The organism is Reyranella sp. (genome assembly GCF_017305915.1).
Classification (GTDB): Bacteria; Pseudomonadota; Alphaproteobacteria; order Reyranellales; family Reyranellaceae; genus Reyranella.
In genome coordinates, this window is record NZ_JAFKJN010000038.1 from 1 (window position 1) to 55,939 (window position 55,939).

General features: G+C 68.7%; 54 protein-coding genes and 2 riboswitches (1 of these 56 cut by a window edge). Of the genes, 22 read left to right on the forward strand and 32 right to left on the reverse strand.

Annotation, left to right across the window (positions count from 1 at the left end; all coding sequences use genetic code 11):
* Positions 1–170 precede the first annotated feature (170 nt).
* The 12 genes from J0J01_RS29465 to cbiE form a co-directional block, all read right to left on the reverse strand.
* The gene (locus J0J01_RS29465; RefSeq protein ID WP_296387199.1) at positions 171–893 is read right to left on the reverse strand and encodes a hypothetical protein; all 723 of its coding nucleotides are present in this window, start codon (positions 891–893) and stop codon (positions 171–173) included.
* Positions 894–950: 57 nt separating this feature from the next.
* On the reverse strand, positions 951–1,694 hold the full coding sequence (locus tag J0J01_RS29470) for an ABC transporter ATP-binding protein (protein ID WP_296387200.1): 744 nt from the start codon (positions 1,692–1,694) through the stop codon (positions 951–953).
* Positions 1,691–2,671: an iron ABC transporter permease gene (locus tag J0J01_RS29475; protein WP_296387201.1), complete on the reverse strand. Its 981-nt coding sequence runs from the start codon at positions 2,669–2,671 to the stop codon at positions 1,691–1,693. Before J0J01_RS29475 ends, J0J01_RS29470 begins: the two co-directional genes overlap by 4 nt.
* The gene (locus tag J0J01_RS29480; protein WP_296387202.1) at positions 2,668–3,531 is read right to left on the reverse strand and encodes an ABC transporter substrate-binding protein; all 864 of its coding nucleotides are present in this window, start codon (positions 3,529–3,531) and stop codon (positions 2,668–2,670) included. Before J0J01_RS29480 ends, J0J01_RS29475 begins: the two co-directional genes overlap by 4 nt.
* Before the next feature lie 17 nt (positions 3,532–3,548).
* Positions 3,549–5,678 (reverse strand): TonB-dependent receptor, encoded by a 2,130-nt coding sequence (locus tag J0J01_RS29485; RefSeq protein ID WP_296387203.1) that lies wholly within the window; start codon positions 5,676–5,678, stop codon positions 3,549–3,551.
* A gap of 65 nt (positions 5,679–5,743) precedes the next feature.
* Positions 5,744–6,493, reverse strand: a complete 750-nt coding sequence (locus J0J01_RS29490; protein WP_296387204.1) for a class I SAM-dependent methyltransferase — start codon at positions 6,491–6,493, stop codon at positions 5,744–5,746.
* A gap of 104 nt (positions 6,494–6,597) precedes the next feature.
* A riboswitch (cobalamin riboswitch) is annotated at positions 6,598–6,786 on the reverse strand.
* 18 nt (positions 6,787–6,804) lie between these two features.
* On the reverse strand, positions 6,805–7,446 hold the full coding sequence (gene bluB, locus J0J01_RS29495) for a 5,6-dimethylbenzimidazole synthase (RefSeq protein WP_296387205.1): 642 nt from the start codon (positions 7,444–7,446) through the stop codon (positions 6,805–6,807).
* Complete coding sequence (locus J0J01_RS29500; protein ID WP_296387206.1) at positions 7,443–8,738, reverse strand: cobyrinate a,c-diamide synthase; 1,296 nt, start codon at positions 8,736–8,738, stop codon at positions 7,443–7,445. Before J0J01_RS29500 ends, bluB begins: the two co-directional genes overlap by 4 nt.
* A complete protein-coding gene (gene cobA, locus J0J01_RS29505; protein ID WP_296387207.1) occupies positions 8,735–9,523 on the reverse strand; it encodes a uroporphyrinogen-III C-methyltransferase in 789 nt (262 codons plus the stop codon). Before cobA ends, J0J01_RS29500 begins: the two co-directional genes overlap by 4 nt.
* Positions 9,520–10,278 carry a precorrin-4 C(11)-methyltransferase gene (gene cobM / locus J0J01_RS29510; protein WP_296387208.1) on the reverse strand — a complete coding sequence of 253 codons (759 nt, stop codon included), beginning with the start codon at positions 10,276–10,278 and terminating at the stop codon, positions 9,520–9,522. Before cobM ends, cobA begins: the two co-directional genes overlap by 4 nt.
* Positions 10,275–10,676 (reverse strand): cobalamin biosynthesis protein, encoded by a 402-nt coding sequence (locus tag J0J01_RS29515; RefSeq protein ID WP_296387209.1) that lies wholly within the window; start codon positions 10,674–10,676, stop codon positions 10,275–10,277. Before J0J01_RS29515 ends, cobM begins: the two co-directional genes overlap by 4 nt.
* A complete protein-coding gene (cbiE, locus tag J0J01_RS29520) occupies positions 10,655–11,881 on the reverse strand; it encodes a precorrin-6y C5,15-methyltransferase (decarboxylating) subunit CbiE (RefSeq protein ID WP_296387210.1) in 1,227 nt (408 codons plus the stop codon). The genes J0J01_RS29515 and cbiE overlap by 22 nt, the downstream gene beginning before the upstream one ends.
* Positions 11,882–11,891: 10 nt before the next feature.
* Between cbiE and J0J01_RS29525 the strand changes: the two genes are divergently transcribed.
* On the forward strand, positions 11,892–12,641 hold the full coding sequence (locus tag J0J01_RS29525) for a cobalt-precorrin-6A reductase (protein WP_296387258.1): 750 nt from the start codon (positions 11,892–11,894) through the stop codon (positions 12,639–12,641).
* Here the strand turns inward: J0J01_RS29525 and cobJ are convergent.
* Genes cobJ through J0J01_RS29560 form a run of 7 tightly spaced genes read right to left on the reverse strand, consistent with a single transcriptional unit; the run spans position 12,614 to position 20,328 of the window.
* Complete coding sequence (gene cobJ / locus J0J01_RS29530; protein WP_296387211.1) at positions 12,614–13,369, reverse strand: precorrin-3B C(17)-methyltransferase; 756 nt, start codon at positions 13,367–13,369, stop codon at positions 12,614–12,616. The two genes, J0J01_RS29525 and cobJ, sit on opposite strands and share 28 nt — an antisense overlap.
* The gene (locus J0J01_RS29535) at positions 13,366–14,124 is read right to left on the reverse strand and encodes a precorrin-2 C(20)-methyltransferase (RefSeq protein WP_296387212.1); all 759 of its coding nucleotides are present in this window, start codon (positions 14,122–14,124) and stop codon (positions 13,366–13,368) included. Before J0J01_RS29535 ends, cobJ begins: the two co-directional genes overlap by 4 nt.
* Positions 14,121–14,744, reverse strand: a complete 624-nt coding sequence (locus J0J01_RS29540) for a precorrin-8X methylmutase (protein WP_296387213.1) — start codon at positions 14,742–14,744, stop codon at positions 14,121–14,123. The genes J0J01_RS29535 and J0J01_RS29540 overlap by 4 nt, the downstream gene beginning before the upstream one ends.
* A gap of 1 nt (position 14,745) precedes the next feature.
* Positions 14,746–15,783: a precorrin-3B synthase gene (locus tag J0J01_RS29545; protein ID WP_296387214.1), complete on the reverse strand. Its 1,038-nt coding sequence runs from the start codon at positions 15,781–15,783 to the stop codon at positions 14,746–14,748.
* Positions 15,780–18,905, reverse strand: a complete 3,126-nt coding sequence (locus J0J01_RS29550) for a cobaltochelatase subunit CobN (protein WP_296387215.1) — start codon at positions 18,903–18,905, stop codon at positions 15,780–15,782. The genes J0J01_RS29545 and J0J01_RS29550 overlap by 4 nt, the downstream gene beginning before the upstream one ends.
* Before the next feature lie 2 nt (positions 18,906–18,907).
* On the reverse strand, positions 18,908–19,969 hold the full coding sequence (gene cobW / locus J0J01_RS29555) for a cobalamin biosynthesis protein CobW (protein WP_296387216.1): 1,062 nt from the start codon (positions 19,967–19,969) through the stop codon (positions 18,908–18,910).
* Positions 19,966–20,328, reverse strand: coding sequence for a DUF1636 domain-containing protein (locus J0J01_RS29560; protein WP_296387217.1), 363 nt, complete (start codon positions 20,326–20,328; stop codon positions 19,966–19,968). The genes cobW and J0J01_RS29560 overlap by 4 nt, the downstream gene beginning before the upstream one ends.
* A 35-nt stretch (positions 20,329–20,363) precedes the next feature.
* Positions 20,364–20,561: riboswitch (cobalamin riboswitch) on the reverse strand.
* Here J0J01_RS29560 and cobO point away from each other — a divergent pair.
* Both cobO and J0J01_RS29570 read left to right on the forward strand, forming a co-directional pair.
* Positions 20,546–21,154 (forward strand): cob(I)yrinic acid a,c-diamide adenosyltransferase, encoded by a 609-nt coding sequence (gene cobO / locus J0J01_RS29565; RefSeq protein WP_296387218.1) that lies wholly within the window; start codon positions 20,546–20,548, stop codon positions 21,152–21,154. (Overlaps the previous riboswitch by 16 nt.)
* 29 nt (positions 21,155–21,183) lie before the next feature.
* The gene (locus J0J01_RS29570; protein ID WP_296387219.1) at positions 21,184–22,605 is read left to right on the forward strand and encodes a cobyric acid synthase; all 1,422 of its coding nucleotides are present in this window, start codon (positions 21,184–21,186) and stop codon (positions 22,603–22,605) included.
* On the opposite strand, the gene cbiB is transcribed toward J0J01_RS29570, so the two are convergent.
* Positions 22,592–23,560: an adenosylcobinamide-phosphate synthase CbiB gene (gene cbiB / locus J0J01_RS29575; RefSeq protein ID WP_296387220.1), complete on the reverse strand. Its 969-nt coding sequence runs from the start codon at positions 23,558–23,560 to the stop codon at positions 22,592–22,594. The two genes, J0J01_RS29570 and cbiB, sit on opposite strands and share 14 nt — an antisense overlap.
* 23 nt (positions 23,561–23,583) lie before the next feature.
* Here cbiB and cobD point away from each other — a divergent pair, with 23 nt between their 5' ends.
* Both cobD and J0J01_RS29585 read left to right on the forward strand, forming a co-directional pair.
* Positions 23,584–24,549 carry a threonine-phosphate decarboxylase CobD gene (gene cobD / locus J0J01_RS29580; RefSeq protein ID WP_296387221.1) on the forward strand — a complete coding sequence of 322 codons (966 nt, stop codon included), beginning with the start codon at positions 23,584–23,586 and terminating at the stop codon, positions 24,547–24,549.
* A gap of 12 nt (positions 24,550–24,561) precedes the next feature.
* Positions 24,562–25,392, forward strand: coding sequence for a TauD/TfdA family dioxygenase (locus J0J01_RS29585; RefSeq protein ID WP_296387222.1), 831 nt, complete (start codon positions 24,562–24,564; stop codon positions 25,390–25,392).
* Between the two features lie 130 nt (positions 25,393–25,522).
* On the opposite strand, the gene J0J01_RS29590 is transcribed toward J0J01_RS29585, so the two are convergent.
* The 3 genes from J0J01_RS29590 to J0J01_RS29600 form a co-directional block, all read right to left on the reverse strand.
* Positions 25,523–26,575, reverse strand: a complete 1,053-nt coding sequence (locus J0J01_RS29590) for an ABC transporter ATP-binding protein (protein WP_296387223.1) — start codon at positions 26,573–26,575, stop codon at positions 25,523–25,525.
* The gene (locus tag J0J01_RS29595; RefSeq protein WP_296387224.1) at positions 26,572–28,260 is read right to left on the reverse strand and encodes an iron ABC transporter permease; all 1,689 of its coding nucleotides are present in this window, start codon (positions 28,258–28,260) and stop codon (positions 26,572–26,574) included. The genes J0J01_RS29590 and J0J01_RS29595 overlap by 4 nt, the downstream gene beginning before the upstream one ends.
* A 123-nt stretch (positions 28,261–28,383) precedes the next feature.
* Positions 28,384–29,460: an extracellular solute-binding protein gene (locus tag J0J01_RS29600; RefSeq protein ID WP_296387225.1), complete on the reverse strand. Its 1,077-nt coding sequence runs from the start codon at positions 29,458–29,460 to the stop codon at positions 28,384–28,386.
* An 82-nt stretch (positions 29,461–29,542) separates the two neighbouring features.
* Between J0J01_RS29600 and cofD the strand changes: the two genes are divergently transcribed.
* Genes cofD through msrB form a run of 4 tightly spaced genes read left to right on the forward strand, consistent with a single transcriptional unit; the run spans position 29,543 to position 33,893 of the window.
* Positions 29,543–30,499 (forward strand): 2-phospho-L-lactate transferase, encoded by a 957-nt coding sequence (cofD, locus tag J0J01_RS29605; RefSeq protein ID WP_296387226.1) that lies wholly within the window; start codon positions 29,543–29,545, stop codon positions 30,497–30,499.
* 1 nt (position 30,500) lies between these two features.
* The gene (locus J0J01_RS29610) at positions 30,501–31,061 is read left to right on the forward strand and encodes a DUF2064 domain-containing protein (protein WP_296387227.1); all 561 of its coding nucleotides are present in this window, start codon (positions 30,501–30,503) and stop codon (positions 31,059–31,061) included.
* 40 nt (positions 31,062–31,101) lie between these two features.
* Positions 31,102–33,477 (forward strand): 5-amino-6-(D-ribitylamino)uracil--L-tyrosine 4-hydroxyphenyl transferase CofH, encoded by a 2,376-nt coding sequence (gene cofH, locus J0J01_RS29615; RefSeq protein WP_365738762.1) that lies wholly within the window; start codon positions 31,102–31,104, stop codon positions 33,475–33,477.
* Between the two features lie 8 nt (positions 33,478–33,485).
* Positions 33,486–33,893: a peptide-methionine (R)-S-oxide reductase MsrB gene (msrB, locus tag J0J01_RS29620; protein WP_296387228.1), complete on the forward strand. Its 408-nt coding sequence runs from the start codon at positions 33,486–33,488 to the stop codon at positions 33,891–33,893.
* A gap of 152 nt (positions 33,894–34,045) precedes the next feature.
* Here the strand turns inward: msrB and J0J01_RS29625 are convergent, their stop codons facing one another.
* A complete protein-coding gene (locus tag J0J01_RS29625) occupies positions 34,046–34,831 on the reverse strand; it encodes an IclR family transcriptional regulator (RefSeq protein WP_296387229.1) in 786 nt (261 codons plus the stop codon).
* A gap of 8 nt (positions 34,832–34,839) precedes the next feature.
* Positions 34,840–35,976, reverse strand: a complete 1,137-nt coding sequence (locus J0J01_RS29630) for an ABC transporter substrate-binding protein (RefSeq protein WP_296387230.1) — start codon at positions 35,974–35,976, stop codon at positions 34,840–34,842.
* A 149-nt stretch (positions 35,977–36,125) separates the two neighbouring features.
* Here J0J01_RS29630 and J0J01_RS29635 point away from each other — a divergent pair, with 149 nt between their 5' ends.
* The 7 genes from J0J01_RS29635 to J0J01_RS29665 all read left to right on the forward strand — a co-directional run bounded on the left by J0J01_RS29635 (position 36,126) and on the right by J0J01_RS29665 (position 44,428).
* Positions 36,126–37,013: a branched-chain amino acid ABC transporter permease gene (locus tag J0J01_RS29635; protein WP_296387231.1), complete on the forward strand. Its 888-nt coding sequence runs from the start codon at positions 36,126–36,128 to the stop codon at positions 37,011–37,013.
* A gap of 10 nt (positions 37,014–37,023) precedes the next feature.
* Entirely contained in the window at positions 37,024–37,965 is a 942-nt protein-coding gene (locus J0J01_RS29640; protein WP_296387232.1) for a branched-chain amino acid ABC transporter permease, read from the forward strand.
* A complete protein-coding gene (locus tag J0J01_RS29645; protein WP_296387233.1) occupies positions 37,962–38,759 on the forward strand; it encodes an ABC transporter ATP-binding protein in 798 nt (265 codons plus the stop codon). Before J0J01_RS29640 ends, J0J01_RS29645 begins: the two co-directional genes overlap by 4 nt.
* A complete protein-coding gene (locus J0J01_RS29650; protein ID WP_296387234.1) occupies positions 38,756–39,487 on the forward strand; it encodes an ABC transporter ATP-binding protein in 732 nt (243 codons plus the stop codon). The genes J0J01_RS29645 and J0J01_RS29650 overlap by 4 nt, the downstream gene beginning before the upstream one ends.
* Positions 39,488–39,496: 9 nt before the next feature.
* Positions 39,497–41,578: a hydantoinase/oxoprolinase family protein gene (locus J0J01_RS29655; protein WP_296387235.1), complete on the forward strand. Its 2,082-nt coding sequence runs from the start codon at positions 39,497–39,499 to the stop codon at positions 41,576–41,578.
* Entirely contained in the window at positions 41,575–43,311 is a 1,737-nt protein-coding gene (locus J0J01_RS29660; protein WP_296387236.1) for a hydantoinase B/oxoprolinase family protein, read from the forward strand. The genes J0J01_RS29655 and J0J01_RS29660 overlap by 4 nt, the downstream gene beginning before the upstream one ends.
* A 109-nt stretch (positions 43,312–43,420) precedes the next feature.
* Positions 43,421–44,428: a TIGR03619 family F420-dependent LLM class oxidoreductase gene (locus tag J0J01_RS29665; protein ID WP_296387237.1), complete on the forward strand. Its 1,008-nt coding sequence runs from the start codon at positions 43,421–43,423 to the stop codon at positions 44,426–44,428.
* Here J0J01_RS29665 and J0J01_RS29670 read toward each other — a convergent pair.
* From J0J01_RS29670 to J0J01_RS29680, 3 genes are all read right to left on the reverse strand, one after another.
* A complete protein-coding gene (locus J0J01_RS29670) occupies positions 44,409–45,452 on the reverse strand; it encodes an LLM class flavin-dependent oxidoreductase (protein WP_296387238.1) in 1,044 nt (347 codons plus the stop codon). The two genes, J0J01_RS29665 and J0J01_RS29670, sit on opposite strands and share 20 nt — an antisense overlap.
* Positions 45,453–45,543: 91 nt before the next feature.
* Positions 45,544–46,608 (reverse strand): LLM class flavin-dependent oxidoreductase, encoded by a 1,065-nt coding sequence (locus J0J01_RS29675; protein WP_296387239.1) that lies wholly within the window; start codon positions 46,606–46,608, stop codon positions 45,544–45,546.
* A gap of 98 nt (positions 46,609–46,706) precedes the next feature.
* Positions 46,707–47,579 (reverse strand): TIGR03620 family F420-dependent LLM class oxidoreductase, encoded by an 873-nt coding sequence (locus tag J0J01_RS29680; RefSeq protein WP_296387240.1) that lies wholly within the window; start codon positions 47,577–47,579, stop codon positions 46,707–46,709.
* Positions 47,580–47,618: 39 nt separating this feature from the next.
* Between J0J01_RS29680 and gnd the strand changes: the two genes are divergently transcribed.
* From gnd to J0J01_RS29700, 4 genes are read left to right on the forward strand one after another with little or no spacing between them, the layout of a single operon-like run.
* A complete protein-coding gene (gnd, locus tag J0J01_RS29685; RefSeq protein ID WP_296387241.1) occupies positions 47,619–48,617 on the forward strand; it encodes a phosphogluconate dehydrogenase (NAD(+)-dependent, decarboxylating) in 999 nt (332 codons plus the stop codon).
* A gap of 11 nt (positions 48,618–48,628) precedes the next feature.
* A complete protein-coding gene (locus tag J0J01_RS29690) occupies positions 48,629–49,474 on the forward strand; it encodes an LLM class F420-dependent oxidoreductase (RefSeq protein ID WP_296387242.1) in 846 nt (281 codons plus the stop codon).
* On the forward strand, positions 49,471–50,412 hold the full coding sequence (locus J0J01_RS29695) for an LLM class flavin-dependent oxidoreductase (protein WP_296387243.1): 942 nt from the start codon (positions 49,471–49,473) through the stop codon (positions 50,410–50,412). Before J0J01_RS29690 ends, J0J01_RS29695 begins: the two co-directional genes overlap by 4 nt.
* 10 nt (positions 50,413–50,422) lie before the next feature.
* Positions 50,423–51,265 carry an LLM class F420-dependent oxidoreductase gene (locus J0J01_RS29700; protein WP_296387244.1) on the forward strand — a complete coding sequence of 281 codons (843 nt, stop codon included), beginning with the start codon at positions 50,423–50,425 and terminating at the stop codon, positions 51,263–51,265.
* A 20-nt stretch (positions 51,266–51,285) separates the two neighbouring features.
* On the opposite strand, the gene cofE is transcribed toward J0J01_RS29700, so the two are convergent.
* From cofE to J0J01_RS29720, 4 genes are read right to left on the reverse strand one after another with little or no spacing between them, the layout of a single operon-like run.
* The gene (gene cofE, locus J0J01_RS29705) at positions 51,286–52,032 is read right to left on the reverse strand and encodes a coenzyme F420-0:L-glutamate ligase (RefSeq protein ID WP_296387245.1); all 747 of its coding nucleotides are present in this window, start codon (positions 52,030–52,032) and stop codon (positions 51,286–51,288) included.
* Positions 52,032–53,039 carry a glucose-6-phosphate dehydrogenase (coenzyme-F420) gene (gene fgd, locus J0J01_RS29710; protein WP_296387246.1) on the reverse strand — a complete coding sequence of 336 codons (1,008 nt, stop codon included), beginning with the start codon at positions 53,037–53,039 and terminating at the stop codon, positions 52,032–52,034. The genes cofE and fgd overlap by 1 nt, the downstream gene beginning before the upstream one ends.
* A 48-nt stretch (positions 53,040–53,087) precedes the next feature.
* The gene (locus tag J0J01_RS29715; protein ID WP_296387247.1) at positions 53,088–53,402 is read right to left on the reverse strand and encodes a YbbC/YhhH family protein; all 315 of its coding nucleotides are present in this window, start codon (positions 53,400–53,402) and stop codon (positions 53,088–53,090) included.
* A gap of 45 nt (positions 53,403–53,447) precedes the next feature.
* Positions 53,448–54,290, reverse strand: coding sequence for a lytic transglycosylase domain-containing protein (locus tag J0J01_RS29720; protein WP_296387248.1), 843 nt, complete (start codon positions 54,288–54,290; stop codon positions 53,448–53,450).
* A gap of 106 nt (positions 54,291–54,396) precedes the next feature.
* Between J0J01_RS29720 and J0J01_RS29725 the strand changes: the two genes are divergently transcribed.
* Together J0J01_RS29725 and J0J01_RS29730 are read left to right on the forward strand one after the other, a co-directional pair.
* Positions 54,397–55,182 carry an alpha/beta hydrolase gene (locus tag J0J01_RS29725; protein ID WP_296387249.1) on the forward strand — a complete coding sequence of 262 codons (786 nt, stop codon included), beginning with the start codon at positions 54,397–54,399 and terminating at the stop codon, positions 55,180–55,182.
* A 19-nt stretch (positions 55,183–55,201) separates the two neighbouring features.
* Positions 55,202–55,939, forward strand: the 5' portion of a protein-coding gene (locus tag J0J01_RS29730; RefSeq protein ID WP_296387250.1) for an LLM class flavin-dependent oxidoreductase. Its footprint extends 507 nt past the window's final position; the window shows 738 of its 1,245 coding nt (coding positions 1–738); it begins with the start codon at positions 55,202–55,204; its stop codon lies beyond the right edge, outside the window.

Genomic DNA, 55,939 nt, shown 5'->3' on the forward strand with positions numbered 1-55,939 from the left:
CGCTGCCTGGGTGATCGCCCGCCTCGGCGGATGGACCGGCTACTATGGCAAACCAGGACCAAAGGTCATGCGCATCGGCCTCGCCGACTTCCGCGCCATCAGATACGGCCATTCCCTCCCACACAACGATGTGTGAATCCGAGAGCCATTGAATGGGGAGGGAGTCCGGCTCAGCGCTGACGCGTCGCCATCGGCGTGCGGTAGTCGGTCGCCTGCGCCATCGGCAGCGGTGGCCGGCCCTGCTGGGCCGGGCCTTCGCACCAGTTGAGGGAGTTCATCGGCAGGCGCTGCGCGCGCGCCACCAGCGCCACCGCGTCCTGGTCGATGCAGCGGCCCATCGCGGCGTTGTAGACCGGCGCCATCAGGCCGTAGCCGTCGTGGCCGGCGCCGAGCACGTGGCCGAACTCGTGCATGATCACGCCGGTAAGGTCGCGATTGCCGATGCGGTCGCTGATCACATAGACGAAGCCGCCGCGGTTGCCGGTCGTGACGGCGAGCGCGTGCGCACCCTCGCCCTGCTGCGCCACCGAATGGCGGCTGTCGACCCGCGCGATCACCCAGCCGCCCGAGCGGCGGATCTGCGCCAGCATCGTCGGCTGCGGATCGCCCGGCAGCAGGCGGGCGCGGAACTGCACGAAGCCGTTCAGCACGTAGTTCCACTGGCGCATCGCCGAGAGCATGCGCTCGCGCTCGTAGTCGCTGAAATCGCGGTCGACATAGAGCTCGACGACGCGGCCGGTCGAGGCCGGCGAGGGATGGCTGGTGTAGCGCCAGCCGTCCATGCTGCGTTCGGTGGCGTGGGCCGGAATGGCGGAGAGGAGGATCGCGGCGACCAGGAGAGTAACACCAGTCGCCAGAAGCATCGCGATCAGGCGCGGAAGCGGAAGACGCAAAGACCTTCTCCTCATGCGCGTCTTACGCAGGGACTGGCCCACCCATCCCTTGCAGGATCAGCGGCACGCTCTCAGGTGCCACTCCTCCCCGGCCCGCAGACGCTCGAACCGCACGCCAAATGCATCGTCCAGCCGCGGATCGGAGACCAGCTCGGCGGCCGGCCCGTCAGCGATCAGCTCGCCGCGCGCCAGCACCACCACCCGGTCGAAGAAGCTGAAGGCAAGGTCGAGATCGTGCACGACCACCACCGACAGCCTGTCCTCCCCGCGCTCCGCCAAAGCCTTCAGAAGATCCAGGCGATGACGGATATCGAGACTCGCCGCAGGTTCGTCGGCCAGCAGCACCGGCGGATCGACCACCAGCACCATGGCCAGCAGAACCCTCGCACGCTCGCCGCCTGACAGGGTCGACCAGCGCCGTCGTTCGAGGCCGCCCAACTCGAAGGCAGCCACCGTGTTTTCCAGAGCGTCCACCGGCAGGCTTCGCGCGCGGCCAGCGCCGATCTCCAGAAGCTCAACCACACTCAAGTCCCAGTGCGGCTCGAAATGCTGTGGCAGGAAACCGATCTCCTGCGCCCGCTCCGCCGCCGGAAGTTCGGCCAAGTTGCGCCTGCCCAGTCGCACTTGACCATCCGTCGGCGCCTCCGTGCCTGCGAGCGCCTTCAGTAGGGTCGACTTACCGGCGCCATTGGGCCCAATTATGGCAACCGATTCGGTTGCATGGAATGTGAGTGACACATCGCGCAACAGCGTCGACTTGCCGCGGGCGACGCGCAGATTCTCGGCGGTCAGTACGGTCATGACCGAAGCCGCCGCGCCAGCAGGAGAATGAAGAAGGGCCCGCCCGCGACCGCGGTCACCAGCCCGAGCGGGATTTCCGCCGGCGGCAGCGCCGAGCGGGCGATCGCGTCGGCGAGCACGACGACGATCGCACCGACCAGCGCCGAGGCCGGCAGCAACGGCCGATGCAACGGTCCGACCAGCCAGCGCGCGACATGCGGCGAGGCGAGGCCGACGAACGCGACCAGCCCGCCATAGGCGACCGCCGCCGCCACGATCACCGAACCGGCGAGCACGGCCAGCATCACGAAGCGGCGCACCTCGAGGCCGAAGGCGTGCGCCATGGCCTCGCCGAGGCCCAGCAGGTCGAGGCGGCGCGCCAGCGTCTGCGCCAAGCCGACGCACGCCGCGACGATCAGCACCAGCCAGCCGATGCCGGACCAGGTCGGCGTCTGCACGCCGCCCAGCACCCAGCTCAACACGACCTGCAGGCTCACCGTCTCGTCCGACAGCGCCAGCATCATGAATGAGCGCAACGCGCCCAGGATCGCCGCGACCGCGACGCCGGCCAGCAGCAGGCCCGCCGCATCGACGGCGCCGGCGACGCGGCTGATGCCGATCACCAGCAGCGTCGCCCCCCAGGCGCCGGCGAAGGCGAGCAGCGGCAAGAGCCAGCTCTGCGGCAGGGCAAGCGGCACCAGCAGCGCGACGGTCGCGCCCAGCGCTGCGCCGCCGGCCGAGCCCAGCAGATATGGCTCGGCCAAGGGATTGCGGAACACGCCCTGATAGATCGTGCCGCCCAGCCCCAGCAGCGCGCCGACGAACGCCGCCGCGATCACGCGCGGCAGGCGCCATTCGAACAGCAGGCGGCTGCGCAAGGCTTCGTCGCCGGCAATCGCGCGCCACAGATCGACGGGCGAAGCCCACGCGTGACCGGCGCAGGCCGCCACGACGAGACTGAGCAGCAGCAGTCCGGCGAGGCCGATCCAGACCTTCATGGCTTCATCGCTTCCGGATGGAAGATCGCGGCGAGATGCTCGATGCCGTCCACGGTGCGCGGACCGGGGATCAGCAGCTCGGCCCGGTCCACCGCGCGGGCGCGGCCGGTCTTCACCGCGCGCATCTCCGCCCAGCCCGGCCGCGCGATCAGCTCCTCGAGGTCGCGCTCGCTGCCCGCCCATAGCAGCACGTCGGGATCGGCATTGAGGATCGCCTCGGGCGAGACCTGGGCGAGCGTCTGCGTGTCGGGCAAGGCGAAGCGCGCGCCGGCCAGCACCATGGCGTCGCCGGTATAGCTGCCCTCGCGTGCCACCAGCATCAGGCCGTTGCCCAACCGGCCGGTGATCATGATGGCGCCGGGCGGCTGGCGATCCGCGACCTTGCGCTTCACCGCGTCGAGCCGCGCCTGGAAGCGCGCGGCCACCGCGACGCCGCGCTCGGGCACGCCGGCGACCCGGCCCATCAGGCGGATGTTGTCCAGGATCTCGGGCACGCTTCGCTGCAGCAGGACGATGATCGGCACGCCGATCCGCTCCATCGGATCGATCAGCTGGTTGGCGGCCTGGCGTGATGGCGTGACGACGACGAGGTCGGGCTTGAGCGCGACCACGGCATCGACCGAGAAGCCGAGCCGCCCGCCGACCAAAGGCCGGTCGAGCACCGCGCGCGGGTAGCGGGTATAGGCCTCGATGCCGACGATGCGGTCGGCCAATCCCAGCGAGGCCACGATCTCCACGTTGGACGCGAAGATCGGGATGATGCGCTGCGGCGGTGCCGTCAGAGTGAGGACGCGACCGAAGGAGTCATGCACGGTGATGGGCTCGGCCGCCTGCACCGGGGCAGCAAGCCCCAGCGCCATGGCAACGAGCCAATCTCTCAAAACCTCACCTGCGCACCGACGACCACCTCGCGGCCCGGGATCGAGTTGCCGCAAGCCCCGTTCTGAAGGGAGTAATTGTTGCCGCACGGCGAGGAATCGAGGCCGATGAAGATCGGATGGGCGTTGACGTCGAAGACGTTGTTCATCGCGGCGAACAGCTTGAAGCCCTTCTTGACCTCGATCTCGCCGCGCATGTTCCAGACCCAGAACGGCTCCTTGCGATACACCGTCGAGGAGCGGATCTGGCCCGGATAGAGCAACGGGTTCAGCGCCTCCTCGGTGTTGTACCACATCGGTCCGCGCAGGATGCCGAGCACCTGGAAGCTCCACGGCATCTCGACGCCGACCTGGCCGAAGCGGGTGCCGATCGCGGCCTCGTACTGGTTGATGCGGGTGGCAGTGTCGGTACCGAAGGCGGCCGGCGCGCCGTAGTCGATCATCTTGAAATTGTAGTAGCCGTTGCCGAACACGTTCCAGTTCCAGGTCTCCGGCACCTTCAGCCCGAGCGTGCGGATGACGCTGGTGTCGGTCTGGAACTCGAGTCCCTGCACGACGATGTCGCCGGGATTGTTCTGCTGCTGCGCAATGATCGTCGTGCCGGTCTGCGAGATCGTCACCGGCGTGATGCGGTTGGTGATGATGTTCTGGAAGATGGCCATGTCGAAGCGGCCGCCGTCCCAGTTCGCCGTCGCGCCGGCCTCCAGTTGGTTCGCCGTCTCGGGCTTCAGGTTGGGGTTGCCGAAGGTCGTGGTGGTGCCGATCGGCGCCACCGTGAAGCTGGCGCCGAGCTCCGTCCCGGTCGGCGCGCGGAAGCCGCTCGAGGCGCCGACGCGGAGGTTGAGCCAGTCGGCGGCATGCAGCGTCGCGCCCACCGAATAGGTGGTCGCCTGGTAGTTGTTGCTGCTCGACAGCAGGGTCGGCGCGTTCGGCGTCGAGTCGATCGCCGTGTTGCCGTAGGTCTGTCGCACGCCGCCGCGCACCGTGATCCGGTCGTCCCAGAAGTGCTGCGCATCCTCGACGTAGAACGCGAAGACGTTTTCGGTCTGGTTGTTGTCGGCCGGCGACAGCTGGTTGGCCGGCAGATTGGTCAGGCGGTAGCGATCGGACCGCACCCAGCTACGCTCCCAGTCGATGCCCAGCAGCAGCTCGTTGGTCGCCCAGGGCTTGTAGCCCGGTTGGAAGCGCGTGCCGACGATGTCGAGCTGGCGCCGGTTGCGATCGACGTAGGAGCGCGCGCCGAAGGCATTGGCGGCGCTGAGCGGGACCTGCTGGTTGAGGTCGTCGACGTCCTTCACATAGTAGGCCTGGAAGAACAGGCTGCCGCGCCCATTGGGCGTCTTGCCCGTGTAGCTGAGATCGACCGACTGGTTGTAGCGGTTGTCGAAGTCGAAGACGTTCGACGCCGAGCCGCGGAAGCCCGCGTCGTAGACGCCGTCGCTGCGCACCGTGAGATCGAGCCGCTGGTCGTCGTCGATCTGCATGCCGAAGGCGCCGGTGCCGCCGTAGCGGGTCCAGTGGGTGTTCTGCTCGGTGACGTTGCCGCTGCGATTGTAATCGCCGCGCGAGCCCGCCTCGACGCCGACGTACCAGTCGAACTTGCCGCTGGTGCCGCCGCTCTGGGCCTTGCCCTGGAACAGCGACCACGAGCCCGCGCTCGCCTCGAGCAGCGTACCCGGCGCGGTGCGGCCGGTCTTGAGGATGATGTTGATCACACCGCCCATGTTCTGGCTGCCGTAGACCACCGACGAGGGGCCGCGCACGATCTCGATGCGCTCGACGTCGGCGGGCGATAGCTTGGAGACGTTGGCGGTGCCGGCGCGATGGCCGTTGATCAGCACCAGCACCTGGCTCCTGAAGTCGCGGCCCTGGCCGTCGGAGGAGGCGCCGCGGATGTTGATCGAGGTCTGGCCGGCGGTCCATTCGCTCATGAAGCCGACGGCGTTCTCGGCCAAGAGGTCGGTGACCGACTTGGCCGCCGAGCGCGCGATGCGCTCGTGCGGGATGACCTGGATGGTGCCGGCGATCTTGGCGACTTCCTCGGGACGGCCGGTCGCGGTCACCACCGTCGTCGGCATCTCGTAGGCCGGCGGCGGCGTGGTTTGCGCAGCCGCGGAGCCCGTGAGCAACAGGACGAGCAGAAGCCCTCCTCCCCGTTCATATGGGGAGGTGACGCGGGAGGAAAGCTCCCGGCTCATGCGACCCTCCAGACCAGCACGGCTGATTTGCGCGGGATGTCGAGCCGCAGGCCGGCCGCATCGGGCTTGCCCTGCGCTTGGAGATGCGCGCGCAATCGCGGTCGTCGTCCGTCGTTCGATGGCCAGCCGAGGCGATCGGCCAGATAAAAGGCAAGCCGCGGCAGGTTCCGGACCACGCCGGAGAAGGTCCAGTCGGCGAAGGCGATCTCGTGCGGCCGCGAGACACCGAGGCTCTCCAGCACCAGGTCGATGCCGGGCGTCTCGTCCTCGCGATGCCAGTCGCTCGGCAGGCAGCCGGCGAAGACGAGGCCGCGCGGGCCGGCCTGCGCCGGCACCACCCACACCACCGTGCGCCGCGCCCAATCGCGGCAGCGCGTCAGGAAGGCCTCGGTATGGTCGAAGAAGGCCGGCATGGTCGCGGCCAGCACGGTGTCGTGCGACTGGCGGGCGATCCACGCCTCCTCCCAGCCGCCGACCACGAGGTGCGGCGGCGCATGCAGGCGCTGCAGCCGCGCGCGCATGGTCGGCGACGGCTCGATCGCGGTCCATGGGAAGGTGCGATCCTGCAGCGACGCGCCGAACTGGCCGCCGCCCGCGCCGACATCGAGCAGCTTGCCGATGTCGGGCACCAGGCGGCGGACCTGCGGCGCCACGCGGGCTACGTAGTCGGAGGTATCGATCGCTGCGGCATAGAGCTCAAGCGGATCGATGTCGGGTTCTGGAACCGGAAAGGCAGAGAGGGACACAGGCGGACTCGCGGCACGTCATCCGTCACCGCAAACCTGGCCGTCCGCCTCCTCGCGAAGGCGAAAGCGACCATCCCACCAGGACACCCCGCCCGATGCGTTCGCGTGTGACCGCGGTTAGTGGCAGGTCTCCTGGCTCGCGGGTCCTTGCCTTCGACCACCTTCCCAGAAGGCCGGAGCCTTCCAGTGGTGCAACGGTCGAAGCACTCGCCGCTTACAGTTGCGGGGGCAGCCGCGGCTTGCACCGCGTTCCCTTTTGATCCCTTGCGGGAACCACTGAGGAGAATTAGTGGCAGCGGCTTCGGAGAGCGTCAACGGGTAAAGACGAGATCGCCGGTGTAGTGGCGCTGCTCCCAGTGATGGCGCTCGAGCTCGGGGTCGAGATGCTCCTCGGCCGGCCAGCCGAGATCGAGATAGGCGACCAGCCGCCAGCCCTCCGGTACGTCCAGCACCCGCGTCACTTCCGAGGGGTCGAGGATCGAGACCCAGCCCATGCCGAGCCCCTCGGCGCGCGCCGCGAGCCACAGGGTTTGCACCGCCGCCACCACCGAGTAGCGCAGGGTCTCGGGCATGGTCTGGCGGCCGAGCCCTCTGCCGGTCGCCGTCGATTCGTCGGAGAAGACGGCGAGATGGACCGGCGCCTCCTTCAGCCCGGCGAGCTTCAGCGTCGTGTAGTTGGCCTTCTGCTCGCCCTCGTATCCGCCAAGCGCGCGCTCGTTGGCCTTGGCGAAGCTCTCCCACACCGCACGCCGGCGCTCGGGCGACTGCACCTTCACGAAGCGCCAGGGCTGGCTGAGGCCGACCGACGGCGCGTGGGTGGCGAGCTCGATCAGGTCGTCGAGCAGCGTCTCCGGCACCGGATCGGTGCGGAAGCGGCGCACGTCGCGCCGCCACAGCACGAGATCGCGGAAGGTCCGGCGGAAGGTGGCATCGAAGGGCAGATGGTTCGTCATGCCTGCCTCAGGCTGATGGCGTGGAAGAACGTGCCGCTCACTGATCTGTGGCGCGCGCCCGCCTCGGGCACGACCGCGCCCGTGACGTCCCGGCAATCGACCAGCGGCTCGTCGCCGATCGACAGCGTGCGGGCATAATGAAACTCGTGACCCATGATCTCGGTTCCGGCCGGGCCCAGAACGCACTCTCCGCGCAGGCGCGCGCGGCGGTAGCCGATGTGCAGCCGGCGCCGTGCGTACGAGGTCTCCAGCGTCAGCAGCCCCGCCATGGCATGGCGACGGCCGTCGGCATCCTCCAGCCCCTGCCCAAGCACCATGTAGCCGCCGCACTCGCCGTGGATCGCAACGCCGCGTGCCGCCGCCTGCCGCAAGCCGTCGAGGAAGCGCGACGCCGCGGCCAGCGTGCCGGCATGCAGCTCGGGATAGCCGCCGGGCAGCCAGACCGCATCGGCGCGCGCGCCGGGCGCCTCGTCGGCCAGCGGCGAGAACGGCAGGATCTCGGCGCCGTCGCGGCGCCAGCGATCGAGCAGATGCGGGTAGAAGAACGAAAACGCCCGATCGCGCGCCACCGCGATGCGCTGGCCCGGCGGCCGCAAGCCATCCGTCGTGGGCTCGGCAAGTTTCGCCGGCCGCGCCACATGGCGAATGGCGTCGAGATCGACGGACTCCTGCAGCGCATCGGCCACGGCGTCCAATCGCGTTTCGAGATCGGCCGTCTCGATCGCCTGCACCAGCCCGAGATGCCGCTCGGGCAGAGCGAAGCGCGGGTCGTTCGCCAGCCCCCCGAACAGTTTTATGCCGACCCTGTCGAACGCGGACCGGATCATCCCGAGGTGCCGCGCGCTGGCGACGCGATTGAGGATCACGCCGGCCACCCCGACATCGTCGCGAAAGTTGGCGCAGCCCGACGCGACGGCTGCCGCCGTCTCGATCTGGCCCTTCACGTCGAGCACCAGCACCACCGGCCAGCCGAGCGATGCGGCGATGTCGGACGTCGCTCCGCGCCCGCCCGCGCCGTCGAACAGGCCCATCACGCCTTCGGTGACGATCAGGTCCGCCGGATGACGCGCCACCAGATCGGCCAGCAGGCCCGGCGCCATCGCCCAGCTGTCGAGGTTGTAGCTCGGCCGCCCGGTCGCCGCGGCGTGGAAGGCCGGATCGATGTAATCGGGCCCGCATTTGTAGGGCTGCACGCTGAGGCCGCGCCGCGCGAAGGCGCGCATCAGGCCGAGCGCGACCGTGGTCTTGCCCGCGCCCGAGCGCACCGCCCCGACGATCAGGCCGCGCGTCATCGCCAGCCGACCAGGCCCGCTAGCATCTTCTGCCGCAAGCCCGCCGTCGCGCCGATCACCGCGATCGCCGGCGAGCCCATGCCGTGCGCGCGCCCGTCCTCGACCAGCCGGCCGAGCGTGCTCTCGATACAGCGCTCGTCCTCGGTAGTCGCCGATTGCAGCAGCGCCGCCGGCGTGCTCGCCGCCATACCGCCCTTCATCAGCGCGGCGGTGATGCCGGCCAGCTGCGTCATCGGCATGTAGAGGATGATCGGCTGGCCGAGCCGCGCCAGCGCCTCCCAGTCGGCGCTGGACCGGTCGTCGTCGGCGCGATGGCCGGCGGCCAGCACGACGGCATGGTTGGTCTCGCGCGTCGTGGCGGGAATGCCGGCCAGCGCCGTCGCCGCGAGGCCCGACGTCACGCCGGGAATGATGCGATAGCGGATGCCCGCTTCGGCCAACGCCATCACCTCGTCCCAGCCGCGGCCGAACACGAACGGGTCGCCGCCCTTCAGCCGCAGCACGCGGCGCCCCATCCGCGCGCGCTCGACCAGCCGCTGGTTGATCTCCTGCTGATGGGCCGACGGCCGGCCGCCGCGCTTGCCGGCGGAGATCAGCTCGGCGTCGGCGCGCTTCAGCGCCAGGACGCGCGGATCGACCAGCGCATCGTGCACGATGTCGTCGGCTTGCCGCACCGCATGAAGCGCGAGCAAAGTGAGCAGCCGCGGATCGCCGGGACCGGCGCCGGCCAGCCACACCTCTCCTGCAGGGAAGTCGGGCATCGGCGGGAAATGGTCGAAACTCAAGGGCGGCCCCGGAATCGGCGTTGATAGCCCGCGTCATAGAGCGCGGAGTTGCGGAAGTCGCGCGCCGACAGGACCTTGCCGACCAGGATCAGCGCCGTGCGCTCGATCGGCTGCCGGGCGACCTCGGCCGCGATGGTGCCGAGCGTGCCGCGGATGATCCGCTCGTCCGGCCAGCTCGCGCGATAGACGATCGCGACCGGGCACTGCGTGCCATAGAACGGCGTGAGCTCGGCCACGACCTTGTCCAGCACATGGATCGACAGATGGATGGCAAGCGTGGCGCCGGTCGCCGCATAGGCTTCCAGTTTCTCCCCGGACGGCATCGACGAGGCCCGCCCCGAGGTACGCGTCAGCACCACCGTCTGCGCCACTTCCGGCAAGGTCAGCTCCTGGCCGAGCGCGGCCGCCGCCGCGGCGAACGACGGCACGCCCGGCGTCACGGTGCAGGCGATGCCTTCAGCCTCGAGCCGGCGAAGCTGCTCGCCCATCGCGCTCCACACCGAAAGGTCGCCGGAATGCAGCCGCGCCACATCGTGGCCGGCCTCGGTCGCCTGGACGCACTCGGCCACGATCTCGTCGAGCGACAGCGGTGCGGTGTCGACGATGCGCGCACCTGGTGGGCAATGCTCGAGCAAGGCCTTGGGTATCAGCGAACCGGCATAGAGGCAGACCGGGCAGCGCGCGATCAGGTCGCGGCCGCGCACGGTGATCAGGTCGGGCGCGCCGGGCCCAGCGCCGATGAAATGCACCGTCATCGCCCGTCTCCGATGGCGACGGCGCAGGTCGCGAGAGCCGTCGCGACCCGCGTGCCGAGCAGCCGCGCATTGCGGCCAGCGACGACCAGCGCCGAAGCCTCGGCGATCGACGGCACGCCCTTGCTTTCGAGCACCAGCTTGGACAGCGTCAGCACCTGGCCGGCGACCCGGTCGAGATCCTCGACGGTGCAGGCCGTCATCTTCGCCGACAAACGGTGCGCGGCTTCGGCGAAGGCCGGTTCGGCCGCCTTCTCCGACTCGGTCGCCAGCACCTCCAGCCGCTCGGCCGGCAGCTCGAAGACGCCGAGCGCCAGGCGCACGACCTTCTCGATCTCATCGGCGGAAGCGCCGCGCCTAAAACCCACGCCGGCGACGATCATGGCTTGGTCACCCGCCATTGGATGATCGGCGCCGCCGGCCGCCATACGAACACCTTGCCGCTGCGGCCCGCGGCTCCCGACTTGGCGATCTCGATCCGCGTCAGCTCGCCGCCATGCTGCTGGAACAGCGCGATCAGCTTCGCCTCCGAGCCCAGCGAGACGGCATTGGCGACCAGCCGGCCACCCGGCTTCAGCGCCGACCACACCGCCTCGAACACGCCGTCATCGGCCAGACCACCGCCGATGAACGCGGCGTCGGGCGCCGGCCAGCCGGCCAGCGCTTGCGGCGCACGGCCCTGCACGATCTTCAGGTCGGGCGTGCCGAGGGAAGCAGCATTGCGTGTCGCCCGCTCCGCGCGCCCGGCACTCTCCTCGATGCCGATCGCCCTGAGCGACGGATGACGCAGCAGCCATTCGATGGCGATCGACCCCGCACCCAGACCGACATCCCACAGCAGCTCGCCCTGCCGCGGCGCCAGCGCCGACACGGTGATGGCGCGCACGTCGCGCTTGGTGAGCTGGCCATCATGCTCGAACAGCGAGTCGTCGAGGCCCGGCGCCAGGCTGAGCGCCGCGGCCGAAGAGCCCGAGACCTCGAGCGCGATGGTGTTCAGCGGCTCGACCTTGCCGAGATCGAAGCCTTCCGCCGTCGTCTTGCGGATGCGGGCACCCGGACCGCCCATGCGTTCCAGCACCGTGATCGTGGACTCGCCGAAGCCGCGCTCGCGCAGCAGCGCCGCGAGCCTGGCCGGCGTCTCGCCGTCCCACGACAGGGCGAGGATACGCGCGCCGGGCTGCAGGTGCCGCACGATGCCTTCGAGCGCGCGGCCATGCAGGCTGACCGGCGTCACGTCCTGCTGCGACCAGCCGAGCTGCGCGGCCGCCAGGCTGAAGGCCGAGGGCTGCGGCAGGCAAAGCACCTCGTCGGCCGTGAAGGCGCGCATCAGCAGGTCGCCGACGCCGTAATGGAAGGGATCGCCGCTGGCCAGCACGGCGACCGGCCGGCCGCGACGCTTCTCGACCTCCGGCAAGGCGTTGCCGATCGGGCTCGGCCAGTGGAGCCGCTGACCCTTGATCAGCGGGTCGGCCAGCGCGAGATGCCGCCTGCCGCCGACGACCAGCTCGGCCGCGGACACCAGGCGGCGGGCGACCGGCGACAGGCCCTCGATGCCGTCCTCGCCGAGACCGATGATGGACAGCCAGCGCTGCGGACGGCTACTCACGACCATGCCCCTGCGAGTCCTGATCCTTGGCGGTACGACGGAAGCCTCGGCGCTGGCGCGACAGATCGCGGGCGATGCACGGCTCGCGCCGGTGCTGTCGCTGGCCGGTCGCACGACCAATCCGCAGCCCCAGCCGATCCCGACTCGCACCGGCGGCTTCGGCGGCATCGAGGGTCTCGTGCGCTTCCTGGGCGACGACAAAGTAGACGCCGTCGTCGATGCCACGCATCCCTATGCCGACCAGATGTCGGCCCATGCGGTCGCGGCCTGCCGCGAGACCGGCGTGCCGCTCGCGTCGCTGGTGCGCCCCGAATGGCAACGTCACGCCGACGATCGCTGGCACGTCGTCGCCGACGCCGAAGCCGCCGCGAGGGCGCTCGGCGCCGAGCCGCGGCGCGTGTTCCTCAGCCTCGGCCGTCAGGAGGTGCACGTCTTCGCGAGCGCGCCGCAGCACCACTATCTCGCGCGACTGATCGAGCGGCCCGAACAGACAAAGCTGCCGCCCGATCTCCGCCTCTTGCAGGCGCGCGGGCCGTTCGACCGCGCCGACGAAGAGCGCCTGTTGCGCGCGGAGCGCATCGACGTCGTGGTCTCCAAGAATGCCGGCGGCACGGCGACCTACGCCAAGATCGAGGCGGCGCGCGCGCTTGGCCTGCCGGTCGTGATGATCGCGCGGCCGCACAAGCCGGCCGGCGTCGCGATGGCCGATGTCGATGCCTGCGTAGCCTGGCTTCACGGCCTGGCTCCGCGCGGCGTGTAGATCCAGCGGCCGACCTGGCGAGTCGTGCTGGCGCCGACGATGACGAGCGTGCGCATGTCGGCGTGGGTGCCATTGGCCTCCGACAATGTCGTGGCAATCACCTTCGCCTCGCCGCTGCCGGCGGCGCGGACGAACAGAACCGGGGTTTCGCCGGTCTTGACGCCGCGCAGCAGCGTGAACGCTTCGCCGAGCTGGTGCGGTCGTGCCTTCGAGGCCGGATTGTAGAGCGCGATCACGAAATCGGCTTCGGCCGCGGCCTTCAGGCGCCGCTCGATGGTCGCCCAGCTCTTGAGATTGTCCGACAGCGAGATCGCGCAGAAGTCGCCGCCCAACGGCGCGCCGACTTCGGCCGCGGCGGCGAGCATCGCGGTCACGCCGGGCTCGACCCGGATGTCGAGCGCCCGCCACGCCGGATCGCCGCTCTCGACGGCTTCGAACACCGCCGCCGCCATGGCGAACACGCCAGGGTCGCCGCCCGACACGACCGCAACCTTGCGGCCCGATGCGGCGAGCGCCAGCGCATGGCGCGCGCGGTCGATCTCGACGCGATTGTCCGAGGCATGGCGGCATTGGCCTTTCGTTGCCGGCACGCGATCGAGATACGGCCCGTAGCCCACGAGGTCGGTCGCCTCGGCGAGCGCGGCTTGCGTCGCGGGCGTCATCAGCTCGGGCTTGCCCGGGCCGGTGCCGACGATGACGAGTGAGCCGTTGAGGGGCGAGCCGGTCACAGCCGGCGCCCTTCGCCCGGAATCAGCACCATCGCGAAGTAGGCGCCCCGCGCCTCGCCGCACTCGGCGAGCGGCCGGATGCGCTCCTCCTGCATGGTGCCGCGCTCGACATAGATGGCGCGCGACAGCAGGCCCGCGCCTTCGACGGCGCGGCGCACCTTCGCGAGGTTCTTGCCGACCTTCATGATCACGGCGGCATCGGTGTGCCTCAGCCGCTCGACCAGGCGTTCCTCGGCGAGCGTGCCCGGCAGCACGGCGAGCGTGTCGTCGCCCCAGGTCATCGGCAGCTTGGCGCGCGTCCAGCAGCCCGACATGCCGGTCACGCCCGGCACGACCTCGACCGGAAAATCCGCCGCGAGACGGCGCCACATATGCATGAAGGAGCCATAGAAGAACGGATCGCCCTCGGCCAGCAGCCCGACCGATTTGCCGGACCGCAGCAGCGCCGCGAGGCGCGCGGCGGACTCTCGATAGAAAGCCGTCATCTGCTGCTGGTAGTCGGGGTGCTCGGCAGGAATCTCCTCCGTCACCGGATATTCCAGCCGCGCCTCCTCCTGCCCCGCCCTGACCAGCGGCCCGACGATGCGTCGCGCATTGCCCGGCGCGCCGCGCTTGGCAAAGAAGGCGACGACATCGACCGCGCGCACCAGGCCCGCCGCGCGCAGAGTGAGATAGCGCACGTCGCCCGGCCCCACGCCAACGCCGTAGAGCGTGCCGCCACGCGCGGTGCCCGCGAGCTCGTCGAGGCTGGTCATTCGGCCTCGCTCGCCAGCGCATTGACCGCCGCCGCCGCCATGGCGCTGCCGCCCTTGCGGCCCTTCACGATCAGGAAGGGCACGCGGCCGTCGGCGGCCAGCGCGTCCTTCGATTCCTTTGCGCCGACGAAGCCGACCGGCAGCCCGATCACCGCAGCCGGCGGCTTGGCGCCCGCGTCGAGCAATTCGAGCAAGCGGAACAGCGAGGTCGGCGCATTGCCGATCGCGACAAGCGCGCCGGCCATGCGATCGCCCCACAGCTCCATCGCCGCGGCGCTGCGGGTGTTGCCGAGCTTGCGCGCCAGCTCGGGCACCTTCGGATCGTCGAGGGTGCAGACGACCTCGTTGGCCGCCGGCAGACGCGCGCGGGTGATGCCGTTGGCGACCATCTTGGAATCGCACAGGATCGGCGCACCGGCGACCAGCGCCCAGCGCGCGTTGTCGGCGAAACCCGGCGCCATCACGATGTCGCGCGCGATCTCGGTCATGCCGCAGGCATGGATGATGCGCACCGCCACCCGCTCCTCGGCCGGCGAGAAGCGCGCGAGATCGGACTCGGCGCGGATGATGGCGAACGAACGGCGATAGATCTCCGCGCCGTCGCGGATGTAGTCCTGCATGTCAGCCGTCCAGAAGGTGCTCGAGAGCGTTCGGCTCCACCATACGCGTCGCCCGATCGCGCGCGGTGCCGTTGCGCACCACGCCATAGCGGCCCTCCAGCCCGACCAGGGTGAGGTTGGCCGCCGTCGACCGCGCGCAGCCCTTGGCGCAGCCCGAGACATGAATCGTGCCAGCAAGGTGCATGGCCGCCAGCCGCCGCGCATCGGTGCGCGTGTCGACGGACGCCGAGGTGCAGGCCGGTGAACCCGGGCAGGCCTCGATGCGCAACAAGGGATCGTCGTCATCGACGATGAAGCCCGACGCCTCGACCGCCGCGTCGACGTACAGCGCCCGCCACGGCGAAAGCCGGATTTCCGACGCTCCGGCCTTTACGCATGAAGCGACGAGGTCGTGCAATTGCTGCGCGTCGAGGCGTCCGAACGGCACGGCGAGCCCGGTGAAGCCGCCGAGGCGACCCAATTGGCGATGGCCGGGTGTCGGCATGACGGTCATCTTCGCTAACGACCTCTGCCGTCCAAAGGCAGCGTCCACGGCGTGCTCGGCGTCCGTGACGCCGAGCCACTCGCCCTCGACACGCACGGCGACGCCGTCGCGGGTGACGGCCAATGCGACGTCGGCACGTTCGCCGATGATCGAGAGCGGCCCGCCGTCATCGACCAGGCAGCCGAACTTGGGCGGCGCATCCGCAGGCATGGCACGGCCGAGCGCCACAGCCAGGGCGCGCGCCGCGGGACCGGCCAGCGGCGCGACCATGACGTTGCGCGCCGCCTCGTCCTCGAGCAGGCCGAGCCGATCGAGCGCCTCGTGCAGCGCCGGCAGGCGCGCCTCGCGCAAGCCCCTGATCTGCAGATTGGCGCGCCGCGTGAGATCAATATGGCCGTTGCCCAACGTCGCGGCGATCTCCGCGAGGCCCCTGGCCTGATCGAGGGTGAAGGCGCCATACCACGGCCGCACGCGCACCAGCAGGCCATCGCCGCTCGGCATCGGCCGCACGCCGCCGGGGCACCAGCCTTTGATGTCGAAGGCCGCGAGGCTCATGGGCGCGCCCTCGTCATGGCGCGGTCCAGCTCGAGCGTCACCGAATTGCGCCGCGTCACCCACAGGCCGCGATCGAGCGCGTCGCGCAGCCGCGCCGAGATCGCCGCCGTCGCCTCGCGGTTCTTCTCCAGCATTGCGGCCAGCACCGCCTCGTCGGCGATCAGCGCCACGTGCGTGGCATCGAACAGAGGGCCGGGCACCGCATCGGCGGTGGCGGCGAACGCATACAGCGCATCGACGCCCTGCGCGATCTCGGCGACGCCGCGATGATCGTGCGCCAGCATGCCGGCGATCCAGCGCGGATTGGCGAGACGGCCGCGCACGACGCGGGCGATCTCCTCGGCGACCCGGCGCGCCTTGGGCGTCTCGGGCTGGCTGGTGTCGAGATGATAGAGCTCGGGCGTGTTGCCCAGCATCGCGGCGGCGGCGGCAAAACCGCCGGCGAAGTCGGCGACGCCGTCGCCATCGAGCAGGTCGCGCTCGCGGTCGTCCTGAGGATGCACCAGCACGTCGGCATTGGAGACGCTGGCGCGAAAGCCGTCGCCGGCCGGGCGCTGGACCTCGCTGCCGCCATAGGCGTGCGTCACGGCCGACAGGTAGGCCTTGCCGAGGTCCTCTCGGGACTGCCACTGGCCGTCGAGCGCCACGTCGGCGGCCTGCGCGCCGTAGCTGCCGGGTGCACCGCCGAACACGCGCGAGAGGTCGTCGCCGCGCCGGCGCGCGTAAGCCAGCGGATTGTCGGCATCGTCCTCGTCGAGCTCGGCGACCCGGCGCACGGCGAGATCGAACAGCGCGATCTGGCTCTCGAAGATGTCGCGGAACAGGCCGGAGATGCGCAGCGTCACGTCGATGCGCGGCCGGTCGAGCGCGGCGAGCGGCATCACCTCGATGCCGGTGACGCGGTTCGACTTGTCGTCCCAGACCGGGCGCACGCCGAGATAGGCAAAGGCCTGCGCAAGGTCGTCGCCGCCGGTGCGCAGCGAGGCCGACGCCCAGAGATCGATCACCAGCGCGCGCGGATGATCGCCATGATCCTGCAGGTAGCGGCGCACGACCTCGTCGGCGGCGCGCCCGCCGATCGCCTGCGCGGTGCGGGTCGGGATGGCGCGCGGATCGATCGAGGTGAGGTTGCGCCCGGTCGGCAGGACATCGGGCCGGCCGCGCGACGGTGCCCCGGCGGGGCCTGGCGCCACGCGGCGGCCATCGAGCGCGGCCAGCAGGCCGGCGCGCTCGCCCGCGGCGCAAGCCTCGTCCGGCCCGCAACCGAAGACGTGCAGCGTGTCGCGCACGGCGAGGTCCTTGATGTCGCAAAGCTGGGCGTCGAGCTTGGCGATCGCCGCCTGCGTGGCCTCGCCACGCACCAGGCCGCAGTCGCTGGCCAGCCCATTGCTCCAGGCGCGCTCGACGATCTCGTCGCCGAGGTGGCGCAGGCGGCGCGCATCGAGGCCATCGGCAGCCGCATACTCATCGATCAGGCCTTCGAGGTCCGCGAGCGGCCCGTTGAGGCCGGCAGCGCTGAGCGGCGGCGTGAGATGGCCGATCGTCACCGCCGCCAGCCGGCGCTTGGCCTGCACCGCCTCGCCGGGATTGTTGACGATGAACGGGTAGATCACCGGAATGGGCCCCAGCACCGTCTCGGGCCGGCATTCGGCCGACAACGCCAGCGCCTTGCCCGGCAGCCATTCCAGCGTGCCGTGCGTGCCGAGATGAATGAGGGCGTCGATCTTCTCTTCGTCGCGCAGGCAGGCATATACAGCGACATACTCGGCGCGCGGCTCGGCCGAGGTGTCGTGATAGGCCGCGCCACGGTCGGGCTGGAGCAGCACGATGACGTTGCCGCAGCGCAGACGCGGTGCGGTGCGGTCGAGCAGTGGCGCGATGTCGGCCGCCTGCCAATCTGCGGCCCCGGTGTCGTAGCCTTCGGCGCGCAGCAGCCGCAGGATCTCGAGCGCGCTCTCGGTGGTGTCGAGGCCGACGGCGTAGCCCGCTCGGCCGCCGCGCGCGGGATAGTCCGACAGCACCAGCGCGAGCTTGCGCTCGCCGCTCGGCTTGCGGCCGAGCCGCGCCCACGCCGCTGCGAGCCGCGCGACGTAGTCGACGCGATCGGGCTCCGAGCGATGGCGGACGCTGGCGAATTCGAGGCGCGGATCGACCGGCGTCTCGGCCTTGAACGAGACCGCGCGCGTCAGCAAGCGGCCGTCGAGCTCGGGCAGGACGACGTTCATGGCGAGATCGGCCGGCGACAGGCCGCGGCCCGACTCGGCCCAGGCCTCGCGCGTGCTGCCGGACAGCACGACCTGCAGCACCGGCGCATCGGCGGCATCGAGCACCGTCGTGTCGTCCTCGCGCATCGCCGAGAAGGCCGTGGTGTTTAGGATCACCGCCGGGCGATGCGTCGCGATCAGGCGAGCGAGCTCGGGCTCGATCGCCTTGTCCTTGAGGCTGCTCACGGCCATCGCGATAGGCGACAGTCCCTCGCGGTCGAGCGCGGACATGAGCGCCATCACCGGCTCATGGTCTGCGGCCATCAGATTGGCGCGGTAGAACACGACCAGCGCGACCGGCCGCGCGTCGCGGACCTCGCCCAGGACCGTGATCGGCCCGATCGGGACCGGCGGCTGCCAGGTCTGCTCGCGGCCGAGCAGCGTGCCGGCATAGCGCAGCGCATTCGTGAGATTATCCGGTCCGCCTTCGCGGAAGAAGCGGTCGAGCAGGTCGAGCGCCCTGGCCGGCACCGTCGACATGGCGGCGAGCCGCGCATCCGGACGGTCATCGCCGGGCAGCGCCGCGAACAGCACGCCGCGGTCGCGCGCGGCGTCGGCGATGTGCTCCAGCCCGTAGCGCCAGTAGTCGAGGCCGCCCAGGCAGCGCACGATTACCAGCTTGGCGCGCGCCACGACGCTCTCGACATAGAGGTCGACCGACATCGGGTGGCGCAGGCGCTTGAGGCTGGCGAGCCGGAGCGTCGGGAGGCTGTCGGCCTCGCGCTGCCAGGCGACGGCCAGCGCCGACAGGTCGCTGTCGGAGAAGGACAGCACGACGATTTCGGCCGGCGACTGGCCGAGATCGACGGCGACGTCGGCCTCTTCGAGCGTCGCCAGCTGGGTCGCCAGGACATGCATTTTCAGCCCAGAATCAGCGCTTCGATGGCCGCCTTGTCGAGGCCCTTCTCGCCGATCACCACCAGTCGGCCCCGGCGCGGCGCGGCGGCGGCCCAACGGCGGTCGTACTGGTGCTGGAAGCGGCTGCCGACGCCCTGCACCAGCAGCCGCATCGGTTTGCCGGCGATGTCGATGAAGCCCTTCATGCGCAGAATGTCGTGGGTGGCGGCCGCCTTGGTCAGGCGGTCGACCACGGCCTGCGGCGAGTCGAAGGCGGGCAGGTCGACAATGAAGGTGTCGAAGTCGTCGTGGTCGTGCTCGCCCTCGAGCTCGTGATGCGACGGCCGGCTCTCCAGATCGGCCTCGGCCTTGGCGCCGAGGCCAAGCAGCACGGCGATCGGCACCTGGCCGTTCTGCGCCTCGATCACCTTCACGACGCGCGGCAGGGTCTTGCCGATCTCCGCCGTGACCTCCTGCCGTTGCGCGCCGGTCATGAGATCGGCCTTGTTCAGGATCACCAGGTCGGCGCAGAGCAGTTGGTCCTCGAACACCTCCTCCAGCGGATTGTCGTGATCGAGCGATCGGTCGCTAGCGCGCTCGCGCGCTAGCGACTTGTCATTGGCGCGCTGCTGCGCGATCGCCTCGGGATCGTCGGCAAAGCGGCCGGCGGCGACGGCGGCCCCGTCGACAACGGTGACCACGCCATCGACCGTGACGCGCGAAGCGATCTCCGGCCAGTTGAAGGCCTTGACCAGCGGCTTGGGCAGCGCCAGGCCGGACGTCTCGATCACGATGTGCTCGGGCGGGTTCGGCCGGTCGAGCAGGCCCTTCAGCGCCGGCACGAAATCGTCGGCGACGGTGCAGCAGATGCAGCCGTTGGCCAGCTCGACGATCGCGTCCTCGGGGCAGCTCTCGACGCCGCAGCTCTTCAGGATCTCGCCGTCGATGCCGACATCGCCGAACTCGTTGACGATCACCGCGAGGCGGCGGTCGGCGTTCTCCAGCACGTGGCGGACCAGCGTGGTCTTCCCGGCGCCCAGGAAGCCGGTGACGATGGTGCAGGGCACCTTGGCGAGAGTACTCATGAAGGCTCCTTCACGATGGGCATCGGCGGGACGCGCGCGATGGTGTTCTTGCGGACGTGAACCGGCCGGTCGCGCCAGGCTGTGAGACCGTCGGCGCTGGCCTGGTGGAGACGCGCGAAATGCACCATGTCGGGGACGTTCCGATCGGGATCGAGATGGCCGACGACGTAGGTCCACTTGCCCGGCGCCGCGACCGCCGCGGTGCAGGACCGCGTGCAGTTGGACAGGCACTCGACGGGTTGCACGTCGATGTCCCCGGCCTCGGCCTTCAGGGCCGCATAGAGGCGCGCACCCGGCCGGATATCGGCCGGCGGGTCACCCTCGCGGCGACACGTGATGCAGACGAAAAGAGTCGACACTCGATCCTGCTTCCCTTTGGCGGTTCCCCGCGCCAGTGAATTCGCTCTCCGACGGCAGGTTTCCTGGCTCTCGGGTCGCCGCCGCGGACCACCTTCCCGGTTACCCTTGAGGGACGACCAGTGGTGTCTTGGCCCGAAGCTCGCCGATCACAGTTGCGGGGGCAGCCGCGGCGTGCACCGCGTTCCCTTTCCGTCGGGCGCTTGATAGCGTGGCCGCATGACCGAGGCAATCGACCAAGCCCGCCACAAGGCAAAAATGGCCAATCGCAAGGCCGCGCAGGATGCCGAGGTGGCGGCCAAGACCGTCGAAAAGGGCCTGCTGATCGTCCATACCGGCAAGGGCAAGGGCAAATCGACCGCCGCCTTCGGCCTGCTACTGCGGGCGCTGGGCCGCGGCTTCCGCTGCGGCGTGGTGCAGTTCGGCAAGGGCGCCTGGCAGTCGGGGGAACGCACGGCGATCGAGCGATTCGGCGACCAGGTCGAATGGCACACGCTGGGTGAAGGCTTCACCTGGGAGACGCAGGACCGCGCCCGCGATGTCGCCGCCGCCGAGCGCGCCTGGGCTGCGGCGCAGAAGATGATGGCCGATCCGGCGATCCGGATGATCGTGCTCGACGAGCTCAACATCTCGCTGCGCTACGAGCATCTCGACATCGCGGCGGTGGTCGCCGCCCTGCAGGCGCGGCGGCGCGACCTGCACATCGTCGTCACCGGCCGCAATGCCAAGCCGGAGCTGATCGAGGCCGCCGACCTCGTCACCGAGATGACTCCGGTGAAGCATCACTTCGCTGCCGGTGTGAAGGCACAGGAAGGCATCGAATTCTGATGGCCGCCCCAGCTCGTCCGAGAGCTCTGATGATCCAGGGCACGGGCTCGGACGTCGGCAAGTCGCTGGTCGTCGCGGGACTGGCACGCGCCTTCACGCGACGCGGCCTCGAGGTGCGGCCGTTCAAGCCGCAGAACATGTCGAACAACGCGGCGGTCACCGCTGACGGCGGCGAGATCGGCCGGGCGCAGGCGCTGCAGGCGCGCGCCGCACGCGTGCCGCCCAGCGTGCACATGAACCCGGTGCTGCTGAAGCCCCAGAGCGAGATCGGCTCGCAGGTCGTGGTGCAGGGCAAGGTCGTCGGCACCGCCAAGGCGCGCGAATACCAGGCGATGAAGCCCAAGCTGCTCGGCGCGGTGCTGGAGAGCTTCGGCAGGCTGTGCGCCGAAGCCGATCTCGTGCTGGTCGAGGGCGCGGGCTCGGCCTCCGAGGTCAACCTGCGCGCCGCCGACATCGCCAACATGGGTTTTTCCCGCGCGGCGAACGTGCCCGTGGTGCTGCTGGGCGACATCGACCGTGGCGGCGTGATCGCCAGCCTCGTCGGCACTCAAGCGGTCATCGATCCGGCCGATGCGGCGATGATCGTGGGCTTCATCGTCAACCGCTTCCGCGGCGATCCTTCGCTGTTCGCCGACGGCATGAAGGACATCGAACGCCGCACCGGCTGGCCGGCGCTCGGGCTGCTGCCGTTCTTCGAGCAGGCCCATCGTCTGCCGGCCGAGGATGCGCTCGGGCTGCCGACCACGAACCGGGGCGCGGGCGTGAAGATCGTGGTGCTGGCCTATCCGCGCATCGCCAACTTCGACGACTTCGATCCGCTGCGTCTGGAGCCCGGCGTCGATCTCGTGTTCGTGCGGCCGGGCGAGGCGATTCCCGGCGACGCGGCGCTCGTCATCCTGCCGGGCTCGAAGGCGACCATCGCCGATCTCGCCGCCTTGCGTGACGCCGGCTGGGACATCGACCTCAAGGCGCACGTGCGGCGCGGCGGCCGCGTGTTGGGCATCTGCGGCGGCTATCAGATGCTCGGCCGCAGCGTTGCCGATCCGCAGGGCATCGAGGGGCCGCCGTCAACGGTCGAAGGGCTCGACCTGCTGCCGGTCGAGACCACGCTGACCGGCGACAAGGTGCTGGTCGAGGTCGCGGGCCAGGCCGAGGGCGTGCCGTTCAAGGGCTACGAGATGCATGTCGGCCGCACGACTGGCGCGACAACGCCGATGTTTGCGCTCGACGGGCACGACCAGGGCGCGGTGAGCGGGCGCATCGCCGGCTGCTACATCCACGGCCTGCTGACCGACGATCGCCAGCGGCGGCATTGGCTGGCGAAGCTGGGCTCGCAAACCTCGGGCTTCGACTACGAGGCCGATGTCGACGCGACGCTCGATCTCCTCGCCGACCACATCGAGACATACGTCGCGTGCGACCGGCTGCTGGCGCTGGCTAGAGAAAGGTGAGGCCGAACAGCACCGCGAGCACGCCGAGCTGCACGCCGCAGGCGGCGCGATAGAGCTTGAGCGCGGCGCGAATGTCGGCGGCCTTGAGCGCGAAGCGGCCGTCGCCCATCCAGCCCTTCTGCACCATCTCGCCGTCGTAGGTGCGCGGGCCCATCAGGCGCAGACCGAGTGCGCCGGCCATCGCCGCCTCCGGCCAGCCGGCATTGGGCGAATCGTGCTTGCCCGCGTCGCGCCAGGCAACGGTGAGCGCCTTCGACGGCGAGGCGCCCGGCACGAAGAATGCGCCCGCCGCCAGCCACACCGCCGCCAATCGCGCCGCCGGCCAATTCGCGACATCGTCGATGCGCGCCGCTGCCCAGCCGAAGTCGATGTAACGGTCGGTCTTGTGGCCGATCATGCTGTCGGCGGTGTTGATCGCCTTGTAGGCGATGCCGCCTGGCAGACCCCCAACTGCGATCCAGAACATCGGCGCGGCGATGCCGTCGCAGAAGCTCTCGGCCAGGCTCTCGATCGCGGCGCGGCAGACCCCGGCTTCGTCGAGGCTCGTGGTGTCGCGGCCGACGATCATCGCCACCGCCTCGCGGCCCTGCTCGAGCCCCTTGCCCAGCGCATCGGCGACCGCCTCGACATGCTCGTGCAGGCTGCGCTGCGCCAGCAGGCTGCCGGTCAGGATCGCGAGCGGGATCAGCGCCAGCCACGGCCCGAGCACGGCGAAACAAACGCGCGTGATCACCAGGCCGATCAGCAGGCCGCCGGTCACCAGAGCCAGCATCAGCATGACGCCGAGCAGCTTCTGCGGCGGCCCGCTCTCGCCTTCCGAATTCCACCGCTCGTCGACCCATGCTATGAGCCGCCCGATCCAGGTAACCGGGTGCCCGATCGCGCGATAGAGGGCGTCCGGATAACCGACACAGGCTTCGACGGCGCCGGCAATCAGGGCGAGACCGAGGGACATGCACTTTGCCTAGCACGGCGACCATGGCGCCGAAACCGACCGTCCATGGCGGCGACCTCGGCGAGGCCGCGCGGCGCTTTCCCGACGCCCCGCGGCCCTGGATCGACCTGTCGACCGGCATCAATCCGGTGCCCTACCCGGTGCCGGCCGTGCCCGAGACGGCCTGGACGCGCCTGCCCGGCCGTGCCGCCGAGGAGGCGCTGCTCGATGCCGCCGCGGCGCGCTACGGCGTCGCCTCCAAAACGATGATCGTCGCCGCCCCGGGCACGCAGGCGCTGATCCAGCTCCTGCCGCGGCTTGTCCCGCGCAGCCGGATTGCGATCGTCGGCCCGACCTACGAGGAGCACCAGGTCTGCTGGCGCCGCGCCGGGCACGAGGTGCGGATCGTGCCGACGCTCGAGGACGCCGACGTGGTCGTGGTGGTCAATCCGAACAACCCGACTGGCCGGCTGGTCTCGCCGGCCGAGCTGGCGAAGGTCAAAGGCCTGCTGGTGGTCGACGAGGCCTTCATCGACTTCCTGCCGCGCGAGATGAGTCTCGCCGGCGACCTGCCCGAACGCGCGGTCGTGCTGCGCTCGTTCGGCAAGACCTATGGCCTGGCAGGCGTGCGGCTGGGCTTCGCCATCGCCCACCGCGACATGGCTCAGCGCCTGCGCGAGGAGCTCGGGCCGTGGTCGGTACCGGGACCGGCGCTCGAGATCGGCCGCCAGGCGCTGAACGACGGCGCCTGGCTCAGCGCCGCCCGCGAGCGGCTGGTGGCCGACAGCGCGCGGCTCGACGGCCTGCTGCGCGGCGCGGGCTTCGAGATCGCCGGCGGCACCCTGCTGTTCCGTCTGGCGCGCCATCCGTCGGCGGCGGTTTTCGTGCAGCGGCTGGGCCAGCGGGGCATCCATGTCCGTGCCTTCGCCGATGCGGCGGATCTGTTGCGTTTCGGTTTGCCTGGCAACGACGAGGCTTTCGGCCGGCTGGCCGCCGCCCTCGCCGTTTGATAACCCTTGGGCATGCAGCAGCAGAAGCTCGGCCCCCACATGGCCGTCGCGGTCGAGGGCATCGACCTCGCCACGGCGACGGCCGACACGCAGGCGGCGCTGGTCGATGCGCTGCATGACAATCTCGTGCTGTGCGTGCGCGGCCAGAAGCTCCCACCGGTCGCCTTCCGCGATGCCATGGCGCGCTTCGGCGTACCGGTGAAGCGCCTGCAGCTCGCATCGACGCCGGAGTGCGACGAGGTCAACATCATCTCGAGCGAGGACCGCGACGAGCTGGGCGACGGCAAGAAGCTGGTCAACGGCGCCTCGTGGCACACCGACGACAGCTTCATGCGCGAGCCCTGCTCGCTCACCATGCTCTACGGCGTGATGGTGCCGAGCCGCGGTGGCGACACGCAGTTCACCAACATGTACGCCGCCTACGAGGCGCTCGCGCCCGAGATGAAGGCGCGGATCGACGGCCTGCAGGTGGTCCACAAGTACCAGTCGAGCCGCCAGACCAACCGGGTGTCGCGCCGCCCCGAATCGGAGATGAAGGCGATGCCCGAGGCGACCCATCCGCTGGTGCGCACGCATCCGGAGACCGGCCGCAAGGCGCTCTACCTCAACGCCAACCGCATGGAGCAGATCGTCGGCATGGAGCGCGCCGAGAGCGACGCCCTGCTCGACCAATTGATCGCGCATGCGATCGAGCCGCGCTTCCAGTATCGCCATGTCTGGCGCCAGGGCGATGTGGTGATCTGGGACAACCGCTGCACCATGCACAAGGCCAACGCCGACTATCCCGAGGGCGAGCGGCGGCTGATGCATCGCGTCGTGGTTGCCGGGACCGCGCCCGTTTAAGCCGTTTCAGCCGTTTTTGGCCGACCTCACCGTTTTCCGACAATCCTCTCCATTCAGGTGGGCGGGGATTCGCGTCAAAAACCATAGCCATAAATGCCGTAAATCAATTTCGGCATTTCTGGCTATTGGTTCAGCCCTGCAACAGCACCGTATGCTCGGGCGAGAAGCTCAGCGTCACCGGTGCGCCTTCGTCGAGCAGGTTGACCGGCGGGCGGCGCACGATCACCCGGCCGCAGGCGCATTCGACGATGTACTGCACGAAATCGCCGTGGAACATGCGCTGGCGCACCGTGCCGGGGAGCTGGTTGTCGCCGGGCTGCGGGACGAGGTCGATGTAGGCGGTGCGCACCGCCACCTCGTTGCCTGACGTGCCGCCGACGGTCTTCAGGATCGTGCCGCCTTCGGCCTCGAAGGTGCCGGGGCTGGTGACCTTGCCCTTGATCAGGTTGGCCGAGCCCACGAAGTCGGCGACGAAGCGGCTGCTCGGCCTGTTGTAGATCTCTTGCGGCGCGCCGATCTGCTCGATCACGCCGACATTCATCACGATCACCCGGTCGGAGATGGCGAGCGCCTCCTCCTGGTCGTGCGTGACATAGACCGAGGTGATGTCGAGCCGCCGCTGCAGCTCGCGCAATTCCACCCGCATCTCGGCGCGCAGCTTGGCGTCGAGATTGGAGAGCGGCTCGTCGAACAGCACGACGGTCGGCGAGAAGGCGATCGCGCGCGCCAGCGCCACGCGCTGTTGCTGGCCGCCCGACAGCTTCGACGCCCCGCGGTCGGCGAGATGGCGCATCTGCACCAGATCGAGCGCGCGTTCGACGGCAGCCTTGATGTCGGCGGCGCTCTTCTTGCGAACGCGCAGGCCGTAGGCGACGTTGTCGAACACCGTCATGTGAGGCCACACGGCGTAGGACTGGAAGACCATCGACACGCCGCGCTGCTCCGCCGTCACATTGCGGCGCGCCGCGGCGTCGTACATCGCCTGGCCTTCGATGTAGATGCTGCCAGCCGACGGCTGCTCCAGCCCGGCGATGGCGCGCAAGGTCGTGGTCTTGCCGCAGCCCGACGGTCCGAGCAGCGTCAGATGCTCGCCGCTGCCGACGGTGAAGCTGACGCCGTTCACGGCCACGGCGTCGCCGTAGCGCACGACCAGGTCTTTCACTTCGATACGCGTCGTGCTCACGACATCTCCTTGGTCACGCCGCGCGTCAGCCGGAACAGGATCACCAATGCGACCACCACCGTGGCGGTCTGGATCAGCGCCATCGCCGCGGTCAGCTCGGTGCCGCTCGAGGCAAAGGCCGACACGATCGACGGCGCGATCACGCGGGCATCCGGGCCCATCAGGAAGACCGACGTGCCCAGCTCGCGCACGCAGGCCATGAAGATCAGCAGCCAGGCCGCCAGGATGCCCGGCCGCAGCAGCGGCAGGGTCACCGTACGCATCTGGTACGCCCAGCCGGCACCGCAGACGCGGGCGCATTCCTCGAGGCTCTTGTCGATCTGCAGCACCACGCCGGCCAGTGTACGCACGCCGAGCGGCAGCATCACGGTGAGATAGGCGAGCGCCAGCAGCCACAGGGTGCCGTAGATCGGGATCGGGATGTTGAGCCACGCCCACAGGAGCGCGAGGCCGAACACCAGGCGCGGCACGGCCTGCGGGAACATCACCAGGTATTCGATGGCGCCGCTGCCCCTGATGCGCGAGCGGTAGATGATCCAGACCAGCAGAGCCATCAGGATCACGCCGACGGAGGCGACGCCGAAGCCGAGCATCAGGCTGTTGCCGAGCGCGCCGCGGATGGGTCCCAGCGACAGCGCCGTCTGGTAGTTGGCGAGCGTCCATTCGGCCTGGCTCAGGATCACCGTCGCGAAGCGCTGCAGCGAGGTCATGATCAGGGCCGCCAGCGGCAGCACCACGGCCAGCACGACGTAGAGCAGGCAGACGCCGAGCAGCAGCCAGGCGAGCTTGCCCATGTCCATCGGCCGCGGCCGGAACGCCTTGCCGGTGATGGTGGCGTAGCTGCCCTTGTTGATGCGCCAGCGATAGAAGGTGAGCATGGCGAACATCACCACGAACAGCGACAGGCCCATCGCCGAGGCGCGGCCGTAGTCCGGCGGATAGCTGAGCGTCGAATCCCAGATCGCGGTGGTGATGACGTAGATGCGCGCCGGGATGCCGATCACCAGCGCGGCGGCGAACGAGCCCAGCATCTCGGCGAACACGAACAGCGTGGCGCCCAGCACGCCCGGCATCACCAGCGGCAGGGTCACCGTCAGCATGGTGCGAAGCTTGGAGGCGCCCATCACCCGCGCCGATTCCTCGAGCGCGGGGTCCATCGACTTCATCGACGCCGAGATCATGACGAAGGCGACCGTGCCCTCGAACAGCGCCATGATCCAGGCGATGCCGAAATAGCCGTAGACATTGACGATGTCGCCGCTGCCGCCCCACGCCTTCCAGATCTGGTTGACGAAGCCGCTCTTGGGGCCGGCGATCACGCTCCAGGCGAGCGCGCCGACCAGCGGCGTCATGTAATAGGGCAGCTCCATCAGCCGCTCGAGCAGCTCGCGGCCCGGCACGTTGGTGCGGGTCAGGATCCAGGCCAGCGTGAAGCCGATCAGGATCGCCATGATCGTCGCCACCACGGCGATGATCACCGTGTTGAAGAGGACGTTGATGTCCTCGTCGAACATCGCGATGTAGTTCCTGAAACCGTATTCCTGCGGCGGGAAGGCCATCGGATCGCCGACGTTCAGCGACTCCTCGACCAGGAAGACCAGCGGCAGCAGGACGAGGAAGGCGACCACGACGATGACGGCAGCCGACACGACCGGCTGCCAGTTGAAGCGCGGCTTCATGTTCATGTCCCTCTCCCCCGATAGGGGGAGAGGTTAGGAGAGGGGGTTACAGACATCACCTGATGCCCCCTCTCCCCACCTCTCCGCCTAGCGGGGGAGAGGAGTTCGAAGGAGACAGCGACCGTCAAGCTAGCGCCGCCGGGCGCCGACGATGCGGTCCCATTCCTTGGCGAAGCTCGGGCGGTCCTTCTCGAAGGCGTCCCAGTCGGCCGGGATGAGCAGCTTCATCTTGGTGAGCGGTATCGCGCCCGGAGGCGGCGGCACGTCCTCGCGCGGCGAATGCAGCGCCAGCGCCTCGGCCAGCGCCTTCTGGCCGACCGGCGAGAGGAACCAGTCCATGAACAGCTTGGCGGCGTTGGGATGCGGGCCTTCGGCGACGATGCCGTAGGTCTCCGACACCGCCGGCAGGCCCTTCTCCGGGAAGACGAAGCCGATCGGCGCGCCCTTGGCGGTGAACTCGACGGCACCGGAATACTGCGCACCCATGATCACCTTGTCCTGCCCGTCGACCAGGCGGCCGTACTGCTGGACGTAGGAGTCGAAGGCGCGCGGCTTCTGGGCCTCGAACTTCTTGAAGTAGTCGTCGCCCAGGATCGGCTTCAGCATGTACCAGATTCCGTGCTGCAGGCCGGAGTTCGAGACCTTGACGTTGATCGCGTCGTTCCACTTGGGATCGAGCAGGTCTTCCCAGGTCTTCGGCGCCTCGGCCTCCGGCGTGTTCTTGGCGTTGTAGGCGATGCCGCCCATGATCACCGAACCCCAGGTCCAGTAGCCCTCGGGCTTGCTCTTGTACTCCGGCTTGAAGGCGGCCATCTCCGGCGAGATGTACTGCACGAAGCCGTTCTTGCGCTGGAAGTCCAGGATCATGCCCATGTCGGAGATCTGGATGACGTCCACCAGGTACGACTTGGCCTGGCGCTCCGACAGGATCTTGGCGTAGAGCGCGCCCGCCTGCAGGCGGAAGAACTTGGCCTGGATCTTGGGGAAGGTCTTCATGAAGGCGGCGACCAGCTTGGCCTGACCGGCTTCCGGATCGGTCGAGTAGAGCACGATGGCACCCTCGGCCTCGGCCTTCTCGACGTCGGCGCAGGTCTTGAAGCCTTCCATCTGGCGCGGCTTGTCGCACAGCTTGGCGTCCTGGGCCTCGGCCAACCCGGACCATCCCAATGCGCACAGCGCAACACTCGCGACGGCCAGCAGCTTCATTACGCCCTCCCTGTTTTTGATCGCGCGGAGCCTAGATCGATTTGCAGACCTAGCGCAATGTTTCGTGCGATAGGGTCCCCGCATGACGAGACAAATCCTAGCCCTCGCCGGGGGCGTTGGTGGAGCCAAGCTTGCGTTGGGACTCGCAGGCACATTGCCGCACGATGCGCTCACGGTCGCGGTCAACACGGCCGACGACTTCGAGCATCTCGGGCTCAGCATCTGCCCCGATCTCGACACGGTGATGTACACCCTGGCGGGCGTCGCCAATCCCGAGACCGGCTGGGGCCGCCGCGACGAGACCTGGACGGTGATGGAGGCGCTCGGCCAGATCGGCGGCGAGACGTGGTTTCGCCTCGGCGACAAGGACCTCGCCACGCATATCGAGCGCACGCGCCGTCTGCGCGGCGGCGAGAGCCTCTCTTCGGTGATGCGCGACCTGGCCGCGCGCCTCGGCGTGAAGTCCGCGATGGTGCCGATGTCCGACGATCGGGTACGCACAATGGTCACGACCGACCAAGGCGAGCTCGCCTTCCAGGACTGGTTCGTTCGGCTGCGCTGCGAACCGGTCGTGAAGTCGGTGCGTTTCGCCGGCGCGGACAAAGCGAAGGCGCATCCTACTTTGCTCGACACCGCAGACCTCGGCGGCATCGTGGTCTGTCCATCCAATCCCTTCGTCAGTGTCGCGCCGATCCTCGCGGTGCCGGGCGTGCAGGCCGCGCTCGCGAAAACAAGGGCCCCGAAGATCGCCGTCACGCCGATCGTCGGTGGCCAGGCGATCAAAGGGCCTGCCGCGAAGATGCTGGCCGAGCTCGGCCACGACGTCTCCGCGCTCGGCGTCGCGCGCTACTATAAAGAATGGGTCGACGGCTTCATGCTCGATGCTCAGGACGCATCCCTGGCGCGCGACATCGAGGCGCTGGGGCTGAAGGTGAAGGTTGCCGACACCATGATGCGAAACGACGCAGACAAGCGCCGCGTCGCCCGGGACGTGCTCGATTTCGTGGACGACCTCGCAGTGTCTGGGCGACACTCCTGACATGCTCATCGCTGTCGTTCCAATGAAGGCCACGGCCCGTGCCAAGAGCCGCCTGTCCGGTGTGCTCGATCCGGCCGGGCGCGAGGCGCTGGCGCGGCAGATGCTGGAGCATGTGCTGGCGACCCTGCGCGAAGCCGGATTGGCTCAGATCGAGGTCGCCAACGCCGAGCAGGAGCTGAATGCCGACGTCACCTCGGCTGCACGCCGCGTGCAGGACGCGGGCGGCCGCGAGCTGCTGCTGGTCATGGCCGACCTGCCCTATCTCGCCGCATCGGACATCGCGGCGATGGTCGAGGCCGGCCGCACCAGCGACGTTGTGATCGCCGAGGCCAAGGACGGCGGCACCAACGCGTTGCTGCTGCGCCCGCCGACGGTGCTGAAGTTCGCCTTCACCACGGCGCGGCCGAGCGCCTCGTTCCATGCCGACCATGCGCGCAGCGTGGGTATTGAGCCGGCAATGGTTCGCCGTCCGGGCCTTGCGCGCGACATCGATACGCCGGACGATCTGGCCGCCCTCGTTTCCGATCACCCTGCGTACCGGGTCTTCCGCCATGTCGCGTGAATCGCCGCCTGATTTCCTGTCTCGCGATCTCGAGTCGCTGATGCGCGACGCGGCCGCGATCCGCGATGCCGCCTTCGGCGACCGCGTCACCTTCTCCAAGAAGGTGTTCATCCCGCTGACCCATCTCTGCCGCGACACCTGCGGCTACTGCACCTTCGTCCACCCGCCGAAGAAAGGCGAAGCAGCCTACCTCACGCCCGAGCAGGTGCTGGAGATCGCGCGCGCCGGCCAGGCGGCCGGCTGCGCCGAGGCGCTGTTCACCCTGGGCGACAAGCCCGAGCTCAAGTGGAAGCCCGCCGCCGAGGCGCTTCAGGCGATGGGCTACGCGACGACGCTCGACTATCTCGCGGCGATGGGCGCGCTGGTCTTCAAGGAGACCGGCCTGTTGCCGCACTTCAATCCCGGCCTGATGGATGCCGCCGACCTCGCGAAGCTGCGCAAGTCGTCGGTCTCGATGGGCATCATGCTGGAGAGCGCGGCCGAGCGGCTGGGCGAGCGCGGCGGCCCCCACTTCGGCGCGCCCGACAAGGCGCCGGCGCTGCGGCTCGCGACGCTCAAGGCCGCGGGCGAAGCCAAGGTGCCCTTCACCTCGGGCATCCTGATCGGCATCGGCGAGACGCGCGAGGAGCGGATCGAGGCGTTGCTGGCGCTGCGCGACCTGCACGAGCAGCATGGCCATCTGCAGGAAGTCATCATCCAGAATTTCAGGGCCAAACCGGACACGCGGATGGCCAACGCGCCCGAACCGTCGTTCGACGAGCTGCTGTGGACGATCGCCGTCGCGCGGCTGATCTTCCGCGACACGCTGTCGGTGCAGGCGCCGCCCAACCTGCAGGAACCGGGCTACGGCCGGCTGATCGAAGCCGGCATCGACGACTGGGGCGGCGTCTCGCCGGTCACACCCGATCACGTCAATCCCGAGCGCCCGTGGCCGCAGCTCGATGCGCTCGCCAACGAGAGCCTGCGGTACGGCAAGGTGCTGACCGAGCGGCTCGCCGTCTATCCGAGCTACGTCGCCGACAAGGCGTGGATCGATCCGGGCCTGCGCCCGCGCGTGCTGGCGATGAGCGCGGCGAGCGGCCTGCGCCGCGACAACGACTGGAAGCCCGGCCTCGTGATGGCGATGCCGGCCGCCGACATGGCGACGCTGGCGATGCCGGCGCTGCGGCCGAGCACCAGCCTGGCGCCGATCGTCGACCGCGCGGTGCGCGGCGAGGATCTCGGCGAAGGCGACATCGTGCGGCTGTTCGAGGCGCGCGGGCCCGACTTCGCGGCGGTGACGCAAGCCGCCGATGCGCTGCGCAAGCAGGTGGTGGGCGACACCATCTCCTACGCCGTCGTGCGCAACATCAACTACACCAACATCTGCTACTTCCGCTGCGGCTTCTGCGCCTTTTCCAAGGGCAAGCTCGCCGCCAACCTGCGTGGCTCACCCTACGACCTCACCACGCAAGAGATCGTGCGCCGCGCGAAAGAGGCGTGGGACCGCGGCGCCACTGAAGTCTGCATGCAGGGCGGCATCCATCCCGAGTACACAGGCCAGCACTACCTCGATGTCTGCCGCGCCGTGCGCGAGGAGATCCCGGGCATGCATGTCCATGCCTTCTCGCCGCTCGAGGTCTGGCACGGCGCGACGACGCTTGGCCGCACGATCTCCGATTACCTCGCCGAGCTGCGCGATGCGGGCCTCGGCAGCCTGCCCGGTACCGCGGCCGAGGTGCTCGACGACGAAGTGCGCGACATCCTCTGCCCCGACAAGGTCTCGACCGACCAGTGGCTGGACATCATGCGCGCCGCGCACGGCGTCGGCCTGCGCTCGACCGCGACCATCATGTTCGGCCATGTCGACAAGCCGGTGCATTGGGCGCGGCACCTCCTGCGCCTGCGTAACCTGCAGAAAGACACCGACGGCTTCACCGAGCTGGTGCCGCTGCCGTTCGTCGCCGCCGAGGCGCCGATCGCGCTCAAGGGCGCGGCGCGCATGGGCCCGACCTTCCGCGAAGCCGTGCTGATGCATTCGATCGGCCGGCTGGCGCTGCACCCGCACATCCCCAACATCCAGACCTCGTGGGTGAAGATGGGCGTCGAGGGCGCCAAGGTCTGCCTTCAGGCCGGCGCCAACGATCTCGGCGGCACGCTGATGAACGAATCGATCACCCGCGCTGCTGGCGCCGAGCACGGCGAGGAGCTGCCGCCCGACGCGATGGAGCGGCTGATCGCCGATCTCGGCCGATCGCCACGCATCCGCACCACGCTCTACGGCGATGCTGGCCGGGAACGCCATGACGCCGCTCACGCCGCCAAGGCGCTGGCGCCGGTCCAGCTCGAGGTCGCCGAACGCTGGACCGGCTCGTTGACCGAGAGCGAGAAGCGCCGCGTCCTGCCCAAGCCCCGGACGCCCGCCCGGGTGCGCTAGAGGTCCCGATGACCAAGCCCTATCCCGTGACGCACAGCGACGCCGAATGGCGCAAGCTGCTGACGCCCGAGCAGTACTACATCATGCGCGAGCACGGGACGGAGAGGCCCGGGAGCTGCGCTCTGCTCGTGGAGAAGCGGCCGGGCAAGTTCACCTGCGCCGGCTGCGGCACGACGCTGTTCGAGGGGAAGCGCAAGTTCGAGAGCGGCACGGGCTGGCCGAGCTTCGACGAGCCGGTCGCCGGCAGCGTCGAGACGTCGTCCGATGACAGCCTCGGCATGGAGCGGACCGAAGTCCACTGCGCCACCTGCGGCAGCCATCTCGGGCACGTCTTCGACGACGGCCCGCCGCCCACCCATCAGCGCTATTGCATCAACGGCGTCGCGATGAATTTCAAGGCCGACGAAGGCAAATAGACCTTCCTCCCCATTCATATGGGGAGGTGTCGGCGTCTCACGCCGACGGAGGGGTCATGAGCGGCAACACGACTGCGGCTCATGACCCCTCCGCCCCCGGCTACGGGGGCACCTCCCCTTGTCGGAACCCGCAAAGGGGAGGAAGTGACTGCTTAGCCCGGCATGCCGCCGACCGCACGGGAGATGCGCTGGGCGGCGGCGACCACGTGCGGCGTGATGCTCTGCAGCGTGACCGCCGAATCGAGATACTTCGGGAACGCCACGCTCAGCGCCGCCAGCACCTTGCCGTTGCGATCGAGAATCGGCGCGCCGACCGACAGCACGCCGCGAATATTCTCCTCGCTCACCGTGGCAAAGCCCTGCTTGCGCACCCGGGCGAGGCCCGCGATCACCGCCGCTGCATCGGTCACGGTGTGCGGCGTGATCGCCGCCAGCTTGCCGTGACCCAGCAGCTTGCGCGCCTCGGGATCGCTCAGCGACGACAGCAGCACCTTGCCGGCCGCAGTGCTGTGCAAGGGCATCTCGCTGCCCGGCGCCACCTTGATCGCGACCGGGCCCTCAGCCTGGACCGCCAGCAGGTAGACCGCGCGGCCGTCATGCAGCACCGAGACGAAACCGTTGAGGCTATGGCCGCGCGCCAACCGTTCGAGCTCACGGCGCGCGGCGCCGATGTAGTCGGCGCCGGCGCCGCTCGAGTTGGCGCCGAGCGCCAGCGCCCGATAGCCGAGCCGGTAGCGCGCGTTCTCGGCGTTCCTGTCGACATAGCCGCGCTTGGCGAGCGAGGTCACCATGCGCTGCACGATGGTCGGGCTGAGGTCGAGCCGGCGCGCGATCTCGCGCACGCCGATGTCGGCGCCCTCCGCCTCGACGACCTCGAGCACGTCGAGGCCGCGTTCGAGCGATTGCGATCCCGCGGCAGCTTTGACGGGGCGCGACATCGCCGGCGCTACTTGACCTCGACCAGCTCGGCCAGCGTCACCTTCTTGTTCAGCACGGTATGCAGCGCCACCCAGTGGCCGGCCTGGTTGTACTCGTCGAACCTCACGGTCTTGCCCATCACGTTGGTGAAAGACATCGCCTTGATCGCGTCCTTGATCTTGGTGCCGTCGGTGCTGCCCGCGTCCTTGATCGCCTGCGCCAGCACGCGGATGCAGTCGTAGCCCGCCCAGGTCTGCAGGTAGGGCTCGGCCTTGTGCTTGACCTTGATCTTCTCGGCGAAGGCGTGGTTCTGCGGCGAATCGGCGAGCGCGCTGTACTGCCAGGCGCTGACCGACTTCTCGAGGCCGCCGGCCTCGATGATCGGCTGGTTGCGGCCGCCGAGCTCGATGCGGCCGGTGAACGGGATGCGCACGCCGACCTGCATCGCCTGGCGCAGGAAGTTGAGCGAATCGCCGCCGAGCTGGAAGGTTGCGATGGCGTCCGGCCGGCGCTGCTGCAGGCGGGTCAGGATCGACGTGAAGTCGGGCGCGTTCTGCGGATGGATGTCGGTCGACACCACCTCGAGGCCGGCCTTCGGGACGACGATCGACTTGAAGGCATCGGCGCCGCCGCGGCCGAAGTCGGAATCCTCGGCGACGATCGCCACCGTCTTGAACGGCTTCTTGCTGGCGAGATAGATGCCGAGCGCCTGCATCATGCCGGCATCGGATGCCGAGATGCGGAAGGCGTAGTCGTTGCCGCCCTTGCCCGACAGCGTCGTGATCTGCGGGTTGGAGGCGATGCCGGTGATCATCGGAATCTTGGCGTCCTGGATGATCTTCATGCTGGCGAGATGGGCCGAGCTGCAGTGCGAGCCCTCGATCGCGACGACCTTGGCCTCCACCAGCTTGTTGGCGGCGTTGACCGCCTCCGAGGGATTGCACTTGTTGTCGACCACCATGATCTCGAGCTTGCGGCCGAGCACGCCGCCCGCGGCGTTGATCTCCTCGACCGCGAGATTGACGCCCCACAGCTCCCATTCGGCGGCGGTCGCCGCCGGGCCGGTCTGCGCCGTCGACACGCCGATCACGATCGGTCCCTGCTGGGCCATCGCCGGATTGGCAAGCGAAACGGCGGCCAACGCCATCCAAAGCCTGGTCCTCATCGCAAAATCTCCCTTCGTCCCCATCCGAAAGCGCGTGCCGATAATAGGCACGGCGTTTCGATGACTTGCACGTTCGCAAGAAGCTTGATTATCTGTCAACGATTTCTGGGGTTCGGGACTGGTCCGGTAATTGCAATGCGTCGCGCGTCATGACCATCGATGCGGTTTACCTGCTTCAGCTCACGCTGAACGGCATCGCGCTCGGCCTGCTCTATGCGCTGATCGCGGTCGGCCTGTCTCTGATCTTCGGCGTCATGGAGATCATCAACTTCGCCCACGGCGAGCTCCTCATGCTCGGCGCCTTCGCCATGTGCTTCGCGCTGCCGGTGATGGGCCTGCTCTATTGGCCGGCGATGGCGACGGCGATCGTCGCCACCATGCTGGCCGGCTTCGTGATCTACGAGGGGCTGCTGGTGCGGCTGAAGCCCGACGAGTTCGAGCGCAGCATCCTGATTACGCTGGGGCTGTCGATCATCATCATCCACGTGATGCAGTACCTCTTCACCGCGACGCCGCGCATGGTCGATTCGCAGTACGGCTTCGACGGCGTCGAGATCGGCGCGATCCGCATCACCTGGACGCGGGTGATCGGCGCCGCTGCCGCGGTCGCGGCCTTCGCCGGCCTCTACCTCGTGCTGCGCTACACCCAGTTCGGCCGCGCCATGCGGGCGATCGCCCAGAACCGCGACGCCGCGCTGATGGTCGGCATCCGCCCGCGCGTCGTGGCGCGCAACGCGGTGATCCTCGCCGCCGGCCTGTGCGGCCTCGCCGGGGCCGCGATCTCGCCCATTCAGCTGGTCACGCCCTACATGGGCCAGTTCCTGATCTTCAAGGCGTTCGCTCTCGTCATCATCGGCGGGCTGGGCAACATCCCCGGCGCCGTGGTGGCGGCGATCGGCCTCGGCCTGGTCGAGAGCTGGATCGGCGGCTTCTTCGAGATCGCCTGGCAGGAAGCCGCGGTGTTCGTGATCATGATCGCGGTGCTGTTCCTGCGCCCCGATGGCCTCTTCAAGCGCGGCGGGATGCGGGTGGGATGAAGGCTGTCGGATGAAGCTCCTCCTCGCGCTGCTCGGCGCGCTGGCCTTCGCCGCGCTGCCGCTCGTCACGTCGTCCAACTACATCATCGGTGTCGGCATTTCGGCGCTGATCTTCACGGTCGCCGCCGCCGCGCTGAACCTGGTCTACGGCTTCACCGGGCTGCTGTCGTTCGCGCAGCTCGGCTTCTGGGGCATCGGCGGCTATGCCACGACGCTCACCGTGATGACGTTCGGCGGCAATTTCTGGCTGGGCGTGGTCTACGCCGCGCTGCTGAACGCCGCGCTGGCGCTGGTGATCGGCTATCCGATCCTGCGCACCAACCGCCATGCCTTCGTGATCTCGACCTTGACCTTCGCGCTCCTGGTGGCGCTGATCGCGCGCGATTGGGTAACGCTGACCCGCGGGCCGCTCGGCATTCCCAACATCCCGCGGCCGCAGGCCTTCGGCTTCGCCTTCGAAACCACGCCGAGCTTCTACTGGGTGGCCTGGGCCTTCTCGGTGGCGACGATTGGCTTCCTCTATGCGCTGTGCAGCTCGCGCATCGGCCGCACCCTGATCGCCATCAAGCAGAACGAGCCGCTGGTGCGCGCCCAGGGCATCTCGCCGATGCCCTACAAGCTCGCCTCGTTCGCGATCGGCGCCGCCATCACCGGCGCCGCGGGCGGCGTCTTCGCTTTCCATCTGCGCGTCATCGATCCGGGCTTCCTCGACTTCTATTACATGCAGACCTTCCTGATCATCGTGATCATCGGCGGCGCCGGCAGCTTCTGGGGCGTGATTGCGGCCGGCATCGCCCTGTCGGCGCTGCCCGAGGCGCTGCGCTTCTCCGCCGACTTCCGCATGATCATCTATGGCGTGATCCTGGTGGCGGCGATGTTCGTCATGCCGACCGGCGTCGCCGGCTGGCTGCGCGAACGCAAGATCGCGCGCATGCGCCAGGCTCTGCAATGACCGCGCTCCTGTCCGTGAGCGACCTGCGCAAAGCCTACTCGGGCGTCCATGCGCTCGACAGCGTCTCGTTCGAGGTCGCGGCCGGCAGCATCACCGGCCTGATCGGCCCCAACGGCTCGGGCAAGAGTACGGCGATCGACTGCATCTCGGGCTTCCAGAAGCTCGACGGCGGCAAGGTCGTGCTGGCCGGCACCGACATCACCGGCAAGCCCGCCCACCTGATCGCGCGCGCCGGCCTGATGCGCACCTTCCAGACCGTGCGCATCTACGAGCGGCTCTCGCTGCGCGACAATCTCGCGATCGCCGCGCAGCAGTTCGACCAAGCCACCTGGATCGACGAATTCTTCCGCACCCGCCGTTATCGCGACGCCGTCGAGCAGTCCGAGCAGCGCGCGGCCGAGCTGGTCGACCTGATCGGCTTGCGCAAATACTACGAGATCGAGACCGGCATCCTGTCCTACGGCCAGAAAAAGCTGGTGGCGCTCGCCGCCGCGCTGATGCCGCATCCCAGGATCGTCGTGCTCGACGAGCCGGTGGCCGGCGTCAATCCCTCCCGCATCCGCGAGATCGAGGTGGCGCTGCAGCAGCTCAACCGGGCCGGCGAGACCTTCCTGATCGTCGAGCACAATGTCGAGTTCATCACCAACCTCTGCCATCAGGTGATCGTGCTCGAGCAGGGCCGCAAGCTGACCGAGGGCACCGCCGCCGCGATCCACACCGATGCGCGGGTGCTCGAAGCCTATCTCGGCATGACGCCGGAGATGGCCGAGGCCGAGATGCGGGGCGCGGCATGAGCACGGCGCTCGACCTCGTCTCCGTGACCGCCGGCTACGGCGACAATCCGATCGTGCGCGAGTTCTCGACGACGCTCGACACCGGCACCATCACGACGCTGATCGGCGGCAACGGTGCCGGCAAGTCGACGCTGCTGCGGGCGATCTACGGCACCAACCGCTTTTTCAGCGGCGAGATCGTGTTCAAGGGCGAGCGGGTCGAGCGGCTGCCGCCCTGGGAACGACTCAAGCGGGGCGTGGGCTTCGTGCCGCAAGGCCGCTGCAACTTTCCCGCCATGAGCGTGGAAGAGAATCTCAAGATGGGTTGCTACACCCTCACCGGGGGCAAGCACGAGCCGGCGATCGCGCGCGTCATCGGCCTGTTCCCGATGCTGCGCCAGAAGTGGCTTACCGAGGCCGGCAACCTGTCGGGCGGCGAGCAGCAGATCCTGGAGATGGCGATGGTCCTGCTGCTCGAGCCCAGCCTGCTGCTGCTCGACGAGCCTTCGTTGGGCCTGTCGCCGCGCATGCAGGGCGACGTCTTCACCACCGTGCAGCAGATCGCGGCGACCGGCGTCACGGTCCTTGTCGTAGAGCAAAACGTGCGCGGAGCGCTCTTGATCTCCGACCGCGCGCTGGTCATGGAACAGGGGCGGAAATTCATGGAAGGCCCGGCGGCCGAGGTGCGGACCGATCCGCGCATCCGCCAGGCCTATCTGGGCGGAAACATCCAGCAATCAGCGGCATAGAGAGTGGTCATGGAAAAAGCACGTTTGGCAGTCGATATCGGCGGCACCTTCACCGACCTGTGTCTGGAGTGGAACGGCAAGCGGACCAGCACCAAGGTGCTGACCACGCCGCGCGCGCCCGAGGAAGGCGTGCTGACCGGCCTGGACGAGATCGTGAAGCTGTCGGGCCTGAAGCCCGCCGACCTCGGCATCATCATCCACGGCACGACGCTCGCCACCAACGCCATCATCGAGCGCAAGGGCGCCCGGACGGCGCTGATCGTCACCGAGGGCTTTCGCGATTCGATCGAGATCGCCTTCGAGCATCGCTTCGAGCAGTACGACATCTTCATGGTCAAGCCGTCGCCGCTGGTGCCGCGCGACCTGCGCTTCGGCATCCCCGAGCGCATGGACGGCCGCGGCAACGTGCTGCTGCCGCTCGACGAGAGCGCCGTGAAGGCGCTGGCGCCCAAGCTCAAGGCCGCCAGGATCGAGGCGATCGCCATCGGCTACATGCACGCCTATCTCGACGGCAAGCACGAGCGGCGGACGCGCGACATCCTGGCCGAGACGCTGCCCGGCGTGTCGATCTCGCTGTCGAGCGAGGTCTCGCCCGAGATCCGCGAGTACGAGCGCTGGTCGACGGCGGTCGCCAACGCCTATGTGCAGCCGGTGATGGACCGCTATCTCGGCCGGCTCGACGCGGCGCTGCGCCAGCGCGGCGTCGCCTGCCCCCTGTTCATGATCACCTCGGGCGGCGGCCTGGCGGCGCTCGAGACCGCGCGCAAATTCCCGATCCGCCTGGTCGAATCCGGCCCGGCCGGCGGCGCGATCCTGGCGGCGGCGCTCGCCCGCCAGTGCGGCCTCGACAAGGTCCTGTCGTTCGACATGGGCGGCACCACCGCCAAGATCTGCCTGATCGACAACGGCGAGCCGCAGCATTCGCGCACCTTCGAGGTCGCGCGCCAGTACCGCTTCCTCAAGGGCTCGGGCCTGCCGCTGCGCATCCCGGTGATCGAGATGGTCGAGATCGGCGCCGGCGGCGGATCGATCGCCCATGTCGATTCGCTCTCCCGCATCAATGTCGGTCCCGAGAGCGCCGGCGCCGAGCCCGGCCCCGCGAGCTACGGCCGCGGCGGCACCGAGCCGACCGTGACCGACGCCGACGTCGTGCTGGGCCGGCTCGATCCCGGCTACTTCGCCGGCGGCACGATCAAGCTCTCGCCCGACAAGGCCGGCGAAGCGGTCGACAAGGCGGTCGGATCGGCGCTGCAGCTCAAGCGCCTCGATGCCGCCTTCGGCGTCAGCGAGATCGTCGAGGAGAACATGGCCAACGCCGCCCGCGTCCATGCCGTCGAGCGCGGCAAGGAGCTGCAGGACCGCACCATGATCGCCTTCGGCGGCGCCGCCCCCATCCATGCCGCGCGGCTGGCCGAGAAGCTCGGCATCAGCCGCGTCATGGTGCCGTCGGGCGCGGGCGTCGGCTCGGCCGTCGGCTTCCTGATGGCACCGGTCGCCTACGAGGTGGTGCGCAGCCGCTACGTGCAGCTCGACGCCGACAAGTTCGATCCGGCGTTCGTCAACACGCTGTTCGCCGAGATGCGCGCCGAGGCCGAGGCGGTCGTGAAGGCCGGCGCGCCGACCGCCAAGCTGGTGGCGACCCGCACTGCCGACATGCGCTATCGTGGCCAGGGCCACGAGATCACCGTCAACCTGCCCGACGGCGACTTCACGACCGCATCGCGCGAGACGCTGATCAAGCTCTACGAGGACGGCTACGCCGCGACCTTCGGCCGGACCATCCCGGGCCTCAGCGTCGAGATCATGAACTGGACGCTGCGGCTCGCCGCCGAGCAGCCGCCGATGCCCAAGACGCCGCCGCAGCCGGCCGACCTGCCGGCCAAGGCGCGCGGCAAGCGCTCGGTCTACGACCCCGCCGATCAGGACATGAAGGAGGTGTCGGTCTATCATCGCGCCGACCTTCAGGTCGGCAGCCACATTCCCGGCCCGGCGATCATCGCCGAGGACGAGACCACGACCATCGTGCCGAGGAGCTTCGCCGCGCGGCTGAGCCCGATCGGCGCCATCCTGTTGGAAAAGGTGGGACCATGAGCATCAACGATCCTCTGTCGCCGATTCGCCTGCAGTTGATGTGGGACCGCCTGATCGCGGTCGTCGAGGAGCAGGCGCTGGCGCTGATGCGCACCGGCTTCTCGACCTCGACCCGCGAGGCCGGTGACCTCTCCGCCGGCGTGTTCGACCTCGACGGCGCGATGCTGGCGCAGGCCGTGACCGGCACACCGGGCCACATCAACTCGATGGCCCGCGCGGTCTACCACTTCCTCGACCGCTTCCCGGCCCACACCATGAAGGAAGGCGACATCTACCTGACCAACGACCCGTGGAAGGGCACCGGCCATCTGCACGACTTCACCTTCGTCACGCCGACCTTCCGGCGCGGCAAGATGGTCGCGCTGTTCGCCTCGACCTGCCACGTCGTCGATATCGGCGGCCGCGGCATGGGCGTCGATGCCCGCCAGGTCTACGAGGAAGGGCTGTACGTCCCGCTGATGCACTTCGCGCGCGAAGGCGTGGTCGACCGGACGCTGACCGACATCGTCGCCGCCAACGTGCGCGAGCCGGTCCAGGTGGTGGGCGACCTCTACTCGCTGGCGACCTGCAACGAGATCGGCTGCCGCCGCCTGATCGAGATGATGGACGAGTTCGCCATCGACGACCTCGATCGCCTGGGCACGCACATCCTCGAGAAGTCCAAGCAGGCCTCGCTCGAGCAGATCCGCAAGATCAAGCCCGGCGAGTACAAGTTCTCGATGCGGGTCGACGGCTACGACAAGCCGATCGACCTGGTCGCCACCATGAAGATCGGCGCCGACGGCATCGACGTCGATTTCGGCGGCACCTCGGGCGTGTCGGCACACGGCATCAACGTGCCGATCTGCTACACCGAGGCCTATGCCAGCTTCGGCGTGAAGTGCATCGTGGCGCCCAAGGTGCCGAATAACGAGGGCTCGCTGGAGGTGATCCGCATCACCGCGCCGGAGGGCTGCATCCTGAACGCCAAGCATCCGGCGCCGGTCGCCGGTCGCCACGTCACCGGCCAGATGCTGCCGGACGTGATGTTCGGCTGCCTGCACCAGGCGCTCGCGGGCGGCGTGCCGGCCGAGGGCGCCTCGTGCCTGTGGAACCTGTCGGCACTAGGCGGCCCGGGCCGGGCCGACGGCGATCCGGCCGAAACGGTCAACGCCAAGGTCTTCACCATCATGAGCTTCCATGCCGGCGGCACCGGCGCGCGGCCGGGCAAGGACGGGCTGTCGGCCACCGCCTTCCCGAGCGGCGTGCGCAACGTGCCGATCGAGGTCAACGAGACGATCTCGCCGATCGTGGTGTGGAAGAAGGAGTACCGCCAGGATTCCGGCGGCGCCGGCGAGTTCCGCGGCGGCCTCGGCCAGATCATGGAGGTCGGCACGCTCGACGACGCGCCGTTCGCCATCTCGGCCTACTACGACCGCATCGACCATCCGCCGCGCGGTCGCGACGGCGGCCAGAACGGCATGGCCGGCCGGGTGGCGCTCGACTCGGGCACCAAGCTGCGCGGCATGGGCCAGCAGACCGTGCCGAAGAACGACCGGCTGATCATCTCGATGCCGGGCGGCGGCGGCCTGGGCAATCCGCGCCGGCGCGCGATAGCGGCGGTGGCCGACGACGTGCGCCAGGGCTTCATCTCAGCCGAGTCGGCGCGGCGCGACTACGGAGTCGCGGTCAACGACGACGGCTCGGTCGACCAGGCGGAGACGACCAAGCTGCGCGCCATTGCGGCGGAGTAGATCCTGTCGTCCTGAGCGCAGCGAAGGACCTGGCGACGCAACAGCGCGCTGTTGAAGCCGTAAGTCCTTCGGCTTCGCCTCAGGACGACAATCATCGGGGGATACGACAATGCGAGTCAGCGCCGGCCTGCCCACCGGGATGGAGGGCCTCACCTATCCCATCCCGTTCTCCGATCCGGAGAACGTCATCAGGATTGCCCAGGGCGCCGAGAAGTTCGGTTACGACTCGGTGTGGGGCAACGACCACATGACGACACAGAACTACGTGCGCGCCGAGTTCCCGGTGCCGCCGCGCTTCTGGGAGCCGCTGGTCACCTACGCGTTCGTGCTGTCCGAGACCAAGACCATCAAGGTCGGCACCGGCATCCTGGTGCTGCCGATGCGCCACGACATCGTGGTGGCGGCCAAGCAGATCTGCACGCTCGACCATTTCGGCAAGGGCCGGCTCGAGCTCGGCATCGGTATCGGTGCCTATCGCGAGGAGTTCAAGGCGCTGCAGCCGGACGCCAAGATCGACCGCGGCGACATCGTCGACGAGGGCCTGCAGGCGCTGAACCTGCTGTTCAGGGAACGGGTCTGCTCGTTCGACGGCCAGTACTACAAGTTCAAGGACGTCGAGCTCTTCCCCAAGCCGTTCCAGAAGAAGCTGCCGATCTATGTCAGCGGCAACCACGCGAACAACATCGAGCGCGCGGTGAAATGGGCCGACGGCTGGCTGCCCGCCGGCATGCATGTCGACCGCATCCGCTCGGGCGTGAAGAACCTGCGCGAGCAGGCCGACAAGGCGGGCCGCGACTGGCGCGAGATCGAGGTCTGCCCGCAATTCATCGTCCACATCGGCAAGACGCGCGAGGCGGCGGTCGAGAGCTTCCGCAAGAGCCAGATGAACAAGCACCTGGTCTCGCTGTCCAAGTCGACGCTCAAGGGCCAGGGCAGCGTCCCGCACGAGGAGATCAACCTGATCGGCACGCCGGCCGAGGTCGTCGAGAAGGCGCTGGCCTTCAAGGCAGCCGGCGTCACCCACCTGCTCGGCCTCTACTTCGCCGCCAACTCCGTGCAGGAGCTGCTCGACCAGATGCAGCTCTTCGCCGAAGAGGTCATGCCGAAGGTGAAATAAGCACCTTCGCGATCAGCCCGATCTCGTCGACGGCTTGGCGCAGCGACATGCCGGGCGGGCGGGGCGTGAAGATCAGGTGTTCGACGCCGAGCCGCGGCTGCCATTGGGCGATCTTCGCCGCGATGTCCTGCGGCGTGCCGAGCAGCCAGCGCTCCTGCATGAAGTCTTCGGACATGAAGTAGGGGTTGTCCGAGGTCAGCGGCTTGCGCTCCTTCGTTGCCTCGTCGAGGTAGGTCAGGCCGATGCGCTCGGGCTTGTACTGGACACGATAGACCTCGTCGATGAAGGGCTGATGGCGCTTGATCGCATCGGCCGCCGAATCCCCGACCAGGATCTCGCGCATCACCGCGCGCGGCAGCTTGCCCGCGCCCTGCCGCGCGGCTTCCTCGTCGAACGACTTGAACTGGTATTCGACCAGTCCCCACTCCGCGAGAGGCGCCACCAGGAAGCCGGCGCGGCGGCGCACGGCGCGCGCCCGCGCCTTGGGATGGGCGGCGCCGATCCACAGCGGTGGCCGGCCCGGCGTCACCGGTGGCGGGCTCAGCCGGCCACCCTTCACGCGGTAGATCTTGCCGGCGTAGTCGAATGCCTCGCCGGTCCAGGCCTGCTCGAGGATATCGAGCGATTCCTCGAAGGCGCGCGTGCGAGTGGCGTAGTTCCAGCCGAACTGGTCGAACTCGGCCGGGCGGTAGCCTTGCCCCAGCCCGATCTCGATCCGGCCGCCGGAGAGGTTGTCGACCACCGACAGGTCCTCGGCCATGCGCATGGGGTGGCCGTGCAGCGGCGCCAGTGCCACGGCCTGGCCGATCCGGCACTTCGGCGCCGCGATCGCCAGCGCGGCACACGCCACGACCGGCGACGGGCAGTAGCCGTCGGCCTCGCCATGATGCTCGCTGGCCCAGATCGAGTGGTAGCCGAGGCGGCTCGCCTCGGCCGCGAGCTCCAGCGCCTCGCGATAGGCCTTGTCGTAAGGCTCGCCCAGGCCGCGATGGGCCTGGAAGCTGAAGGAGATGCCGAGCTTCATCCGTGTCATCCCGAGCGAAGCGAGGGATCTATGGGTCGCTGATAGATCCCGCGCTGACGCTCGGGATGACAACTTGGCTTCCGGGCACGCACTACGCAAACGCCTTGGCGATGCGGCCCCAGTCCTCGATGGCCTTCTCTTGGCCCGGCACGAGCTGGATGGTGAACTGGCTGTAGCCTGCCGCCTTGAGCGCCTCGATGCGCGTCTTGATCTCGGCCTCGCTCGCCGTGAAGGAGGTCTCGGCGATCATCTCCGCCGTGACGAACTTCTTCTCCTCGGGCTTCACGAACATCAGATGGCCGCGATGGTTCTCGAGGTAGCGCGCGCTCTCCGGCTTGAAGCCGCGCGCCAGCTCGACATAGCCGTCGATCTCGGGCGTGCTCAGCATCGCCACGCCGGGCTTCAGCCCGACCAGCGCCTCGTCGGCGGCACGATGCAGCATCACCGCCGCGCGCGGCCCGGCCTGCGCCATGGCGCGCTCGGAATCGGCCGGCTCGCCGTCCTGCAGCACGCAGCCCAGCGCGAACGCCGTGGTGTAGAGGTCGGACATCGCGTGTCCCGCCTCGCGCCAGGCGCCCTGCATCGCCTGCACTTCCTTCACGCCGTTCTCGACCTTGCCGACGAAGTCGATCCAGCCGGCCTTGAACTTGGCCGTCAGCGCCCGCGTGCGCGGCCCGAAGGCCGAGAAATGCAGCGCGATCGGGTCCCTGGTGTTGAACAGCGGCAGCTCGGGATTGAGGAAGCGGATCTTCTTGGTCTGCCCCTCCATCTCGAAATCGACCGTCTCGCGGCGCAGCAGGCCATAGACCTGGTGCACGTAGGTCTCCATGTCCTTGACCTTGATCGCCGCGAAGCCCATGGCGCGCCGCGCCGTGAAGCCGGTGCCGACGCCGAAATCGATGCGGCCCGGCGCGAGCTGGTTGAGCGTCGCCAGCGCATTGGCCGTCACCGGCGCGATGCGGTTGGAGGGCACCAGCACACCGGTACCCAACCGGATCTTCTTCGTGTGCACCGCCGCCGCGCCCATCGCGACGAAGCAGTCGGCGCTCAGCATCTGGGTGTCGTAGAACCAGGCGTGTGTGAAGCCGAGCTCCTCGGCGCGCCGCACGACCTTATAGTTGTCCGCTGCCGTCGGCAGCGCGATTCCGAAATCCATGGTGCTGTTTCTCCCTCAATCGTGTCATCCCGAGCGTAGCGAGGGATCTATGCGGACCAGTATAGATCCCTCACTTCGCTCGGGATGACATCGCTGTGCTAGACGTCGGCCAGGGTTTCGATGATCTTGTCGCGGGCGGCGAAGTTGCCCTCCTCGTGCACCGGCTGCAGGCAGACATGCGTCGCGCCCGCGTCGAAATGCCGGCGCAGGCCGCGCCGCACCGTCTCGGCATCGCCCCATAGGCACATCGCGTCGATGAACTTGTCGCTGCCGCCGTTGGCGAGATCGGCCTCGCTGAAGCCCTCGCGCAGCCAGTTGTTGCGGTAGTTCTCCAGCACCATGTAGCGCGCCAGCTCCTTGCGGCCGAGCGCGCGGGCCTTGGCGGCGTCGGTCTCGATCGTGACCTTCTGCTCGACCGCCAGGATCTTGCCGGGGCCGAGGATTTTCTTGGCGATCGCGGTGTGCCTGGGCGTCACATTGTACGGAACCGCGCCCATCGACTTGCTGGCGCTGAGCTCCAGCATCTTCGGGCCGAGGGCCGCGACCACGACCGGCGCCTCGGTGCCGGTGGCCAAGTCTTTGTGCACGCCGTCGAGATAGGCGCGCATGGTGGCGATCGGCTTGTCGTATTTCAGCCCCCGTACGCCCTCGACCATCGGCCTGTGGCTGACGCCCAGCCCGAGGATGAAGCGGTCGCCGTAGAACTGGTTGAGCAGCAGCATGCCCTGCTTGGCGGCATAAGGCTCGCGGGCATAGATGTTGGCGATCGAGCTGCCGATCATGAGCTTGTCGCTCTTGGCCAGCAGGTAGCTGGCCAGCGCCATCGATTCGTAGCCCCGGCCCTCGGGATACCAGTAGGCCGAGTAGCCGTTTCGTTCCACGACGCGCACAAGGTCCGCAACCTGTTCGCCGTTGCACTTGTCGGCCGAGTACCACACACCCAAACGCCCAAGACCGTTGGCGAGCTTCATGGCTGGAGACCTCCGTTGGATTGTGTGTAGCATAGGCCCATGAAAATCGGAGTCATCGGCCTCGGCCGCATGGGCGGCAACATCGTGCGGCGCCTGATGCGCGCCGGCCATTCCTGCGTCGTCTACGATGCCAATCCGGCGCCGGGCCAGGCGCTCGCCAAAGACGGTGCGGTCGCCGCGACCTCGCTTGGCGACCTCGTCAAAGCGCTGGGCGAAAGCGAGCGTACGGTCTGGGTGATGCTGCCCGCCGGCAAGATCACCGAGGACACGATCGGCCAGCTCGCCGGGATGATGAAGGCGGGCGACACGATCATCGACGGCGGCAACACCATGTTCAAGGACGACGTCCGCCGCGCCCGCGAGCTCAAGCCCAAGGGCATCCACTATCTCGACATCGGCACGTCCGGCGGCGTGTGGGGCCTGCAGCGCGGCTACTGCCTGATGATCGGCGGCGACACCGAGACCGTGACGCGGCTCGATCCGATCTTCTCGGCGCTCGCGCCCGGCCTCGGCACCATCGAGCGCACCGAGGACCGCGGGAAGCTCGATTCCAAGTTAGATCCTAGGGCCGAGCGCGGCTACATCCACGCCGGGCCGGCCGGTGCGGGCCACTTCGTGAAGATGATCCATAACGGCATCGAGTACGGCATGATGCAGGCCTTCGCCGAGGGCTTCGACATCATGAAGAACCGCGCCTCGGAGAAGCTGCCGGCCGACGAGCGCTTCGACCTCAACCTCGCCGACATCGCTGAAGTCTGGCGGCGCGGCAGCGTCGTGACCTCGTGGCTGCTCGACCTGACGGCTTCTGCGCTCGCCAAGGACGGCCAACTCGAGCATTTCTCCGGCCACGTCGACGATTCGGGCGAAGGCCGCTGGACCATCGAGGCGGCGATCGAGGAAGCCGTGCCGGCCGACGTGCTGGCGGCGTCGCTGTTCGTGCGCTTCCGCTCGCGCCAGCAGCATACTTTTGCGGAGAAGGTCCTGTCGGCGATGCGGCTCGGCTTCGGCGGCCACATCGAATCCAAGGACAAGAAGTAGGAGGAACGGCGATGAAGGTGGGCGTTTTCTATTTCCCGACCGATTACGGCATCAACATCGCCGAGCTCGGCAAGGCGCTCGAGGATCGCGGCTTCGATTCGCTGTTCGTACCGGAGCACACGCACATCCCGCTCAGCCGCAAGTCGCCCTTCCCTGGCGGCGGCGATCTGCCCAAGCGCTACTCGCACACCCACGACCCGTTCGTGGCGCTGTCCTTCGCCGCGGCGGCGACCAAGAAGCTCAAGGTCGGCACGGGCATCCTGCTGGTGCCGCAGCACGAGCCGCTGGCGACCGCCAAGTCGATCGCCAGCCTCGACCAGCTTTCGGGCGGCCGCTTCGTGTTTGGCATCGGCGCCGGCTGGAACGAGGACGAGATGAACAACCACGGCGTCCAGTACAAGGATCGCTTCAACCAGATGGGCGACTACGTGCTGGCCATGAAGGCGCTGTGGACCAAGGACGAGGCCGGCTACCATGGCAAGTTCGCCAGGTTCGATCCGGTCTGGTCGTGGCCCAAGCCGCACCAGAGACCGCATCCGCCGATCATTCTGGGCGGCGAGAGCGACCATACGCTGCGCCGCATCGTCGACTATTGCGACGGCTGGCTGCCGCGCACCCGCGCGGGCTTCGACGCCAGGCAATCGATCGAGCGCCTGCACAAGGCGGCGGAGAAGAAGGGCCGCGATCCCAAGTCGCTGTCGGTCACCGTGTTCGGCGCGCCGGCCAAGCCCGAGGCGCTGGCCGACTACGCCAAGGCCGGCATCGACAGCGCGCTGCTGGCGATCAATGACGACAGCCGCGACGACATCCTGAAATATCTCGACAAGATCGCGCCGCTCGCGAAGCCCTACTCATGAGCGTCGCCATCGGCCTCGGCCTGATGGACTACCCGTTCGCCGGCGCCGGCGACTACTGGCGCTGGGTCGACTTGTGCGAGGCGGGCGGCGTCGATTCGATCTGGCAGACCGACCGGCTGGTGAGCAAGACGCCGATCCTGGAATGCATGACGGTGATGGCGGCGCTGGCCGGCCGCACGCGCCGGCTGCGCTTCGGCATGAACGTGGTGTCGCTGGCGCTGCGCGATCCGGTGCTGCTGGCCAAGCAATGCGCCACCATCGACGTGCTGTCGGAGGGCCGGCTGCTGCCCGCCTTCGGCATCGGCAGCCCGCTGGGGCCGGAATGGGCGGCGCTCGACATCGACACCAGGACGCGCGGCCGGCGCACCGACGAGAGCCTCGAGATCATCGCCCGGCTGTGGCGCGAGGAGGCCGTCAACTTCCAGGGTCGGCACTACAGGTTGAACGGCGCGTCGATCTCGCCCAAGCCGGTGCAGCCCGACCTGCCGATGTGGATCGGCGGCTCGTCGGACGCCGCGATCCGGCGCACCGCGAAGTACGGCACCGGCTGGCAGGGCGGCGGCGAGACGATGGAAGACGCGATCCGCGTCGTCGCCGCGATCAAGAAGGCGCTGCCCGAAGCCGGTCGCAGCATCGACGAAGATCACTACGGCGCGAGCTTCCCGTTCCATTTCGGCGCGCCGAGCGATCCCGTGGTCGGCCGCGCGATGGAGGCTTACGCCAAGCGCACCGGCCGCGATCCGACAAGGCAGTTCGCCGTCGGCGACGCGAACACGATCCTCGACCGGGTTGGCGAATACGTGGCGGGCGGCGTCCAGAAATTCATCCTGCGGCCGATCGGTTCGGGCGAGCAGGTGCTGGTGCAAACGCGGCTGCTGATCGACCAGGTGCTGCCGCAGGTCGGCAGGCGCTGGCCGAAGCCCGCGAAGGCCGCGTGAGGAGAGAGCCATGAAGATCGGCGTCGCGATGTTCTTCACCGACTACTCGATGACGCCGCAGGAGCTGGGCGTCGCCGCCGAGGAGCGCGGCTTCGACTCCCTGTGGTCGCCCGAGCACAGCCACATCCCCCTGTCGCGCGAATCGGCGTTCCCGAGCGGCGGCGAGCTGCCGAAGAAATACTACGACGCCATGGATCCGTTCGTGGCGCTGATGGCCGCGGCGGCGGTGACGCGGCGCATCAAGGTCGGCACCGGAGTCTGCCTGATCACGCAGCGCGATCCGATCCAGACCGCCAAGAACGTCGCCTCGATCGACCAGCTCTCCAACGGCCGCTTCCTGTTCGGCATCGGCAACGGCTGGAACAAGGACGAGTTGCGCAACCACGGCACCGTGTTCGAGACCCGCCACAAGCTGGCGCGCGAGCGAGTCGAGGCGATGAAGGCGATCTGGACCAAGTCCAAGCCCGAGTATCACGGCGAGCTGGTCGACTTCGACCCGATGATGACCCGGCCCAAGCCGGTGCAGAAGCCGCATCCGCCGATCTGGGTCGGCGGCGCCTTCCCCTACGCCGCGCGGCGCGCGATCCGCTACGGCGACGGCTGGATGCCGCACCGCGCGCGGCCGCACTACGCCAACGTGCGCGACTTCCTGCCCGAGTTCCGCAAGATGGCGGCGGCCGCCAACCGCGACGTGCCGGTCACCATCTGGGGCGCCAAGGAAGACGAGGACCTGCTGAAGCAGGACCGTGACGCCGGCGTGGTGCGGGTGATCGTCAGCCTCGAATCGGCCAAGTCCGACGACGTCCTCCCCGAGCTCGACCGCTGGTCCAAGCTCGCCGAAAAGGTCGCCTGACTTCTTGCCGGACCGGAAGACTACCTGAACAGATCCTCGGTCGCGGGCCGCACCAGCTCGGCGGCGTTGGTTGCCGGCAGCTTCCAGCTCAGGCCCCTCACCAGCACGACCGGCTGCGCCTCGTCGGCCTGGCCCATGACCAGCGACGCCGCCGCCGCGATCTCGTCGGCGAAGGCCGAGATGGTGACCTGCAATGTGCGGCCGAACAGGTCGGAATTGCCGCGCAGGTCGAGCATCGCCGGCAGGCCGGCCGAGCCGATCGCGACGCCCGTCGTGCCGCGTCGCCATGGCCGGCCGAAGCTGTCGATGATCAGCAACGCGGTGGCGCCGAGCTTGGCGCGCAGCGCCTCGGCTGACGCGTCGGGCTCCTTGGGCAGCAGCAGCGCGCGCTCGACGCCGTCCTGCGGCGCCACGTTCGACTGGTCGATGCCGGCATTGGCCATGACGAAGCCCAGCCGATGCTCGACGATCAGCACGTTGGGCCGCGAGCGCACCACGCGCACCGATTCCGACAGGATCAGCTCGACCAGCCGCGGGTCCTTCTGCACCTCGGCGCCGAGCTCGATCGCCCGCTGCGAGGGCTTCACGGTCCCGATCTCGACCATCCGGCCCTCGGCCTTGGAGACGATCTTCTGCGCCAGCACCAGCACGTCGCCGTTGCGCAGCGCCAGCTCGCCGGTCAAACGCTCGCCGATCAACGCAGCAAGGTCGTCGCCCGCCTTCACCATCGGCAGGCCGGGGACGGCCAGCAACTCGACCTTCTGCATCAGCCGAACTTCTTGCGCATCCGCGGCGCGACCTGCTCGGCGAACAGCTTGAGGAAGCGCGCCTGGTCGGGACCCGGCGCATGGAACACGAGGTGCTTGAAGCCCAGGCCGACATAGCCGCCGACCTTCTCGACGACCTCGTCGGGATCGGTCGAGACGATCCAGCGGCTGGCCGCGCGCTCGACCGGCAGGGCATCGGCGAGACGCTGCATCTCGACCGGGTCCTCGACCGACATCTTCTCCTCGGGCGTCAGCGCCAGCGCCGCCCAGTGGCGCGTGTCCTCGAGCGCACGCTGCTTGTCGCTGTCGAACGACACCTTGATCTCGATCATGTTGTCGTAGGGGTGCTTCTTCGGCTCGGCGGCCTTGGAGATGCCCTCGGCGACGCTCGGCATCAGGGTCTCGGTATAGAGGTCCCACTTCTTGCCGCTGGTGCAGATGAAGCCGTCGCCGGTGCGGCCGGCATAGCGCGCCACCACCGCGCCCGCGGCAGCGACATAGATCGGGATCTCCTGCTCAGGCCGGTCGTAGATCGTGGCCTTCTCGGTCTTGTAGTACTCGCCCTCGAAGGTCACCCGCTCCTCGCGCCACAGCTTACGGATCAGGGTGACGGCCTCACGCATGCGGGCGAAGCGCTCCTTGAACTCGGGCCACGGCGCGCCGGTCGACGGCACCTCGTTCAGCCCCTCGCCGGTGCCGATGCCCAGGATCACGCGACCCGGCGCCATGGCGCCCAGCGTGCCGAAGGCCTGCGCCACGATCGACGGGTGATAGCGGAAGGTCGGGGTGAGCACGCTGGTGCCCAGCACGAGCTTGGTGGTTCGCGCGGCGACGGCGCCCAGCCAGACCAGCGACGACGGCGCGTGGCCGTCGACATGCTTCCACGGCTGGAAGTGATCGCTGACGAACGCCGAGTCGAGGCCGACCTGCTCCGCCATGACCGCGAAATCCAGCAGCTTCGAGGGCGCGAACTGTTCGGCCGACGCCTTGTATCCGAGCTTGAGCACGGGCGTGTTCCTTATGTTGCGGCGGGATTCCTAGCACACGGGACCGACCTATTTCCCGTGAATCATGCGGAGGATTCGGCCGTCCGATTTCGATATTTCGACGTGGGCAACGCCGCCCGCAAGGCCTTCCGGCAGGTGGCCCTCGACGGTCCAAATGTCACCCCTCAAAATCGCCTTGAAAGGTTCTTCGGCCTCGATCTTCGGTTCCCCATAGGCGGGCGCCAACACAGCCTTGGCAATGCGAATTGCCGTCTTCGCATCAGGAACATATCCGGCCGGCGACACATCGGTTGGCTGGGCATTGGCCCCAGACATCAGCACGAGAATCGCGGCAACCGTCAAAGACATCAAAGATTTGCGCATGGCCTCATGTCCTCGCGGCCGAAAGAAGGTGTCCGAAACGGCATCCTAGTCGCGCGGATTGCGCAGCACGATGCAGGCGCCGCCGGCGGCCCGCAGCTTCCCACATAGGGCGTCGGCCTCGGCCCGGCTCTTTTCCGAGACGCGAACGACGAACGTCGCGCCCGCGCCCCGGCGCGCATACATGACCAGCGGCAGTCGGTCGCCCAGGACGGAAGCGTACCGGCGACGCAGCCGCTCGTAGGCAGCGAGCACGCCGCCTTCGGACCAGTTGCCGACGAGCTGGACACCCCACGGCCCCCAGGCGGGGCTGGAACTGAGCGGGAGGCGACGGCGCACGCTCTCCATCATCGCCTTGGCGATCTCCGCGCAGCGCTCGCCCGTCGGCACGGTCGAGGACTCGAACGTCGGCGTCGGCTTCGCTGTCCACGCGTCGGCGGCGTAGCCGGTGACGATACGGACGTAGGCCTGCGTCTCGAACGGCAGCATCCCGCGGCCGGCGAACCAGGCTTCGACCGCGCCGGGGCCGGCATTGTAGGCCGCCGCGGCGAGCCCCAGGTTGCCGCTGAACGTCGTGCGCAGCTCGCGCAGGTACGCCGCTGATTCGCGCAGCGCCTCCAGCGGCTCGAAGGCGTTGGCGAGGCCGCGCATCGCGGCAGTCTGCGGCGTGAACTGCGCGATGCCCTGCGCGCCCTTGGGGCTGACCGCCTTGGAGTCGAAGCGGCTCTCCTGCCAGATGAGCCGCGTGAAGAATTCCTCGGGGAGATCGTTGTCGGCCGCCACCTGCGCCAGCACGCGGCAGATCTCGTCGACGGCCGGCGGCTCGGCGCGCGCCTGCCCTGATTCGGACAAGCCAGCGGCGAACCCCATGCAGGCTGCCGCGATCGTCACGATGAGCCTATTTCCCACGCAGCATGCCCGCCTATCGCACAACGGCTCCGGTAGTTTGACTCCCCCCAGCCCGGTTGCAACCATTCCAGCGTTAGGGAGGAAGCGTATGGCTGGTGTGAACTGGACGGATTCCACCATGGAGGCCGCGGGCGCGAAGCTCCACGTGTCGCGCGCCGGCAAAGGGCGTCCCGTCCTGGTTCTGCATCACGAGACCGGCACGCTCGATCGTCTCCCCTTCTACGACGCCTTGGCCGCGCACTACGACGTGCTCGTGCCGCACCATCCCGGCTACTGCCGCTCGCCGCGGCCCGACTGGATGCGGAGCGTGCGCGACATCGCGGTGGTCTATCGCGGGCTGTTGAGCGATCTGAATGTCCAGAAGGTCGCCATGGTCGGCCTGGGCTTCGGCGGCTGGATCGCGGCCGAGATGGCGAGCATGGCGCCGGGCGATCTCTCGCATCTCGTGCTGGTCGGCGCGATGGGCATCAAGCCGCCGCAGGGCGACATCCTCGATCTCGCCATCACCGGCTACATGGACTACGCCCGCGCGGGCTTCCACGACCAGAAGGCATTCGACAAGGTCTACGGCGCGGAGCCGCCGACCGACCAGCTCGAGATGTGGGACATCTGCCGCGAGATGAGCTTCCGCATCGCCTGGAAGCCCTACATGTACAGCCAGACCCTGCCGCACCTGCTGGGCTCGGTGCGCGCGAAGTCGCTGGTGGTCTGGGGCGACCACGACAAGGTCGTGCCGCAGAGTGCGGCGACCGTCTACGCCAAGGCGCTGCCCAACGCCAAAACAGAGATCGTCAAAGGCTGCGGCCATTGCGTCGACATGGAGCAGCCGGAAGCCTTAGCCAAACTGGTCACGAACTTCATCGCCCAAGGCTAGCCAGTCAGGAGTAACCGCCATGCACCTGATGTATTTCACCGAGCAGCCGATGTCGGCCTACTCCGAGCAGGCCGGCCGCGACTTCGGCGCCACCGCGCTGATGTTCCCCAACACCGAGTTCGATCCGGTGGCGGGCTCGCGGCTCTACAACAACTACATCGAGCAATACATGCTGGCCGAGGAGGTCGGCGTCGACGGCATCATGCTGAACGAGCACCACAACGCGCCGTTCTGCATGCAGGCCAAGGCCAACATCTTCGCGGCCATCCTCGCCGGCATGACCAAGAAGGTGAAGATCGTGATGCTGGGCAATCCGCTGCCGCTGGCGGAGAACCCGATCCGGCTGGCCGAAGAGCTCGCCATGATCGACATGATCTCCAAGGGCCGGCTGGTCTCGGGCTTCGTGCGCGGCGGCGGCCAGGAGCAGCTCGCCGCCGGCGTCAATCCCGCCTTCAACCGCGAGCGCTTCGAGGAGGCGCACGAGCTGGTGGTCAAGGCGTGGACGCAGCCCGGCCCGTTCCGCTTCGAGGGCACGCACTACCAGCACCGCGTCGTCAACCCGTGGGCGGTGCCGCTGCAGAAGCCCTACCCGCGCGTCTGGATCCCGGGCGTGATCAGCAAGGAGACGATCGTGTGGGCGGCGCAGCAGCGCTATCCCTACATCGCCCTCAACACCTCGATCGAGCAGACCAAGAAGATCTGGGAGCTCTACGACCAGGTGGCGCTGCAGAACGGCTATGTCGGCGGCCCCGAGAAT

Bases quoted from the DNA above. Each gene is read 5' to 3' on its own strand.
- cofH (WP_365738762.1), top strand. From the start codon at position 31,102: ATGCGCGACGCGGCCGCGATCCGCGATGCCGCCTTCGGCGACCGCGTC.
- J0J01_RS29600 (WP_296387225.1), bottom strand. From the start codon at position 29,460: ATGAAGCTGCTGGCCGTCGCGAGTGTTGCGCTGTGCGCATTGGGATGG.
- J0J01_RS29695 (WP_296387243.1), top strand. From the start codon at position 49,471: ATGAGCGTCGCCATCGGCCTCGGCCTGATGGACTACCCGTTCGCCGGC.
- J0J01_RS29500 (WP_296387206.1), bottom strand. From the start codon at position 8,738: ATGACGCGCGGCCTGATCGTCGGGGCGGTGCGCTCGGGCGCGGGCAAG.
- cofE (WP_296387245.1), bottom strand. From the start codon at position 52,032: ATGCAGAAGGTCGAGTTGCTGGCCGTCCCCGGCCTGCCGATGGTGAAG.
- gnd (WP_296387241.1), top strand. From the start codon at position 47,619: ATGAAAATCGGAGTCATCGGCCTCGGCCGCATGGGCGGCAACATCGTG.
- J0J01_RS29690 (WP_296387242.1), top strand. From the start codon at position 48,629: ATGAAGGTGGGCGTTTTCTATTTCCCGACCGATTACGGCATCAACATC.
- J0J01_RS29480 (WP_296387202.1), bottom strand. From the start codon at position 3,531: ATGGCGCTGGGGCTTGCTGCCCCGGTGCAGGCGGCCGAGCCCATCACC.
- J0J01_RS29550 (WP_296387215.1), bottom strand. From the start codon at position 18,905: ATGCATGTCCTGGCGACCCAGCTGGCGACGCTCGAAGAGGCCGACGTC.
- J0J01_RS29515 (WP_296387209.1), bottom strand. From the start codon at position 10,676: ATGGCGGGTGACCAAGCCATGATCGTCGCCGGCGTGGGTTTTAGGCGC.
- J0J01_RS29665 (WP_296387237.1), top strand. From the start codon at position 43,421: ATGCGAGTCAGCGCCGGCCTGCCCACCGGGATGGAGGGCCTCACCTAT.
- J0J01_RS29630 (WP_296387230.1), bottom strand. From the start codon at position 35,976: ATGAGGACCAGGCTTTGGATGGCGTTGGCCGCCGTTTCGCTTGCCAAT.
- cobM (WP_296387208.1), bottom strand. From the start codon at position 10,278: ATGACGGTGCATTTCATCGGCGCTGGGCCCGGCGCGCCCGACCTGATC.
- msrB (WP_296387228.1), top strand. From the start codon at position 33,486: ATGACCAAGCCCTATCCCGTGACGCACAGCGACGCCGAATGGCGCAAG.
- J0J01_RS29625 (WP_296387229.1), bottom strand. From the start codon at position 34,831: ATGTCGCGCCCCGTCAAAGCTGCCGCGGGATCGCAATCGCTCGAACGC.
- J0J01_RS29545 (WP_296387214.1), bottom strand. From the start codon at position 15,783: ATGAGCCTCGCGGCCTTCGACATCAAAGGCTGGTGCCCCGGCGGCGTG.
- J0J01_RS29585 (WP_296387222.1), top strand. From the start codon at position 24,562: ATGCAGCAGCAGAAGCTCGGCCCCCACATGGCCGTCGCGGTCGAGGGC.
- J0J01_RS29675 (WP_296387239.1), bottom strand. From the start codon at position 46,608: ATGGATTTCGGAATCGCGCTGCCGACGGCAGCGGACAACTATAAGGTC.
- J0J01_RS29635 (WP_296387231.1), top strand. From the start codon at position 36,126: ATGACCATCGATGCGGTTTACCTGCTTCAGCTCACGCTGAACGGCATC.
- J0J01_RS29535 (WP_296387212.1), bottom strand. From the start codon at position 14,124: ATGACCAGCCTCGACGAGCTCGCGGGCACCGCGCGTGGCGGCACGCTC.
- J0J01_RS29655 (WP_296387235.1), top strand. From the start codon at position 39,497: ATGGAAAAAGCACGTTTGGCAGTCGATATCGGCGGCACCTTCACCGAC.
- cbiB (WP_296387220.1), bottom strand. From the start codon at position 23,560: ATGTCCCTCGGTCTCGCCCTGATTGCCGGCGCCGTCGAAGCCTGTGTC.
- bluB (WP_296387205.1), bottom strand. From the start codon at position 7,446: ATGACGAACCATCTGCCCTTCGATGCCACCTTCCGCCGGACCTTCCGC.
- J0J01_RS29645 (WP_296387233.1), top strand. From the start codon at position 37,962: ATGACCGCGCTCCTGTCCGTGAGCGACCTGCGCAAAGCCTACTCGGGC.
- J0J01_RS29475 (WP_296387201.1), bottom strand. From the start codon at position 2,671: ATGAAGGTCTGGATCGGCCTCGCCGGACTGCTGCTGCTCAGTCTCGTC.
- J0J01_RS29680 (WP_296387240.1), bottom strand. From the start codon at position 47,579: ATGAAGCTCGCCAACGGTCTTGGGCGTTTGGGTGTGTGGTACTCGGCC.
- J0J01_RS29660 (WP_296387236.1), top strand. From the start codon at position 41,575: ATGAGCATCAACGATCCTCTGTCGCCGATTCGCCTGCAGTTGATGTGG.
- J0J01_RS29700 (WP_296387244.1), top strand. From the start codon at position 50,423: ATGAAGATCGGCGTCGCGATGTTCTTCACCGACTACTCGATGACGCCG.
- J0J01_RS29595 (WP_296387224.1), bottom strand. From the start codon at position 28,260: ATGAACATGAAGCCGCGCTTCAACTGGCAGCCGGTCGTGTCGGCTGCC.
- J0J01_RS29610 (WP_296387227.1), top strand. From the start codon at position 30,501: ATGCTCATCGCTGTCGTTCCAATGAAGGCCACGGCCCGTGCCAAGAGC.
- J0J01_RS29725 (WP_296387249.1), top strand. From the start codon at position 54,397: ATGGCTGGTGTGAACTGGACGGATTCCACCATGGAGGCCGCGGGCGCG.
- cobD (WP_296387221.1), top strand. From the start codon at position 23,584: ATGGCGCCGAAACCGACCGTCCATGGCGGCGACCTCGGCGAGGCCGCG.
- J0J01_RS29570 (WP_296387219.1), top strand. From the start codon at position 21,184: ATGATCCAGGGCACGGGCTCGGACGTCGGCAAGTCGCTGGTCGTCGCG.
- cofD (WP_296387226.1), top strand. From the start codon at position 29,543: ATGACGAGACAAATCCTAGCCCTCGCCGGGGGCGTTGGTGGAGCCAAG.
- cobW (WP_296387216.1), bottom strand. From the start codon at position 19,969: ATGAGTACTCTCGCCAAGGTGCCCTGCACCATCGTCACCGGCTTCCTG.
- J0J01_RS29470 (WP_296387200.1), bottom strand. From the start codon at position 1,694: ATGACCGTACTGACCGCCGAGAATCTGCGCGTCGCCCGCGGCAAGTCG.
- J0J01_RS29670 (WP_296387238.1), bottom strand. From the start codon at position 45,452: ATGAAGCTCGGCATCTCCTTCAGCTTCCAGGCCCATCGCGGCCTGGGC.
- J0J01_RS29715 (WP_296387247.1), bottom strand. From the start codon at position 53,402: ATGCGCAAATCTTTGATGTCTTTGACGGTTGCCGCGATTCTCGTGCTG.
- cobO (WP_296387218.1), top strand. From the start codon at position 20,546: ATGACCGAGGCAATCGACCAAGCCCGCCACAAGGCAAAAATGGCCAAT.
- J0J01_RS29540 (WP_296387213.1), bottom strand. From the start codon at position 14,744: ATGCAGGACTACATCCGCGACGGCGCGGAGATCTATCGCCGTTCGTTC.
- J0J01_RS29640 (WP_296387232.1), top strand. From the start codon at position 37,024: ATGAAGCTCCTCCTCGCGCTGCTCGGCGCGCTGGCCTTCGCCGCGCTG.
- J0J01_RS29650 (WP_296387234.1), top strand. From the start codon at position 38,756: ATGAGCACGGCGCTCGACCTCGTCTCCGTGACCGCCGGCTACGGCGAC.